Annotated in this window: 55 protein-coding genes (2 of these 55 cut by a window edge); 15 read left to right on the top strand and 40 right to left on the bottom strand. The window is 69.0% G+C overall.

Translation table 11 applies throughout. The features are described from left to right. Positions 1 to 1,843, bottom strand: partial view of a DNA polymerase III subunit alpha gene (gene dnaE, locus CPY97_RS06405; RefSeq protein ID WP_096421281.1) — the 5' portion only. Its footprint begins 1,667 nt before the window's first position; 1,843 of the gene's 3,510 nt are visible here — the first part of the coding sequence; it begins with the start codon at positions 1,841 to 1,843; the stop codon falls past the left edge of the window. 173 nt (positions 1,844 to 2,016) lie between these two features. Between dnaE and CPY97_RS13445 the strand changes: the two genes are divergently transcribed. Both CPY97_RS13445 and CPY97_RS06400 read left to right on the top strand, forming a co-directional pair. Further along, complete coding sequence (locus tag CPY97_RS13445) at positions 2,017 to 2,166, top strand: hypothetical protein (RefSeq protein WP_161494091.1); 150 nt, start codon at positions 2,017 to 2,019, stop codon at positions 2,164 to 2,166. A gap of 3 nt (positions 2,167 to 2,169) precedes the next feature. Next, positions 2,170 to 2,481 (top strand): hypothetical protein, encoded by a 312-nt coding sequence (locus tag CPY97_RS06400; protein WP_096421280.1) that lies wholly within the window; start codon positions 2,170 to 2,172, stop codon positions 2,479 to 2,481. 9 nt (positions 2,482 to 2,490) lie between these two features. Here the strand turns inward: CPY97_RS06400 and CPY97_RS06395 are convergent, their stop codons facing one another. The 19 genes from CPY97_RS06395 to CPY97_RS06305 all read right to left on the bottom strand — a co-directional run bounded on the left by CPY97_RS06395 (position 2,491) and on the right by CPY97_RS06305 (position 21,268). Then, a complete protein-coding gene (locus tag CPY97_RS06395; RefSeq protein ID WP_096421279.1) occupies positions 2,491 to 3,396 on the bottom strand; it encodes an RluA family pseudouridine synthase in 906 nt (301 codons plus the stop codon). 52 nt (positions 3,397 to 3,448) lie between these two features. Then, positions 3,449 to 4,360 (bottom strand): DivIVA domain-containing protein, encoded by a 912-nt coding sequence (locus CPY97_RS06390; RefSeq protein ID WP_096421278.1) that lies wholly within the window; start codon positions 4,358 to 4,360, stop codon positions 3,449 to 3,451. A 125-nt stretch (positions 4,361 to 4,485) separates the two neighbouring features. Continuing rightward, positions 4,486 to 4,779 carry a YggT family protein gene (locus CPY97_RS06385; RefSeq protein ID WP_096421277.1) on the bottom strand — a complete coding sequence of 98 codons (294 nt, stop codon included), beginning with the start codon at positions 4,777 to 4,779 and terminating at the stop codon, positions 4,486 to 4,488. 35 nt (positions 4,780 to 4,814) lie between these two features. Then, positions 4,815 to 5,297, bottom strand: coding sequence for a cell division protein SepF (locus CPY97_RS06380; protein WP_096421276.1), 483 nt, complete (start codon positions 5,295 to 5,297; stop codon positions 4,815 to 4,817). 33 nt (positions 5,298 to 5,330) lie between these two features. Next, positions 5,331 to 6,011: a YggS family pyridoxal phosphate-dependent enzyme gene (locus tag CPY97_RS06375; RefSeq protein WP_269457845.1), complete on the bottom strand. Its 681-nt coding sequence runs from the start codon at positions 6,009 to 6,011 to the stop codon at positions 5,331 to 5,333. Between the two features lie 5 nt (positions 6,012 to 6,016). Continuing rightward, complete coding sequence (gene ftsZ, locus CPY97_RS06370) at positions 6,017 to 7,168, bottom strand: cell division protein FtsZ (RefSeq protein ID WP_096421275.1); 1,152 nt, start codon at positions 7,166 to 7,168, stop codon at positions 6,017 to 6,019. A 118-nt stretch (positions 7,169 to 7,286) separates the two neighbouring features. Then, complete coding sequence (locus CPY97_RS06365; protein ID WP_096421274.1) at positions 7,287 to 8,156, bottom strand: FtsQ-type POTRA domain-containing protein; 870 nt, start codon at positions 8,154 to 8,156, stop codon at positions 7,287 to 7,289. A 74-nt stretch (positions 8,157 to 8,230) separates the two neighbouring features. Further along, entirely contained in the window at positions 8,231 to 9,655 is a 1,425-nt protein-coding gene (gene murC / locus CPY97_RS06360) for a UDP-N-acetylmuramate--L-alanine ligase (protein WP_096421273.1), read from the bottom strand. Between the two features lie 6 nt (positions 9,656 to 9,661). Beyond that, positions 9,662 to 10,747 carry a UDP-N-acetylglucosamine--N-acetylmuramyl-(pentapeptide) pyrophosphoryl-undecaprenol N-acetylglucosamine transferase gene (locus tag CPY97_RS06355; RefSeq protein WP_096421272.1) on the bottom strand — a complete coding sequence of 362 codons (1,086 nt, stop codon included), beginning with the start codon at positions 10,745 to 10,747 and terminating at the stop codon, positions 9,662 to 9,664. Then, complete coding sequence (gene ftsW / locus CPY97_RS06350) at positions 10,744 to 11,949, bottom strand: putative lipid II flippase FtsW (protein ID WP_096421271.1); 1,206 nt, start codon at positions 11,947 to 11,949, stop codon at positions 10,744 to 10,746. Before ftsW ends, CPY97_RS06355 begins: the two co-directional genes overlap by 4 nt. Continuing rightward, positions 11,912 to 13,438: a UDP-N-acetylmuramoyl-L-alanine--D-glutamate ligase gene (gene murD / locus CPY97_RS06345; RefSeq protein WP_096421270.1), complete on the bottom strand. Its 1,527-nt coding sequence runs from the start codon at positions 13,436 to 13,438 to the stop codon at positions 11,912 to 11,914. The genes ftsW and murD overlap by 38 nt, the downstream gene beginning before the upstream one ends. Continuing rightward, complete coding sequence (gene mraY, locus CPY97_RS06340; protein ID WP_096421269.1) at positions 13,438 to 14,535, bottom strand: phospho-N-acetylmuramoyl-pentapeptide-transferase; 1,098 nt, start codon at positions 14,533 to 14,535, stop codon at positions 13,438 to 13,440. Before mraY ends, murD begins: the two co-directional genes overlap by 1 nt. Next, positions 14,532 to 15,182, bottom strand: a complete 651-nt coding sequence (locus CPY97_RS06335) for a hypothetical protein (protein ID WP_150129212.1) — start codon at positions 15,180 to 15,182, stop codon at positions 14,532 to 14,534. Before CPY97_RS06335 ends, mraY begins: the two co-directional genes overlap by 4 nt. Continuing rightward, positions 15,179 to 16,723 carry a Mur ligase family protein gene (locus CPY97_RS06330; RefSeq protein WP_096421267.1) on the bottom strand — a complete coding sequence of 515 codons (1,545 nt, stop codon included), beginning with the start codon at positions 16,721 to 16,723 and terminating at the stop codon, positions 15,179 to 15,181. Before CPY97_RS06330 ends, CPY97_RS06335 begins: the two co-directional genes overlap by 4 nt. 28 nt (positions 16,724 to 16,751) lie before the next feature. Beyond that, positions 16,752 to 18,521 (bottom strand): peptidoglycan D,D-transpeptidase FtsI family protein, encoded by a 1,770-nt coding sequence (locus CPY97_RS06325; RefSeq protein WP_096421266.1) that lies wholly within the window; start codon positions 18,519 to 18,521, stop codon positions 16,752 to 16,754. A 45-nt stretch (positions 18,522 to 18,566) separates the two neighbouring features. After that, positions 18,567 to 19,166: a hypothetical protein gene (locus CPY97_RS06320; RefSeq protein ID WP_096421265.1), complete on the bottom strand. Its 600-nt coding sequence runs from the start codon at positions 19,164 to 19,166 to the stop codon at positions 18,567 to 18,569. Further along, entirely contained in the window at positions 19,163 to 20,113 is a 951-nt protein-coding gene (rsmH, locus tag CPY97_RS06315; RefSeq protein WP_096421264.1) for a 16S rRNA (cytosine(1402)-N(4))-methyltransferase RsmH, read from the bottom strand. Before rsmH ends, CPY97_RS06320 begins: the two co-directional genes overlap by 4 nt. A gap of 103 nt (positions 20,114 to 20,216) precedes the next feature. Then, positions 20,217 to 20,648 carry a division/cell wall cluster transcriptional repressor MraZ gene (mraZ, locus tag CPY97_RS06310; RefSeq protein ID WP_096421263.1) on the bottom strand — a complete coding sequence of 144 codons (432 nt, stop codon included), beginning with the start codon at positions 20,646 to 20,648 and terminating at the stop codon, positions 20,217 to 20,219. A gap of 248 nt (positions 20,649 to 20,896) precedes the next feature. Next, complete coding sequence (locus CPY97_RS06305; RefSeq protein ID WP_096421262.1) at positions 20,897 to 21,268, bottom strand: DUF3040 domain-containing protein; 372 nt, start codon at positions 21,266 to 21,268, stop codon at positions 20,897 to 20,899. Positions 21,269 to 21,354: 86 nt separating this feature from the next. Between CPY97_RS06305 and CPY97_RS06300 the strand changes: the two genes are divergently transcribed. After that, positions 21,355 to 22,476: a polyprenyl synthetase family protein gene (locus CPY97_RS06300; protein WP_096421261.1), complete on the top strand. Its 1,122-nt coding sequence runs from the start codon at positions 21,355 to 21,357 to the stop codon at positions 22,474 to 22,476. Between the two features lie 9 nt (positions 22,477 to 22,485). On the opposite strand, the gene CPY97_RS06295 is transcribed toward CPY97_RS06300, so the two are convergent. After that, on the bottom strand, positions 22,486 to 22,824 hold the full coding sequence (locus tag CPY97_RS06295; RefSeq protein ID WP_096421260.1) for an Rv2175c family DNA-binding protein: 339 nt from the start codon (positions 22,822 to 22,824) through the stop codon (positions 22,486 to 22,488). Positions 22,825 to 23,007: 183 nt separating this feature from the next. Here CPY97_RS06295 and CPY97_RS06290 point away from each other — a divergent pair, with 183 nt between their 5' ends. Both CPY97_RS06290 and pknB read left to right on the top strand, forming a co-directional pair. Further along, entirely contained in the window at positions 23,008 to 24,402 is a 1,395-nt protein-coding gene (locus tag CPY97_RS06290) for a LysM peptidoglycan-binding domain-containing protein (protein WP_231924069.1), read from the top strand. A 50-nt stretch (positions 24,403 to 24,452) separates the two neighbouring features. After that, complete coding sequence (pknB, locus tag CPY97_RS06285; protein ID WP_096421259.1) at positions 24,453 to 26,384, top strand: Stk1 family PASTA domain-containing Ser/Thr kinase; 1,932 nt, start codon at positions 24,453 to 24,455, stop codon at positions 26,382 to 26,384. A gap of 36 nt (positions 26,385 to 26,420) precedes the next feature. Here the strand turns inward: pknB and CPY97_RS06280 are convergent, their stop codons facing one another. From CPY97_RS06280 to CPY97_RS06270, 3 genes are all read right to left on the bottom strand, one after another. Then, the gene (locus CPY97_RS06280) at positions 26,421 to 27,791 is read right to left on the bottom strand and encodes a class II 3-deoxy-7-phosphoheptulonate synthase (RefSeq protein ID WP_231924068.1); all 1,371 of its coding nucleotides are present in this window, start codon (positions 27,789 to 27,791) and stop codon (positions 26,421 to 26,423) included. Positions 27,792 to 27,884: 93 nt separating this feature from the next. After that, positions 27,885 to 28,574, bottom strand: a complete 690-nt coding sequence (locus CPY97_RS06275; RefSeq protein WP_096421258.1) for a lysophospholipid acyltransferase family protein — start codon at positions 28,572 to 28,574, stop codon at positions 27,885 to 27,887. 31 nt (positions 28,575 to 28,605) lie between these two features. Next, on the bottom strand, positions 28,606 to 29,574 hold the full coding sequence (locus CPY97_RS06270) for an ROK family glucokinase (RefSeq protein ID WP_096421257.1): 969 nt from the start codon (positions 29,572 to 29,574) through the stop codon (positions 28,606 to 28,608). Positions 29,575 to 29,676: 102 nt separating this feature from the next. Here CPY97_RS06270 and CPY97_RS06265 point away from each other — a divergent pair, with 102 nt between their 5' ends. Next, positions 29,677 to 31,506, top strand: coding sequence for an AMP-dependent synthetase/ligase (locus tag CPY97_RS06265; protein ID WP_096421256.1), 1,830 nt, complete (start codon positions 29,677 to 29,679; stop codon positions 31,504 to 31,506). A 26-nt stretch (positions 31,507 to 31,532) separates the two neighbouring features. On the opposite strand, the gene CPY97_RS06260 is transcribed toward CPY97_RS06265, so the two are convergent. From CPY97_RS06260 to CPY97_RS06250, 3 genes are all read right to left on the bottom strand, one after another. After that, positions 31,533 to 32,033 (bottom strand): peptide deformylase, encoded by a 501-nt coding sequence (locus tag CPY97_RS06260; RefSeq protein ID WP_096421255.1) that lies wholly within the window; start codon positions 32,031 to 32,033, stop codon positions 31,533 to 31,535. A gap of 9 nt (positions 32,034 to 32,042) precedes the next feature. Continuing rightward, entirely contained in the window at positions 32,043 to 33,353 is a 1,311-nt protein-coding gene (locus CPY97_RS06255) for a MinD/ParA family ATP-binding protein (protein WP_096421254.1), read from the bottom strand. A gap of 68 nt (positions 33,354 to 33,421) precedes the next feature. Continuing rightward, positions 33,422 to 36,826 carry a pyruvate carboxylase gene (locus CPY97_RS06250; protein WP_096421253.1) on the bottom strand — a complete coding sequence of 1,135 codons (3,405 nt, stop codon included), beginning with the start codon at positions 36,824 to 36,826 and terminating at the stop codon, positions 33,422 to 33,424. Positions 36,827 to 36,940: 114 nt separating this feature from the next. On the opposite strand from CPY97_RS06250, the gene CPY97_RS06245 reads away from it, so the two are divergent. Beyond that, on the top strand, positions 36,941 to 37,744 hold the full coding sequence (locus tag CPY97_RS06245; RefSeq protein WP_096421252.1) for a ParA family protein: 804 nt from the start codon (positions 36,941 to 36,943) through the stop codon (positions 37,742 to 37,744). Between the two features lie 66 nt (positions 37,745 to 37,810). Here CPY97_RS06245 and CPY97_RS06240 read toward each other — a convergent pair whose 3' ends face one another. The 4 genes from CPY97_RS06240 to CPY97_RS06225 all read right to left on the bottom strand — a co-directional run bounded on the left by CPY97_RS06240 (position 37,811) and on the right by CPY97_RS06225 (position 40,277). Further along, on the bottom strand, positions 37,811 to 38,356 hold the full coding sequence (locus tag CPY97_RS06240; protein WP_096421251.1) for a MerR family transcriptional regulator: 546 nt from the start codon (positions 38,354 to 38,356) through the stop codon (positions 37,811 to 37,813). Between the two features lie 118 nt (positions 38,357 to 38,474). After that, on the bottom strand, positions 38,475 to 39,179 hold the full coding sequence (locus CPY97_RS06235; protein WP_096421250.1) for a MerR family transcriptional regulator: 705 nt from the start codon (positions 39,177 to 39,179) through the stop codon (positions 38,475 to 38,477). After that, entirely contained in the window at positions 39,179 to 39,643 is a 465-nt protein-coding gene (locus CPY97_RS06230; RefSeq protein ID WP_096421249.1) for an FHA domain-containing protein, read from the bottom strand. The genes CPY97_RS06235 and CPY97_RS06230 overlap by 1 nt, the downstream gene beginning before the upstream one ends. Further along, complete coding sequence (locus tag CPY97_RS06225; protein WP_331716227.1) at positions 39,636 to 40,277, bottom strand: CDP-alcohol phosphatidyltransferase family protein; 642 nt, start codon at positions 40,275 to 40,277, stop codon at positions 39,636 to 39,638. Before CPY97_RS06225 ends, CPY97_RS06230 begins: the two co-directional genes overlap by 8 nt. Before the next feature lie 114 nt (positions 40,278 to 40,391). Between CPY97_RS06225 and CPY97_RS06220 the strand changes: the two genes are divergently transcribed. Then, positions 40,392 to 40,853: a hypothetical protein gene (locus CPY97_RS06220; RefSeq protein ID WP_096421247.1), complete on the top strand. Its 462-nt coding sequence runs from the start codon at positions 40,392 to 40,394 to the stop codon at positions 40,851 to 40,853. On the opposite strand, the gene CPY97_RS06215 is transcribed toward CPY97_RS06220, so the two are convergent. Both CPY97_RS06215 and CPY97_RS06210 read right to left on the bottom strand, forming a co-directional pair. After that, a complete protein-coding gene (locus tag CPY97_RS06215) occupies positions 40,850 to 41,605 on the bottom strand; it encodes an SDR family NAD(P)-dependent oxidoreductase (RefSeq protein ID WP_231924067.1) in 756 nt (251 codons plus the stop codon). The two genes, CPY97_RS06220 and CPY97_RS06215, sit on opposite strands and share 4 nt — an antisense overlap. 10 nt (positions 41,606 to 41,615) lie before the next feature. Beyond that, positions 41,616 to 43,037, bottom strand: coding sequence for a glucose-6-phosphate dehydrogenase (locus tag CPY97_RS06210; RefSeq protein WP_096421245.1), 1,422 nt, complete (start codon positions 43,035 to 43,037; stop codon positions 41,616 to 41,618). A gap of 52 nt (positions 43,038 to 43,089) precedes the next feature. On the opposite strand from CPY97_RS06210, the gene CPY97_RS06205 reads away from it, so the two are divergent. The 3 genes from CPY97_RS06205 (at position 43,090) to CPY97_RS06195 (ending at position 46,275) form a co-directional block, all read left to right on the top strand. Further along, positions 43,090 to 44,868: a glycoside hydrolase family 15 protein gene (locus tag CPY97_RS06205; RefSeq protein ID WP_096423438.1), complete on the top strand. Its 1,779-nt coding sequence runs from the start codon at positions 43,090 to 43,092 to the stop codon at positions 44,866 to 44,868. Further along, on the top strand, positions 44,868 to 45,257 hold the full coding sequence (locus tag CPY97_RS06200) for an RNA-binding S4 domain-containing protein (protein WP_096421244.1): 390 nt from the start codon (positions 44,868 to 44,870) through the stop codon (positions 45,255 to 45,257). The genes CPY97_RS06205 and CPY97_RS06200 overlap by 1 nt, the downstream gene beginning before the upstream one ends. A 64-nt stretch (positions 45,258 to 45,321) precedes the next feature. Beyond that, positions 45,322 to 46,275 (top strand): DNA topoisomerase IB, encoded by a 954-nt coding sequence (locus CPY97_RS06195; RefSeq protein WP_150129211.1) that lies wholly within the window; start codon positions 45,322 to 45,324, stop codon positions 46,273 to 46,275. A 6-nt stretch (positions 46,276 to 46,281) separates the two neighbouring features. Here the strand turns inward: CPY97_RS06195 and CPY97_RS06190 are convergent, their stop codons facing one another. Then, positions 46,282 to 47,235: an L-lactate dehydrogenase gene (locus CPY97_RS06190; RefSeq protein ID WP_096421242.1), complete on the bottom strand. Its 954-nt coding sequence runs from the start codon at positions 47,233 to 47,235 to the stop codon at positions 46,282 to 46,284. Between the two features lie 179 nt (positions 47,236 to 47,414). Continuing rightward, the gene (locus CPY97_RS06185) at positions 47,415 to 47,702 is read right to left on the bottom strand and encodes a Fe-S cluster assembly protein HesB (RefSeq protein ID WP_096421241.1); all 288 of its coding nucleotides are present in this window, start codon (positions 47,700 to 47,702) and stop codon (positions 47,415 to 47,417) included. Between the two features lie 219 nt (positions 47,703 to 47,921). Between CPY97_RS06185 and CPY97_RS06180 the strand changes: the two genes are divergently transcribed. Then, a complete protein-coding gene (locus tag CPY97_RS06180) occupies positions 47,922 to 48,353 on the top strand; it encodes a hypothetical protein (protein WP_096421240.1) in 432 nt (143 codons plus the stop codon). A gap of 34 nt (positions 48,354 to 48,387) precedes the next feature. Then, complete coding sequence (locus CPY97_RS06175) at positions 48,388 to 49,755, top strand: FAD-binding oxidoreductase (protein ID WP_096421239.1); 1,368 nt, start codon at positions 48,388 to 48,390, stop codon at positions 49,753 to 49,755. On the opposite strand, the gene CPY97_RS06170 is transcribed toward CPY97_RS06175, so the two are convergent. Continuing rightward, positions 49,752 to 50,468: a spermidine synthase gene (locus CPY97_RS06170; RefSeq protein WP_096421238.1), complete on the bottom strand. Its 717-nt coding sequence runs from the start codon at positions 50,466 to 50,468 to the stop codon at positions 49,752 to 49,754. The two genes, CPY97_RS06175 and CPY97_RS06170, sit on opposite strands and share 4 nt — an antisense overlap. A 73-nt stretch (positions 50,469 to 50,541) precedes the next feature. Between CPY97_RS06170 and CPY97_RS06165 the strand changes: the two genes are divergently transcribed. Next, on the top strand, positions 50,542 to 51,666 hold the full coding sequence (locus tag CPY97_RS06165; protein ID WP_096421237.1) for a DUF1611 domain-containing protein: 1,125 nt from the start codon (positions 50,542 to 50,544) through the stop codon (positions 51,664 to 51,666). Here CPY97_RS06165 and CPY97_RS06160 read toward each other — a convergent pair. The 4 genes from CPY97_RS06160 to CPY97_RS06145 form a co-directional block, all read right to left on the bottom strand. Next, a complete protein-coding gene (locus CPY97_RS06160) occupies positions 51,663 to 52,178 on the bottom strand; it encodes a flavodoxin family protein (protein WP_096421236.1) in 516 nt (171 codons plus the stop codon). The genes CPY97_RS06165 and CPY97_RS06160 overlap by 4 nt on opposite strands. A 40-nt stretch (positions 52,179 to 52,218) precedes the next feature. Beyond that, positions 52,219 to 53,862 carry a BCCT family transporter gene (locus tag CPY97_RS06155; protein ID WP_096421235.1) on the bottom strand — a complete coding sequence of 548 codons (1,644 nt, stop codon included), beginning with the start codon at positions 53,860 to 53,862 and terminating at the stop codon, positions 52,219 to 52,221. A 163-nt stretch (positions 53,863 to 54,025) separates the two neighbouring features. After that, complete coding sequence (locus CPY97_RS06150; RefSeq protein WP_096421234.1) at positions 54,026 to 55,396, bottom strand: NAD-dependent succinate-semialdehyde dehydrogenase; 1,371 nt, start codon at positions 55,394 to 55,396, stop codon at positions 54,026 to 54,028. A gap of 152 nt (positions 55,397 to 55,548) precedes the next feature. After that, positions 55,549 to 56,691 (bottom strand): CaiB/BaiF CoA transferase family protein, encoded by a 1,143-nt coding sequence (locus CPY97_RS06145; RefSeq protein ID WP_231924066.1) that lies wholly within the window; start codon positions 56,689 to 56,691, stop codon positions 55,549 to 55,551. A 58-nt stretch (positions 56,692 to 56,749) separates the two neighbouring features. Between CPY97_RS06145 and CPY97_RS06140 the strand changes: the two genes are divergently transcribed. Then, positions 56,750 to 56,900 carry the start of an acyl-CoA dehydrogenase family protein gene (locus CPY97_RS06140; RefSeq protein ID WP_173826866.1) on the top strand. 1,034 nt of this gene lie beyond the right edge of the window, so only the first 151 of its 1,185 coding nucleotides appear in the window; its start codon is at positions 56,750 to 56,752; its stop codon lies off the right edge, out of view.

The raw sequence follows: 56,900 nt of genomic DNA, 5'->3' as shown, positions 1-56,900 counted from the left end.
CATACGCGGCGGGGTCATCGAGTGTCAGGTCTTCGAGAACCAGCTCGGTGCCCCGGTTCGCGCGGATGTTGTCGAGCGCGTCATCGATGATGGTGAGGTTACGCAGCCCCAGGAAGTCCATCTTGATCAGCCCAAGCGATTCGCACGCGGGGTAGTCGAACTGCGTGACGATCTGGCCGTCCTGCTCGCGCTTCATGATCGGGATGATGTCGATGAGCGGCTCGCTCGACATGATGACGCCGGCCGCGTGCACGCCCCACTGGCGCTTCAGATTCTCGAGCCCGAGCGCCGTGTCGAAGACGCGCCGGGCATCCGGATCGGTGTCGATCACCGCGCGGAAGTCGTTCGCCTCCTTGTAGCGCGGGTGGTCCTTGTCGTACATGCCCGACAGGGGCATGTCTTTGCCCATAACGGACGGCGGCATCGCCTTCGTGAGCTTCTCCCCCATGCCGAAGGGGAAGCCGAGCACGCGAGACGAGTCCTTCAGCGCCTGCTTGGCCTTGATCGTGCCGTAGGTGACGATCTGGGCGACGCGCTCGTCGCCGTACTTCTCGGTGACGTAGCGGATCACCTCGCCGCGGCGACGGTCGTCGAAGTCGACGTCGAAGTCGGGCATCGAGACGCGGTCGGGGTTGAGGAAGCGCTCGAAGATGAGTCCGTGCTCGAGGGGGTCGAGATCGGTGATGCGCATGGCGTAGGCGGCCATCGAGCCGGCACCGGAACCGCGGCCGGGGCCCACGCGAATGCCGTTGTCTTTCGACCAGTTGATGAAGTCGGCGACGACGAGGAAGTACCCCGAGAAGCCCATCTGGGTGATGACGCCGATCTCATACTCGGCCTGAGCCTTCACCCGGTCACTGATGCCGTTCGGGTACCGGCGTTCCAGCCCGGCCCAGACCTCCTTGATGAACCAGCTGTCCTCCGTCTCGCCCTCGGGGACGGGGAAGCGCGGCATGTAGTTGGCGTTGGTGTCGAACTGGGTATCGACGCGCTCGGCGATGAGCAGAGTGTTGTCACATGCTTCAGGGTGATCGCGGAACAGCTCGCGCATCTCGCGGGCCGACTTGAGGTAGAACTCGTCGGCGTCGAACTTGAAGCGGTTCGGGTCGTCGAGGGTCGAGCCCGACTGCACGCACAGGAGCGCCGCGTGCGAGCTGGCGTCGCCGGGGTGCGTGTAGTGCAGGTCGTTGGTGGCAACGAGCGGCAGGTCCAGCTCTTTCGCGAGGCGAATCAGGTCACTCATGATGCGGCGCTCGATGCCGAGGCCGTGGTCCATGATCTCGGCGAAGTAGTTCTCTTTGCCGAAGATGTCGCGAAACTCGGCTGCGGCTTCGACCGCCTTGTCGTACTGGCCGAGCCGCAGGCGCGTCTGCACCTCGCCGCTCGGGCATCCGGTCGTCGCGATCACGCCCTCGCTGTAGCGGCTGAGTAGTTCGCGGTCCATGCGGGGCTTGAAGTAGTAGCCCTCGATGGAGGCGAGCGACGACATTCGGAAGAGGTTGTGCAGGCCCGTCGTCGACTGCGCAACCATCGTGATGTGCGTGTAAGCGCCGGCACCCGACACGTCGTCTTCGCCGCCGCCGCCCCACTTCACGCGGGTCTTGTCGGTGCGGTGCGTGCCGGGCGTGAGGTAGGCCTCTGTGCCGATGATGGGCTTGATGCCGGCCTCGGTGGCGGTGCGCCAAAAGTCGAAGGCGCCGAACATGTTGCCGTGGTCGGTGACCGCGATGGCGGGCATGCCCTGGGCCACCGCCTCCTCGATCAACGGCTTGACGCGCGCTGCCCCGTCGAGCATGGAGTACTCGCTGTGCACATGCAGGTGAACGAACGAGTCGGCGCTCATGAAACCTCCGTCGACGGCTTGGGGACCCCCAGTCTAGGTCGCGGTCGCCGTCCCTCCGGCGGCGCGCTCGCGTGTCTGTCGTGGCGCCCTGAGTTCGCAACTGAGCACCATCGTCCGCGCCGTAGGATCACCACACGTCGTCGCCACGCATCACTCTGGGACGCCTCCCTGACGTGCCAATCGACACACTGCTCGCCCGCGTCAATGAACCGCGCAACGCGCGACACATGCCGCTCACCGGCGAGCCATTCACGGCCGACAGTGCTCGGGCCTGGGCGGCCGCGAAAGACGCCCCATGGTCGACGAACGGCTATGGGCCGTAGGCAGTGTGGGTCGACGGCGACTTCGTCGGCTGGGGTGGATTCCAGCTCGAAGAGACAGGAGCGGATTTCGGCCTCGTCCTCGACCCCGCTCACTGGGGTACGGGTCTCGCCGTCGCCACTCATATGCTCAACGCCGGTGTGTACGTCCTTGGGCTGACCGTGATCAGCATCGCGTTGCCGCTCAGTCGGTCTGATCCCACTCGGGCAATCGCCCGCCTCGGATTTCGTCCGGCCGGTTCCATCGAGCTGGACGGCGTTCGGTTTCGGCACTTCCGTCTGGACGCACGGGAGTGGCGGGTCATGCAGCGACGTTAACCCATCGCCTCAGGATGCGCGGAGCACGTCGAGCGCGTGCTGCAGGTCATCGGGGTACACCGACGCGAATTCGACGCGCTCGCCGCTTCCCGGATGGGTGATCGCGAGCCGCATCGCGTGCAGCCATTGGCGCGTGAGCCCGAGCTTTGCGCTCAGCGTCGGGTCGGCGCCGTACATCGCGTCGCCCACGCAGGGGTGCCGCTGGGCGGCCATGTGCACGCGGATCTGGTGCGTGCGCCCCGTCTCGAGGTGCACCTCCAGGAGCGTTGCGGCCGGGAACGCTTCGAGCGTGTCGTAGTGGGTGACCGAAGGCTTGCCACCCGCGACGACGGCGAACTTCCACGCCGAGCCGGGATGCCGGCCGATCGGGGCATCGATGGTGCCGGAGAACGGATCGGGGTGCCCCTGCACGACCGCGTGGTAGATCTTTCCGACCTCCCGGTCGTGGAACTGGCGTTTCAGCTCACGGTAGGCGTTCTCGGACTTCGCGACGACCATGAGCCCGCTCGTGCCGGCATCCAACCGGTGCACGATCCCCGCGCGCTCGGTCGGCCCCGACGTGGCGATGCGGAATCCTGCCCCCGCGAGCGCACCCAGCACCGTGGGGCCATCCCATCCGACGCTCGGGTGGGCGGCGACCCCGACCGGCTTGTCGATAACGACGAGTTCGTCATCATCGTGCACGATGCGCAGGTTCTCGACGGTGACCGGCTGGATGCTCGGCTCTTCTTTCGGCTGCCAGGTCACCTCGAGCCACTGGCCGGCCGACACCCGGTCGGACTTGCCGACGGTGCGTCCATCGAGGCTGACCCCTGACGCGTCGGCGATCTCGGCGGCCAGCGTGCGGGAGAAACCCAGCAGCTTGGAGAGGGCGACGTCGACACGCTCGCCGGAACGGCCGTCGGGGACGGGCATCGACCGTGACTCGGTCACGATGACGCCCGTCCCCGACGGGATGCTGCGGTGCTCAGTTGCCGTAGCCCGGGTACTGCGGGTTCTGCTGACCCGGGTACACGGGAGCCGAGCCGGGCGCGGAGCCGGGCGCGGAGCCGGGCGCGGAGCCGGGCTGGCCGAACGCCGGGGCGGAGCCGGGCTGGCCGTAGGCGGGTGCCGAACCCGGAGCGGAGCCGTACGGCTGCTCGGCGGGCTGCTGGCCCCACGCGGGCTGATCGTCGTGGCCCGCGGGCTGCTGCTCGACCGACCCGGACGGCGTGCTGCCGCCCTGGGGCTGCGCCGAGCCGTCGAGGTCGGCCAACTGCGACTCGATGTACGAGCGCAGCTGCTGACGGTATTCACGCTCAAACGTGCGCAGCTGCTCGACCTGCTGCTCGAGGGTGGCCTTCTCGGCGGCGAGCGACTCGAGGACGGCGCGCTGCTGACCCTCGGCCTCGCTGACGAGGCGCTCGGCCTCGGCGCGGCTCTCGGAGAGAACGCGATCGGCTTCCGCCTGGCCCTCGGCGATCAGCTCGTCGCGCTTCGCCATGCCCTCGCGCACGTGCTCCTCGTGCAGACGGCGGGCAAGCTGCAGCAGGTTGGCCGTGTTGGTCGATTCGATGTCGGCCTGGCTCTGCGTCTCTTCTGCGGCGGGTGCTGCGGCCACGGGCGCGGCGAGCGTCTCGGGCGCGGCCGGCGCCGATGCGACGGCGGGAGCCGGGGCGGAAGCCGGCGCGGGAGCGGAGGCGGCGCTGCGCTGCGCCTCGGCGATGCGGGCGTCGGCCGCGACGAGTCGCTGGCGAAGCTCTTCGTTCTCTTGGTTCAGGCGACGCAGCTCGACCACGATCTCGTCGAGGAAGTCGTCGACCTCGTCCTGGTCGTAGCCTTCCCGGAACTTCGTGGACTGGAAACGCTTGTTGACGACGTCTTCGGGCGTCAGGGCCATGATCGTCACCTCGAACTTTCTGGAGCAATTGAATAACGGTGGGGTAACGCTAGCAACAGAGCGTCACACCCGTCACATCTGCGACATTCAGCGTACATCCGGCTGGGCGCCCGGTGAACAGTTTGTCAGGGGCGTACGAGATTCATCAGAATCCAGACGACGAACAAGACGATCATGAACGCCAAATCCAGCTGGATACTGCCGAGCCGCAGCGGCGGAACAACCTTGCGTACCGTGCGAATCGGCGGGTCGGTGATCGTGTAGCTGAGTTCAGCGACGACCACCATGGGACCGCGCGGGCGCCATCCGCGATTCAACACCTGCACCCAGTCGATGATGAACCGCGCCCACAGCGCGATGAAGACGATCAGGAGCGCGAAGTAGAGAACGCTGAGAACGATCGTGACAAGCAGTTGCACGTCTCTAGTGTCTCAGGTGTCGCTGAGAAGCGGTGTCAGTCGCGGGCGACGAATGACGCGTCGACGTCGCTGTCAGGCTCGGCCGACTCGCCGCTGACCGCCACGTGCGCGGGCGACAGCAGGAACACTTTCGCCGTGACGCGCTCGATCTTCCCGTACAGGCCCTGCGAGAGTCCGCTCGCGAAGTCGACCAGTCGACGCGCCTCCGACTCGGTCATCTGCGTCAGGTTGATGATGACGGGGATGCCCTCGCGGAAGCTCTCGGCAATGACCGCGGCGTCTTTGTAGTGACGGGGGTGGACGGTGAGGATTTCGTTCATGTCGGGGGTTGCCGCGGCGGGACGCGACGAGGCGGCACGGCGCAGCGGGGTCACGGGCGCCTTTTGGGGCGCGCTGGCGGTCGGAGCGGCGGCGGGCGAGGCGGGCGCCGGCGCCGGGGTCATCGGGGCGTCCTCGTAGCGCGCCTCTTCGTCGGCGAGGCCGAGGTACACCATGGTCTTGCGCAGCGGGTTGCTCATGACTGATCCTTCGTCGTCCGTGTGTTCACGAGGTTAGGGGGCGAGCGGCCGTTTGCCGGTGATTGCGGTGCCGATGCGAAGGTGTGTCGCGCCCTCGGCGATCGCGTCCGGGAAGTCGCCGGACATCCCTGCAGAAATCGCTCGGGCATCCGGAGCGATGCGGCGCACCCGCTCGGACAGCAGCCGCAACCGCGCGAACGCCGCGCGCGGAACCTCATCGATCGGGGCGACGGCCATAACGCCCGCGAGTCGCAGCGTCGGACGCTCGAGCACGCTCTCGGCCAGCGCTTCCAGCGCGTCGGGCGCCACACCGCCCCGGGCGGGATCGTCGGTGAGGTTCACCTCGAGGAACACCTCGCACGGCGTGTCAGCCTTCGCCAACGCGGAGACCAGCGACGAGCGGTCGACCGAGTGAATGATGCGGGAGTACCCGAGCACGGCGCGCGCCTTGTTCGACTGCAGCTGCCCGACGAAGTGCCACGTCAGAGGCTCGTCGGCGAGCTCCGCGGCCTTCGGGGCCGCATCCTGGTGCCGGTTCTCGCCGACGTGATGGATGCCGAGGCGAACGAGCTGGCGAATGAGCGACGCGGGGTGGAACTTGGTGACGGCGATCACCGTGACGTCATCGGGGCGACGGTCCGCATCGCGACACGCATCGGCGACGCGACCCATCACGTTCTCGACGCGCCGCGCCAGCTCCCCCGGCGTGTCCACGGTGACTAACGCAGGAATTCGGGCACGTCGAGATCGTCGTCGACCTCGACGGCGGCCGCGTCGAGCGGATCGATCGGGGCCGTGGCGCCGAGCGGATCGCCCGGGGTCCACGTCTCGCCGGTCTCATCCATTCCGGCCTGCGGGGCCTCCGACTCGCTCCCCTCGGCCGCCAGGAAGCTGGAGCGCCGATCGGTGCGAATCGCCTGGGGCTCACCGCCGTCGAACCCGGCGGCGATGACGGTCACGCGCACCTCGTCGCCGAGCGTGTCGTCGATCACGGCGCCGAAAATGATATTGGCCTCGGGATGCACGGCCTCTTGCACGAGGCGGGCCGCGTCGTTGATCTCGAAGATTCCGAGGTTCGATCCACCCTGGATCGACAGCAGCACGCCGTGTGCTCCGTCGATGCTCGCCTCGAGGAGCGGGCTCGCGACAGCGAGTTCGGCGGCCTTGATCGCCCGGTCGGCTCCCCTGCTCGACCCGATGCCCATGAGGGCGCTCCCCGCGCCCTGCATGACGCTCTTGACGTCGGCGAAGTCGAGGTTGATGAGGCCGGGAGTCGTGATGAGGTCGGTGATGCCCTGCACACCGGCGAGCAACACCTGGTCGGCGGTCGCGAAGGCCTCGAGCATGCTGATGCCGCGGTCGCTGATCTCGAGCAGCCGATCGTTCGGCACGACGATCAGGGTGTCGACCTCGTTCTTCAGCGAGCCGACGCCGTCTTCGGCCTGCGCCTGCCGGCGCTTTCCCTCGAAGGAGAACGGCTTTGTCACGACACCGATCGTGAGGGCGCCGATCGACTTGGCGATGCGGGCCACGACGGGCGCGCCGCCGGTTCCGGTGCCGCCGCCCTCGCCCGCGGTGACGAAGACCATGTCAGCGCCCGCGAGCGCTTCCTCGATCTCCTCCGCGTGGTCTTCGGCGGCCCGGCGCCCGACCTCGGGGTCGGCCCCGGCGCCGAGGCCTCGGGTGAGTTCGCGACCGACGTCGAGTTTGACGTCGGCGTCGCTCATGAGCAACGCCTGCGCATCCGTGTTGATGGCGATGAATTCGACCCCGCGCAATCCGAGTTCGATCATGCGGTTGACGGCGTTGACGCCGCCGCCGCCGATGCCAACCACTTTGATGACGGCGAGGTAGTTCTGGTTCGTGGTCACGTCGGCCTCCGTTTAACCTTCAACCTCTACCTGAGGTGTAAGGTATTCTCAACTGCTGATCACCACGAACGGTACGACCGTTGCCCCCTCCGGCGGCTCAGGCTGCGCGCGTGTCGTGTCATCCGTTCGCGTCGCGCACGACGAGGCTGTCGGGCGCCGACACGTCATACACCCACCGCGTGCCCTGATCGGTCGCCGCCATCGCGGCATCGAGCACGCGCGCTTTCTGCGCCGAGCGCTCCGCATCGCCCCACATCACCACGTGGCCGCTCCCGCGCAACTCGAATGTCACGTCGTCCCGCGTCGTCGCTGTCACCGTCTCGACCCGGGCCGCGACCTCCCGGGGGATGCTGATCAGCACGTCAGCGACGGATGCGAACGCCCGCTCCCCCGCCTCCCCACTCGCCAGCTCGATGAGCGGCAGCCCCTCAGGGACAGCATCGACCGTCTCGACAACGACCCCGGCCGCATCCACCAGCTCGAGACCGGCCGGCGCCTCCACGGCGCCGATCGGAGCGCGCTCGACGATACGGACGATGAGGGTGTTGGGCGGCACGATCTCGGTCGAGTATGACCGGATCAGTGCGAACTGCGCCAAGTCGTCCCCGATCGCAGAGTCGGCGACAAAGGCAAGCGGCGTGCCGAGGTGCTCGTCGAGTGCTGCGGTGACCTCGGCGGCATCGAGCCGCTGCGTACCGGTGACGTCGATTGTTGTCAGAGACATGAGCGGGCTGAAGGTGACCGCGATGACCCCGGCGAGCAGGGCGCTGAACGAGGTGACGATGCCGATGACCACGGCACGCCGGCGGCGCGAGTGGCGGGTGAAGCGCCGCACCTCGCCGCGCTCGGCGCGACGCCGGTCGCGGCCGGCCTGCCGTTCCAGTGCTCGAGCCTCGCGGCGGGCTCGGGCAGCGGAGCGCCGGAGCTCGCGCGCGCTGGGCTCCGACGGTCTCGGCGCCTGGCGGGTCGCCTCCGGCGTGTCAGCCACCGGCGGAGCGGAACTCGGGCGAGCGGGGGGTCGCCCGGGTGGCGGTGGAGGACCAGCGATGCCCTCGGGTCGTTTCACGGCCGTATCCGGCCATCCAGCGCATCCCGCAGCTGCGGGATGATGCGGTACACGTCACCGCAACTGAGAGTCATGACGATGTCGCCGGGCTCGGCGATCTCGGCGACGCGGCGGGCGGCGTCGTCCCAGTCGGGGCAGTACGACACGTGCGCGTCGTCGTCGAACGCGTCGGCGACGAGCGCTCCGGTCACACCGGGGATCGGGTCTTCGCGCGCGCCGTACACGTCGAGCACCACCGTGTGGTCGGCAGCGAGCTCGTAGACGGCGGCGAACTCGCTCGCCATGGCCTGCGTGCGGCTGTACAGGTGAGGCTGGTGCACCGCGATGACACGCCCCGCGCCCACCACACTGCGTGCGGTCTGCAGAGCCGCGGCGACCTCGGCCGGGTGGTGAGCATAGTCGTCGTAGAGGCGCACGCCGTCCGCCTCACCGTGGCTCTCGAAGCGGCGCTGCGTGCCGGCGAACCCGTCCAGGGCGGCGACGGCAGCGGCGAGCGGCACATCGAGCACGCTCAGGAGGGCAACCACGCCCGTAGCGTTCACAGCGTTGTGGCGGCCCGGCACCGCGAGGCGACCGGACGCGGAGATGCCGCCCCGCTCGACCGTGAAGCTGACCGGGCCCTCCGCGCCGATCTCCGTCAGACGCACGTCAGCGTCGGCCGCTTCGCCGAAGGTAACCACCCGCGGGCCGGGGTGTCCGGAGGCACGGTCAGCGTGCATCCGGCCAGCGAGGCGGCGGGTGGCCTCATCATCGGCGGACAGCACGACCGTGTCCCGCACCCGGGAGGCGAAGCGAAAGAACGCGTCCTCGAGACCAGCGGCACTGCCGTAGTGGTCGAGGTGATCGGAGTCGATGTTGGTGATGAGCGCGATCGCCGTGTCGTAGAGCAGGAACGAACCGTCTGACTCGTCGGCCTCGATCACGAACAGCTCGCCTTCGCCCCAGGCCGACGAGGTGCCCGCCGACTGGATGACCGCTCCGTTCACGAAGGACGGATCGTGGCCGAGGTGCCGCAGAGCTTCGACGGCCATGCCGGTCGACGTCGACTTGCCGTGCGCGCCCGCGACCGCGACGAGCCGCTCGCCACGCACCAGCCACGCGAGCGCGTTTGCGCGGTGTAAAACGGGGATACCCCGCTCGAGTGCCGCCACATACTCGGGGTTGTCTTGCCACAGTGCCCCGGTGACGACGAGTGCCTCGGCACCGTCGATGTGGGCAGCGTCATGCCCGATCGCGACCGGGATCCCCTCGCGACGCAGGGCCTCGACCGTCGGCGACTCGGCGCGGTCGCTGCCGGTCACTCGATGGCCACGAGCGTGCATCATGCGGGCGATGCCGCTCATGCCGCTGCCGCCGATGCCGACGAAGTGCAGGGAACCGAGTTCTTCGGGCAGAACGAGGTCGAGGTCAGGTGCGATCATCGGCCATCACCCTACGCGCTTTGCCGCGACAGCTTCGCGTGCGAGGCCCACGAGCGCGAGGGCGGCGTCGGGGCGCGCGACCGTGGCCGCTGCGGCCGTCATGCGGGCGATCTCGGCACGCCCGACCAGCAGCGGGATGAGGGTATTCGTGACCCACTCGGGCGTGAAGGCTGCGTCATCGACGAGGATCGCCGCGCCCACCTCGATGAGCTCGGCGGCATTCAACTTCTGCTCGCCGTTGCCGACCGGATACGGCACGAGCACGGAGGCGAGTCCCACCGCCGCGAGCTCCGTCACGGTCGCGGCCCCCGAGCGGCACACCACGAGGTCGGCAGCCGCGAGCGCGAGGTGCATGTCGTCGCAGTACTCGATCACGCGGTAGCCCTCGAGCCCGGGGTCGGTGCCTCCGCGGCCCGTGCCGGTGATGTGCAACACCTGCCAGCCAGCGCCGAGCAGCGGCACGATCGATGCGGACACCGTCTCGTTCAGACGCTTGGCGCCCGTCGAGCCTCCCGTCACGAGCAGCACGGGACGGCCCGCATCGAGTCCGAACGTCGCGAGAGCGCGGGGGCGCTCAGCGCGCCGATCGAGTGTCACGATCTCCGCGCGCAGCGGCATACCGACGATCGTTGCCCGACGCAGCGGTGTTCCCGGAAAGGTCGTCGCAACCACTCCCCCGAGCCACGCCCCGAGCCTGTTCGCGATGCCGGGGCGGGCATTGGCCTCGTGCACGACGAAGGGGATGCGCTCCGCGCGGGCGGCGACATACGCAGGCGCAGCGGCGTACCCCCCGAATCCCACGACGACGTCGATCTCGCGCTCACGCAGGATCTGCCGCGTGCGGCGCACGGCATCGCGGAAGCGGGAGGGGAACCGCACGGCGGCTCCGTTCGGCCGCCGCGGAAAGGGTACGCGCGGGATCGTCAGCAACTCGTAGCCGCGGGCGGGTACGAGGCGCGCCTCGAGCCCCTCTGCCGTGCCGAGCACACTGATCGTCACCTCGGGATCGTCGGCGAGCCACGCGTCGGCGACGGCGAGCAACGGGTTGACGTGGCCGGCGGTACCTCCGCCGGCGAGCAGAACGGATGTCACCGTGCAGCCTCCGTGAGCGGTGCGTTGCGCGCGAGCGACAGGACGACACCCACGGCAAGCAGGGTGGCGACGAGCGAGGAGCCACCGGCTGAGATGAAGGGCAGCGGCACACCGAGGACGGGCAGCATGCCGAGCACCACCGCGATGTTGACGAACGACTGCACGACGAGCCACGTCATGATCGCTCCGATGGCGATGCGTCGGAAGGGGTCGGCCTGGGTGCGCACGAGGCGCACGAAGGCAATCGCGAGCGCGACGAAGACAGCGAGCACGACGAGCGCGCCGACGAGGCCGAGCTCCTCGCCGATGATGGCGAAGATGAAGTCGCTCTCGGCGTGCGGCAACCACGACCATTTGGCCGATGAGTTGCCAAGCCCGACGCCGAACAGGCCGCCGGAGCCAAGCGCCCACGTGCCGTGGACGACCTGCCAGCAGACGCCCTCGTAGTCTTCCGGCCGGCAGCCGTCGATCCACACCGTGATGCGGCTGGAGCGTGACGGGCTCGAGAACGCGAACGCGATGGCCGCGGCGGCGATGCCCGAGATGAGGACGACGAGCTTGCCGAGAGGCGCGCCGGCGAAGTACAGCGCGCCCAACACCATCGCGAGCATCACGCCCGCGGTGCCGAGATCGTCACCGATCAGCACCATGCCGATGCTGAAGAACGACAGCGGCAGAGCCGGGAAGATCACGTCGTGCCAGCTGCGCAGGCCATCGGCTTTGTCGGCGAGCACCGCCGCGAGCCACACCGCCAGCGCGAGCTTCAAGAACTCGGAGGGTTGCGCCGTGAAGCCGCCGATGTAGAGCCAGTTGCGGTTACCGCCGTATTCATACCCCAGGGGCGTGAAGACGACCAGGGCTTGCAGTCCCACCCCCAGGATGACGAAGTGCCGCGCCCAGCGTCGCCAGAAGATGGCGGGCAGTCGGCCGACCATCAGCATGACGGGAATGCCGACGAGAGCGAACAGGCCCTGGCGCAGGAAGATGCCGAAGAAGTCGCCGTTTCCACCGCTGCCCGAGATCACGAACGAGGCGGACAGCACCATGACGAGCCCGAACAGCACGAGGAAGATCGTCACGCCGAGCAGCAGGATCGCGTCGCCGTTGTCGGTGCCGAACAGCTTGCGCACGGCGACAACGGCCACGGGAGGCCGCCCGGCCGGCTCAGCGGGCGTCGGACGAGGGGGTCGGATGCTCGTCATCCGGTCCTCCCTCCGTGTGACGTCGGACCGCCTCGGCGAAGCGTCGTCCGCGGTCGGCATAGTCGGTGAACTGGTCCATGGATGCCGCGGCCGGGGCCAGCAGCACCGTGTCGCCCGCTTCGGCGACCTGGGCTGCGAGCCGGACGGCTTCCGGCATCACCCCGTCAGTCTCCCCGGCCGTCACCTCGAGCACCGTCAAGTGGGGGGCGTGTCGGGAGAACGCCTCCCGCAGCGCTGAGCGATCATCCCCGATGAGCACGGCCGCGCGCAGGCGATCAACGTGGGCAGCGACGAGGGGTGCCAGGTCGACGCCCTTCGCGAGCCCGCCGGCGATCCAGACGACCGAGCGGTAGGCGGCCAGCGCGGAGGCGGCGGCGTGCGCGTTCGTCGCCTTCGAGTCGTCGACCCAGACGATGTCGCCGGCCGCAGCGACGACTTCGGTGCGGTGCGCGTCGACGCGGAAGGCGCGCAGGCCGTCGCGCACGGCGGCTGGCTCGACCCCCGCCGCTCGGGCGAGGGCGGCTGCCGCGAGGGCGTTGGCCAGCCCGTGCGGGGTCTGCAGTCCCGCCTGCGCCAGGTCGGCGAGCGATGCCAATTCCAGGGCGCTCGTGTGCCGCTCGGCAAGGAACGCGCGGTCGACGAGCAGGTCGTCGACAACGCCGATGTCGCTCGGCCCCGGCGTGTCTGAGCCGAAGCCGATTGCGCGGCACCCTTCGATGACGTCGGCCTCCTCGACCATTCGCATGGTCGCCTCGTCGCGGCGGTTGTAGACGCAGGCGACGCGCGTGTTCTCGTACACCTTCGCCTTCGCGTCACGGTAGGCGCCTGCCGATCCGTGCCAGTCGTAGTGGTCTTCGGCGAGGTTCAAGCACGTGGTCGCGAGCGGCACGAGCGCGCCAGGCCCGGCGGTCGGCCCCCAGTGCAGCTGGAAGCTCGACAGCTCGACGACGAGTACGTCGAAGCCCGCGGGGTCGCGCACCGCATCAAGCACCGGCACCCCGATGTTGCCGCAGGGGGCCGCGCGCAGGCCTCCTTCACGGAGCATCGTCGCGGTGAGCTGCGTCGTCGTGGTCTTGCCGTTCGTGCCGGTGATGAGAATCCACTCGGCGGCGGGCTCCACCTTGTCGCGCACCCGCCACGCCAGCTCGATATCGCCCCAGATCGGGATGCCCGCATCCTGGATGGCGCGGATCAGCGGCTGATCGGGGCGGAAGCCGGGCGAGACGATCGCGAGCTCCGCGTCGAGGGCGAGCACGGCATCCCCGTCGCTCGCGTCGTCGCCAGTGAGTTCGACCAGGTCGACGCCGATGACCGGCAGGATGCGCGCCCGCTCGGCATCGGGCGTGCGCGCGGCGACCGTCACGCGGGCTCCGAGTTCGGCGAGGGTGTCGGCGGCGGCGAAGCCGGTGACGCCGAGGCCAAGCACGACGACACGTAACCCCTGCCAGTCGGCGCGCCAGCTCGTCAACTCGTCGAGCGGCGCGGCCATCAGGCGCTAATCCATTCGAGGTAGAACAGCCCCACGCCGACGGCGACGAAGAGGCCGCCGATGAGCCAGAACCGCACGACGACGGTGACCTCGGCCCAACCCTTCAGCTCGAAGTGGTGGTGTAGCGGGCTCATGAGGAAGATGCGTTTGCCGCCCGTGATCTTGAAGTAGGCGCGCTGCACGATCACCGATCCGGTGACGATGAGGAACAGGCCGCCCATCAGGATCAGCAGGAGCTGCGTGTGGGTGAGGATCGCGAGAGCGGCCAGCGCGCCGCCGATGGCGAGCGAGCCGGTGTCTCCCAAGAAGATCTGGGCGGGAGAGGTGTTCCACCAGAGGAACCCGATGAGACTCGCGGCGATCGCGGCGGCGACGATCGCGAGGTCGAGGGAGTCGCGCACGTCGTAGCACTTGAACGCGACAGCGGGGTCGAGCCCGGCGTTCGAGCACGATTGGTTGAACTGCCAGAACGCGATGATGATGTAGCCGACGATCGACAGGATCGAGGCGCCGGTGGCCAGCCCGTCGAGCCCATCGGCGACGTTGACCGCGTTCGACGTGCTGACGACGATGATGTTCACCCAGATGGCGAAGAGAATCATCGCGCCGATCGAGCCGAAGGTGGCGAAGTCGAGCCACGCGATGTCGCGCACGGCGGAGATCTGTGTCGACGCGGGGGTCAGGCCCTGCCGGTCGGGGAAGTTGATGGCGACGAGGGCGAAGGCGGTGGCGACGATGACCTGTCCGGCGATCTTCGCCCAGCCGCCCAGGCCGAGGCTGCGCTGGTTGCGCACCTTGGAGTAGTCGTCAATGAAGCCGACGACGGCGAGTCCCACGAAGATGCCCAGCACGAGTAGCCCACTCAGCGTGAACGGCTCACCGGCAACGAGGTGCCCGAAGACGTAGCCGAGGCCAGCGCCGAGCACGACGATGATGCCGCCCATCGTGGGTGTGCCGCGCTTCGTGTGGTGGGTCTGCGGCCCATCCTCGCGAATGAACTGACCCCACTCGATGCGCTTGAACAGGCGCACGAACAACGGGGTCGTCAACAGGGTGAAGGCGAGCGCGAATGCGCCGGAAAACAGTAGGGCGATCACGCGGCGGCTCCGATCAGCCGGTCGACGAGCGGGCCGAGGTCGGTGCGCCCTCCCCCGGTCACAAGCACGATGTCTCCGGCGCGAACTCTGTCACGAAGGCCAGCGTAGGCCTCATCGACCGTGTCGACGAGGAGCGACTCCCCATCCCACGACCCCTCGAGCCCCGCCGCGTTGTGCAGGTGACGCGCACCGTGGCCGATCACGACGAGCTGGGAGACGTCAAGACGCACCACGATGCGGCCGAGCGCGTCGTGCGCCTCAAACCAGTCGGCGGGTTCCGTGTCGAGCTCACCGACGACCGCGAAGGAGCGGGCGGACGTGCCGCGGGTGAGGCCCGCCAGCACCTGCAGTGAGCGGCGCACCTCGGCTGCCGTCACGGCATCACGATCGTCCAGGACGAGCAGCTCGCCGGGTGCGGCGATGCGCGCGCACCGACGAGGAACATCGCGGATGCTCGTGGCCGCGCCGAGCGCGTCGGCGAGCGTCGCGCCGGCGGCGAGGCGTGCATCCATCGCCTGAATGGCGGAATCGACGGCCGTCTCGCCGAGCGCGTCGATGAGCACCTCTGCACGCTTATCGCCGTGGCGCACGTGCACGAGGGTGCCGGCGCGCGACACGATGATGTCGTCGACCATCAGCGCCATCACGCCCACCCCGCCTCGCGAAGAGCGGCACGGGCCTCATCGCGCGCCGAGTACGGGGTGCGCACGCCCTCGATGTCGCGGTAGTCCTGATGCCCGGGGCCAGCCCACAGGATCGAGTCGCCCTCGCGCGCGAGGTTCACGGCGACCCGGATGGCTTGCTCGGGCGGGCTCACCTCGTGGATTTCGTCCGGCTGGTTCTCGGCGAGGGCCGCGCCCTCCAGGAGCGTCGCGCGAATCGACGCGGGGTCTTCGAAGCGCGGGTGGTGGTCGGTGATGACGAGAACGTCGCAGCCCTCTGCGGCGACCCGCGCCATCTCGTGGCGCTTGGTCGCGTCGCGGTCGCCGTCGGCGCCGAACACCATGATGGTGCGACCCGTCGTGAGCCGCCGAACGGCCGCGAGGGTGTTCTCAAACGCGTCGGCGCTGTGGCCGAAGTCGACGTAGACGGTCGGCCCACGGTCGCCCGACACGCGCTCGGTGCGGCCGGGCAGGTAGGCGTCCACGCCGGTCGCGAGCACCTCGCTGAGGCGCGCGAAGTCGTGCCCGCCCTCGAGCAGCATGACGATGACGAGGCCGGCGTTCGCCGCCATGTGGCGACCAATGATCGGGATGCTCGTGGCGAGCATCCGCCCGTCATTCGCCGTGAGGGTGAAGGTCGTGTACTGCGGTGTCTCCTCGGTGACGATGACACGCCAGTCGGCCTCGATGTCGTCGCGTGAGGTGATCGTCACGGTCGGGATGCTGGCCGATGCGACGACCCGCTCGCCCCAGGGCGAGTCGAGGCAGACCACGGCCCGCTTCGCCCGGTCGGGCTGGAAAAGCGGCAGCTTCGCCGCGAAGTACTCCTCCATGTCGGCGTAGTCGTCGAGGTGGTCGTGGCTGAGATTTGTGAAGCCGGCGACGTCGTGCACGATGCCGTCGACACGGTGGCGGCTGAGGGCCTGCGCGCTGACCTCCACGGCGACCGAGGTGACGCCTGCCTCGCGCATGCGGGCGAGCAGCGCGTGCATTTCGGTCGCCTCGGGGGTCGTCAGGCGGCTCACGACGGTCAGCTCACCGATCTGACGCTCGGCCGTGGAGGTGAGCCCGGCCGTCTCGCCGAGCTGCGTCAGCATGCCCTTCATGAGGTACACGCTCGACGTCTTTCCGTTAGTGCCGGTGATGCCGTAGAGCACGGCCGGGTTGTCGGCGGTCTCGTACACCCAGGCGCTCAGCTCACCGAGGCGGCTGCGAGGATGCTCGACCACGAGAACGGGAACGCTCGCGTCGCCGACGAGGGCGGCGCCCTCGTCGTCGGTGAGGACGGCGACGGCGCCCTGGGCGATCACGTCGGCCGCGAACTCGGCGCCGTGTCGGTGCTGCCCGCGCACCCCCACGTACAGGTCGCCGGCGTGCAGGTCGCTGGTCGACAGCGTGATGCCCGTGACGGACACCCCGGCGAGCTCGCCGCGGACCTCGATGCCCGACACGTCGCGCGCGAGCGCGTCGAGCGGTCGGGGGCGAGGATGCTCGGGGCGCAGTACCGGCGGAATGCGACCTGACACGCGCGACCTCTTCTTTCGACTTCTGTGCCTACCAGGTGGTGGGTAGGCGGGGCGGGGGCTGCGTGCTCGGCGCCACCCGGAAGGTCTTGAGCACCTGCGTCATGATCTGCTGGAACGGGGGCGCCGCGGCCGCGGCGACCTTCATCGTATCGGGCTTGCCGAGCGTGACGATGACGACGAATTCGGGGTTCTCGGCCGGTGCGAGACCGGCGACCGACACGATGCGCTCGCTCGTGTAGACGCCGTTGACGGGCACCTCGGCAGTGCCGGTTTTAGCGGCAACCCGGTACCCGGGAACGGTGAGCTGCGGGCCGACGAACCCCTCGGTGACGACCGACTCGAGGATCTGCACCGTCTGGTTCGCCGCCTGCTGCGAGATCACCCGCGTGCCCTCCGTCTCGGGCAGGTGCGTCACCTCGTCCTCGCGCTGGCATCCGGTAACCAGGGTGAGCGGCTGCAGGACGCCGCCGTTCGCGATGGCCTGATAGGCCTGCGCCATCTGCGCGCTCGTCACCGAGATGGACTGGCCGAACAGCTGCATATAAGCGCCGTGTCCGTCGATCGAGTCAGCCGGGCGCACGATGCCCGACTCTTCGCCGAGGAAGGAGACCGCGGTCGGAGCGCCGAAACCGAAGCTGCGGAAGTACTGCTCGCGCTGCGCAAAGGTCAGTCGCTCACCGAGCAGAGACGTGCCGACGTTTGACGAGTTCATCAAGATGCCCGCAGTGGTGAGATTCAGGCCGTCGTGAGCCCACGCATCCCGAATCTGCCAGCCGTTGATCGTGTCGTAGCGCGCGGGCACTCCGATGCGCTCGCCCGGCGTGGTCACGCCCGAATCCAACATGGCGGCGATCGAGATCGACTTCATGGTCGAACCGGGCTCGTATGGCCACGAGAAGATGCGCGAACCCAGATTGTCGGGGTGGGTGGAGTTGACGTCGTTAGGGTCGACCGTCGGCCAGTCCGCGGCGGCGATGATGTGCCCGTCGCGGACACTGACGACCATGGCGGTGGCCCAGTCGGCACCGACGGCGCGTGCCTGTTCCTCCAGCTTCTGCTGGGAGAACCACTGCAGGTCGGAGTCGATCGTGGTGTGCAGGGTTCCGCCGTCGATCGGCTCCTGGTGCACGACGGTGCTGCCGGGCAGGCGCACGCCGTCGGCGCCGCGTTCGAAGGTCGACGAGCCATCGACTGCCGACAGGCACTCGTCGAGGCGCAGCTCGAGCCCCGTCTGCGGGCCGTCGGTGCCGAGGAAGCCGACGAGGTTACCCGCCACCTGCCCGTTCGGGTACGTGCGCGAGGCGATGCGCTCGGAGTAGACCCACGGCACGCGCAGGTCGCGCACCTGCTGGAAGACGTCGGTCGGCACGCGGCGAACCAGGTAGGCGTGGTCGCTGTTGGGATTCGCCTCAAGCGCCGTCTCGATGCGCTCGAGCAGATCGAGCGGGTCGGTATCGGTCAGCTCGGCGATGGAGGTCAGCGCATCCCACACGCTGTGCTTCTCACGCTCCCCCGTCTCGCTATTGACCAGGGTGTAGTCGCCGACGAATCGGGGCGAGACCGTGATGTCGTAGCGGTACACCGAGTCGGCAAGGGCCACGCCGTTGCGGTCGACGATGTCGCCGCGAAGGCCCTGCAGGGTCTGAGGAATCGACCGGCGCGCCTCGGCCTCCGTTGCCAGGTCGGCAGCACGCACGACCTGGATGTCGACGAGGCGAACGACGAACGCCGAGACGATGATCACCATGACGAGCACGGTCGCGGCGACCCGGCGACGTGTGCGGCGATCCGAGGTCACGGGGCTCCTTCCGAGCGTGGGGTCAGTGGCGAATGAACGACGGGGTCACTGGGTGATCGGGGCGGGAAGGGGTTCGGGCCCGGCGGGCTCCTCGGCGGAGGCTAGTGGTCCCGGCGACGACGGCGTCGGAGCCACGCCCAACGCCTCCCCCGCCGCCGCCGGGACCACGAGCGGCACGTCGACGAGCAGCACATTGCCGACCGTGCTGGCGCGCCCGTCGAGGACTCCCGACTGGGCGCTTGCGGCGACTGGGGTACCCAGTACGGCCGCATCCGCCAACCGAAGGTAGGCGGAGGATGAGTTGACGACCATGCCGAGCGACTCGGCTTGAGCGGCGAGGTTCTGCGGTGATTCGAGGCGCGCAAGATTCTCGGAGAGCACCTGCGAGCTGCGACTGAGTTCGACAAGCTGCCCTTCGGCCGCCGTGATGCGGTAGGCGCCTTCGGAGAGCTGGATGCTCAGCATCAGTTGCGCGAGCAGGATCGCGAAGACACCGCTCACGGCGATCGTGGCGGCGAGAGCGCGGGGTCGCTGCTGGCGCTGCTCGCGGCTCGGGGTGACCTCGACAGGGCGAAGACGACGGCGCGGTTCGGGAGCTTTGGCCGGCGCGGCGGGAGCGCCGAGCGGCTGCGCGAGCGCGCTCACGCGACGTCTCGCAGTCGTTCGGCCGCGCGCAGGCGCACGGGGATCGCCCGCGGGTTGCGGGCACGCTCAGCGTCATCGGCCTGTTCGGCGCCGCGTACGAGCAGGCGCAACTCGGGAGCGTGTTCGGGCAGTTCGACGGGGAGACCGGCCGGCGCCGTCGAGCGGCTGCGCGCCGCGAGCTCGCGCTTCACGATGCGGTCTTCCAGCGACTGGTAGGCGAGCACGACGATGCGTCCGCCGACGGCGAGCGCGTCGATCGCGGCAGGCAGGGCGGCCTCGAGGGCGGCGAGCTCAGCGTTGACCTCGATGCGCAACGCCTGGTAGACGCGCTTTGCGGGGTGTCCCGGGCGGCGGGCCGCCTGGGGGGTCGCGTCGGCGATGATGCGGTTCAGCTGCTCGCTGCGCTCAATGGGCGCCTCCGTGCGGCGCTCAACGATGCGGCGCGCATAGCGGGCCGCGAGCTGCTCCTCGCCGTAGCGGTGGAAGATGCGTCGGAGGTCGGCCTCCGCGTAGCTCGCGAGGACGTCGGCGGCGGTGACGCCCGTCGTGCGGTCCATGCGCATGTCGAGCGGAGCATCCTGGGCGTACGCAAAGCCGCGCTCGGCCTCGTCCAACTGCATGGACGAGACGCCGAGGTCGAACAGGACCCCCTGCACGCGGTCGATCTCGAGCTCGTCGAGCGCCTCACGGACCCGGTCGTAGACCGTGTGGACGGGACGGAATCGGTCGCCGAAGGGGGCGAGACGCTCGCTCGCGAGCCGGAGCGCGTCGGAGTCTCGGTCGAGGCCGACGACCGTCAGTTCGGGAAACCGCGTCAGCGCCGCCTCGGTGTGGCCGCCGAGACCGAGGGTGGCGTCGATGAGGACGGCGCCCGGCGACTCGATGGCGGGGGCAAGCAGGTCGAGGCAGCGCTCGAGCAGGACGGGGATGTGGCGGTCGGCAGTCATAAGCAGAATCGGCCGAGCGCGGGGCCCTGATCCCCATCCGTGCGACCTGGCACCGGGGAAGGTGCGCCAGGGCGGGTCACGGCTGGGAGTCGGAGCCACGCGATCAGAAGAGGCCGGGGATCACCTCCTCCTCCATCGACGAGAACGTCTCCTCCTGGGCGGCGTAGTACGCCTCCCAGGCAGGGGTCGACCAGATTTCGGCTCGGTCACCAGCGCCGATCACGGTGAGGTCGCGGTCGAGTTCCGCGTACTGGCGCAGTGCCGGCGGAATCGTCACGCGGAACTGCTTGTCGGGCTCTTCGGCGCTGGCCCCCGACAGGAACATGCGGACGTAATCGCGGGCGACCTTGCTCGTGAGCGGCGCCGTGGTGATGAGCTGCACCTTCTGCTGGAACACCTCGGGGGTGAACACGTAGATGCAGCGCTCCTGGCCGCGGGCGAGAACGAGTCCGTCGGCGAGGGAGCCGCGGAACTTCGCCGGGAGGATCAGCCGGCCCTTGTCGTCGAGTTTGGGGGTGTGCGTGCCAAGGAACATGCGTCGCCCCCTTTCCTCTCCGGCCCGAGATCGGGAATTTCCTCCACATTACTCCACTTACCTCCACTTGGAAGGGTTTCGCTCCACTTTATTCCCCCAGAACCCCCTGTGACCCCCGGACTGGGGGTGAGCTGCCCGCGGGCCGTTGGCTGCTCCGTGGGCCCTGCGGGCGCGCGGGCGCGCAAAAAACCGGGGCCGACCATGCGGTCGACCCCGGTGCGAAGAAACTGGGGAGGGAAGTGGAGCGGCTAGCGCTCGCCCTCCTGGCGGCGCTCCCAGCGCTCGTTCATGCGGTCGGTCCAGGAGGACCGGTTCGTGCGAGCAGCGGCGGGTGCCTCGGGTGCGGCGGACGACGCCGACCCCTTGGCGGGCGTGAGCGCGAGCAGCACTCCGCCGAACATGACCGCGAAGCCGAGCACACCCACCAACGGGATGCTGGTCACGACGCCCGTAATGAGCACGCCGATGCCGACGACGGCAAGCAGAGCACCCACGGTGACGAGCGTGTAGTTGGGCTTGCCTCGGCGACCGGAGACCGCCGACACGAAATCGGCGTCGTTGCGGTAGAGGTTGCGCTCCATCTCTTCGAGAAGGCGCTGCTCCTGCTCTGACAGCGGCATGGTGACCCCTTGGCTTGGTGATGCGGGGCGCGAGGGTTCTCGCGGTGCACTCATTCTAGGACCGGCCACCTGGATAGGCTAGGCGGGTGGCTGAGAGATTGCGCCTAGTTGACCTGGTCCACGCTCGACTCGGCCGGTTCCTCGACGACCGCCAGGCGCACCTCGACTCGGTCGCCGACGAACTTGGAGTCTTCGTCGACGCCGGCCGCGATCTCCTGGCCGGCGGGAAGCGGTTCCGCGCGTTGTTCGCCTACTGGGGCTGGCAGGCGGTGGCGGGAGCCTCGAAGCCGGACGACCTTCTCGCGACGCTGGACGAGCATCCCGACATCGACGCGATCATCGACGTCGCGGCAGCCCTCGAGATCTTCCAGGGCGCGGCGCTCGTGCACGACGACATCATGGACAACTCCGACACCCGCCGCGGCAAGCCGGCCGCGCACCGCCGATTCGAGTCCATGCACCGCGAACGCGAATGGGCGGGAAGCGCGAGCGTGTATGGCATGTCGGGCGCGCTCTTGCTCGGCGACCTTCTGCTCGGCTGGAGCGACGAATTGCTCGACGATGGCCTCGCACAGCTGGGCGACCGCCGAGCCGCACGCGCGGCGCGCGACGAGTTCCGCACCATGCGCACCGAAGTCATGCTCGGGCAGTACCTCGACATCTACGAGGAGGTCGCCTGGCGCGAGGCCGACGAGCGCGAACAGCTCCCCCGCGCCCACCGCGTCGTGACGTACAAGTCGGCGAAGTACTCCATCGAGGCGCCTCTCGCGCTCGGCGCGCTTATGGCCGGGGGCACCGAGGAGCAGGTGTCGGCCCTGCGCGCCTTCGGCCTCCCGCTCGGCGTGGCCTTCCAGTTGCGTGACGACCTGCTGGGCGTCTTCGGTGACCCGGAGGTCACCGGCAAGCCCGCGGGCGACGACCTGCGCGAGGGCAAGCGCACCGTGATCATCGCGCTTGCGCGGGCGGGCCTGCCGGTCGGCCCGCGTGCCCTCATCGACGAGCTTCTCGGCGACCCCGAGCTGACCCCCCACCAGGTGGCCACCCTGCAGGCGACGATTCGGGATAGTGGAGCCGTCGAGACCGTCGAGTCGATCATCGCCCGCTCGGTCGCGGAGGCGGTCGCGGCGCTTGAGGACGCGCCCATCAGCCGCGCAGCGACGCGCGAACTCATCGGGCTCGCCGACACGGTCACCCGCCGGCAGAGCTAGAGAACGCCGCTAGAACGCTTCGGCCTGCGCGATGCGCCGCACTTCAGCCTTGCGGCCCGCGCGGAGGGCTCCGGTCGGCGAGCCGTCGAGCTGATCGTGCGGGGCGAGCATCCATTCCATGGCCTCGTCGTCGCTGAATCCGGCGTCGGCCAAGAGCGTCAACGTGCCCGGCAGGCCGTGAACGGGCTCACCATCGAGGAGGAACTCTTCCGGCACGACGACGACGCCGTCTCGTCGGACGGCGAGCAGGTGCCGCTCCTCGAGGAGTCGGTGAATCTTGCCGGGGCTGAGGCCCAGGATGTCGACCAGATCGGGAACGGTTAGCCAGCGGGACGATTCGACGCTCACCCCTTCAGACTGCCACGCTCACCGTCGATGCGCGACGCGTCGTGAATGTTACGGGCGTGTTACAGATAGTCCCATCTTCCCCAACAGTTGACAGCAGTTGTACTGTGTAACAAGCGGGAGGGGGATTTCCGCTCGTCCGCGTTCCCACGCGGCGCCACTCACGGCCAGGGGGTACCTGTCACCATGACCGTCCGTCACGACACCGACACCGAGCACGACCCGGATGCTGCTGGCCGCGCTCGCGAGGTCTTCGCCGGCCTCGCGCCGCGCGCCCCGGGCGCAGTCTCGACAGAACCCGCCGCGGCATTCCGTCGCGCGTCGACTACCCCGCGCAGCACCGGCCGTGCGCTCACGTACGGCACCATGCCCGTCGTCCTGACAGGCGCGATCGTGCTCGGGCTCGGCCTCACCGGACCCGTCGACGCCGCCCAGGCCACTCGTAAGCCGCTCGCTCCGAAACCCCAACAGAACCCGGCGGCGCCGAGTCTGCGGGCGGCCCTCGGCCAGGTCGGCGCGGCTATGACGCCGGGTGCTCTCGGGGTTCGGACCATTCAGGCTGCCGCCGCGCCGGCGAGCTACGTCGTTCAGGCGGGCGACACCGTCTCCGACATCGCGGGCCGCTTTGGCCTCTCGACCCCCGCCGTGCTCGCGATGAACGGTCTCAGCTGGAACTCGTTGATCTTCCCGGGCCAGGTTCTGAAGCTCACGGATGCCCCGACGAAGGTGGCCGCGACGCCAACGCCCGCGACGCAGGACGGCTTCTACGTGGTCGCTGCGGGCGACACGGTGTCGGGCATCGCCGCCCGCTTCGGCGTGACAACGCAGGCCGTGCTCGATGCCAATGGACTCGGCTGGCGAAGCATCATCTACCCCGGTCAGCAGCTGCGGATTCCCGGCGTGAGCCCCGCCGCAAGCGAGTCCGGTACGGCAGCGGAAACGGTCACTCACGAATCTGTCGAGGCCGACGAGGTGCTGTCGCTGCCGGTCAGCGAGCGACCGACGCTTCCGGGCGGTCCTGCGGAGCAGGCGGCGCCCGCCGTCGCGGCACCGGCGCCGGCCCCCGCGCCCCCGCCCGCCGAGGCGGCGCCCGCACCGGCGCCCGCACCCCCCGCTCCGGCGCCCGCGCCGCCCATCGCGCCGCCCACGACTCCCCCGCCCGGCACCGTGACGGCCCTGAACGCCGACCAGCGCGCTCACGCACAGACGATCATCTCGGTGGGCCGGCAGCTGGGCGTGCCCGACTACGGCATCGTGATCGCACTCGCGACCGCGATGCAGGAGTCGTCGCTGCGCAACCTCTCGTGGGGCCACCTCGACTCCGTGGGCCTGTTCCAGCAGCGGCCCTCGAGCGGCTGGGGAACTCCCGCACAGCTGCAGGATCCCGCCTACGCAGCGCGCCTGTTCTACGGCGGCCCGCATAACCCGAACGCCGGGCGCACCAGGGGTCTTCTCGACATCCGCGGGTGGCAGTCAATGTCGCTCACGGTCGCCGCGCAGGCGGTGCAAATCTCGGCCTACCCCGACGCCTACGCCAAGTGGGAAACGAGCGCCTGGGCGTGGCTCGCACAACGCGGCTAACCCGTGTGGCGCGGCCTGCTCGCACCTGAGCGACACCTACACTCGAGGGCGTGAGCGCCGCGCCCGGAGACCCGTTGATCGGCCGGCTTATCGACGGTCGCTACCACGTGCGCTCCCGCATCGCTCGGGGTGGCATGGCGACCGTGTACCTCGCCACCGATCAGCGGCTCGACCGCCTCGTCGCGGTCAAGATCATGCACGGGCACTTGGCTGACGACAGCCAATTCAAGGAGCGCTTCATCCAGGAGGCGCGCAGCGCCGCTCGCCTCGCGCATCCGAACGTCGTCAACGTTTTCGACCAGGGACAGGACCACGAGTCGGCCTATCTCGTCATGGAGTATCTGCCCGGCATCACCCTGCGCGAGCTGCTGCAGGAGTACGGCGCGCTCACCCCCGAGCAGACGCTCGACATCGGCGAGGCGGTGCTCGCGGGACTTTCGGCGGCGCACAAGGCCGCCATCGTGCACCGCGATCTGAAGCCCGAGAACGTGCTGTTGGCGGACGACGGCCGCATCAAGATCGGCGACTTCGGTCTCGCGCGCGCCGCCAGCGCCAACACCGCGACGGGCGCGGCGCTGCTCGGCACGATCGCCTACCTCTCCCCCGAGCTCATCACCCGCGGCGTCGCCGACACCCGCAGCGACATCTACGCGCTCGGCATCATGATGTTCGAGATGCTCACCGGTGAGCAGCCGTTCAAGGGCGAGCAGCCGATGCAGATCGCCTACCAACACGCGAACGACTCGGTGCCGGCCCCCAGCACCGTCAATCCCGACGTCCCGGCCGAACTCGACGAGCTGGTGCTGTGGGCGACCGCGCGCGATCCCGCGGATCGCCCGGCGGATGCGCGCGCGCTTCTCGAGCAGCTGCGCGACACCTCGCGCTCACTCGCGACCTCGATCGTCGCCACGGGCCCGCAGCAGACGATGGTGCTGCCTCCCCTGTCCACCTCGGCCGCGGCGATGACGGCCGAGACGCAGGTCATCGCGCCCGCGGGTGCGGCTGCCGCGCCGCCCGCCGATCCTGGTACGCCCAGTCAACGGCTCGCGCTTGCCGCCCCCGCGCGTCGCCGCCGCGGCATCGCGATCATGCTCGTCGTTCTCCTCGTCGCCGGGCTCGCGGCCGTCGCCGGCTGGTGGTTCTCCAGTGGACCGGGCGGCTCGGTGACGATCCCTGAGCTGCGCAGCGTCGCCGAGGCGGACGCCCGGGTGATCCTCGCCGACGAGGGACTCCTTGTCGCGAGCGAGACGGTGCGCGAGTTCTCCCTCGACGTGGATGCGGGGCTCGTCATTCGCACGGATCCCCCCGCCGGCGAGGCGGTTCCGCGCGAAACCGAGGTCACTCTCGTGGTCTCGGAAGGCGCCGAGCCGACGACCGTTCCCGACGTGCGTGGCCAGCCCGAAGCGGACGCCCGGGCGATTCTCGAGGACGCGGGCTTTGTCGTCGCCGAGGAGCGCGCCGAGCGCTTCGACGGTGAGATCGGCGACGGCTCGGTCCTGGAGGTTCGCGATGCGGAAGGTTCCCCCCTCGCGGCGGGCGCCGACTCGTTCCGCGGCACGCCTGTGTCACTGCTCGTCTCGGTCGGCTCGATTCCCGAAGTTCGTGGCCTCACTCTCGACGCCGCCCAGGCGGAGCTCGATCGTCGAGGCCTCGGCTCCACCGTCGCGACCGAAACGTTCGACAACGACATCGCGGCGGGCTCTGTGCTGGGCTACGGCGATCTGCCGGAGGTCATTCAGCCGGGCGACACGCTGCCGCTGGTCGTCTCGCGCGGCCCCGACCTCGTGGAGATTCCCGACGTGATCGGGCTCAGCATCAACGAGGCGATCGAGGCGCTGCGCGCCGCCGAGTTCGGCGTCGACGTGCGCACGAACGTGCCCGAGAGCTTCCTCTGGAACTTCACGAGCGTGCAGAACGTCATCCCGTCACAGGACGGCAGCGCCGTGCGGGGCTCGACGATCATCATCGAGGCGTTCGTCTAAACGCCCCGAGCGGAAGTTCCTGCGCGGGCGAACGGGTCAGCTCGCGCTGAGCTCCTCCGCGACGAGGAACGCCAGCTCGAGCGACTGCATGTGGTTCAGGCGCGGGTCGCACAGCGATTCGTAGCGCGTCGCCAGCGTCGCCTCGTCGATCATCTCGCTGCCGCCGAGGCACTCGGTGACATCGTCGCCCGTGAGCTCGACGTGGATACCGCCGGGGTGCGTGCCCGCCGCGCGGTGCGCCTCAAAGAAGCCCTTGACCTCATCGACGACGTCGTTGAAGCGACGCGTCTTGTAGCCGGTCGGGGTGGTGAGGCCGTTGCCGTGCATGGGGTCGGTCACCCACAGCGGGTTCGCGTCCATGCCCTTAATGGCCTCGAGAAGCGGGGGCAGAGCATCCCGGATCTTGCCGGCACCCATGCGCGTGATGAAGGTGAGGCGGCCCGGTTCGCGATCGGGGTCAAGCACGTCGATGAGGCGCTCCATCGTCTCGGGCGTCGTCGACGGCCCGAGCTTCACGCCGATGGGATTGCGGATGCGCTTGAAGAAGTCGACGTGCGCGCCGTCGAGCTCGCGGGTGCGCTCGCCGATCCAGAGGAAGTGGGCGCTCGTGTTGTACGGCAGCCCCGTGCGCGAGTCGATGCGGGTCATCGGGCGCTCGTAGTCCATGAGCAGGCCCTCGTGGCTCGAGTAGAACTCGACACGCTTCAGCTCGTCGAAGTCGGCGCCCGCCGCCTCCATGAACTTGATGGCGCGGTCGATCTCCTTCGCGAGGCCCTCGTAGCGCTGGTTGGCCGGGTTCGCGGCGAAGCCCTTGTTCCACGAGTGCACCATGCGCAGGTCGGCGAAACCACCCTGCGTGAAGGCACGGATCAGGTTCAGCGTTGCCGCGGCCGTGTGGTAGCCCTGCACAATTCGGCGCGGGTCGGCGGCACGCGACTCGGGGGTGAAGTCGTAACCGTTGACGATGTCGCCACGGTAGGCGGGCAGCGTGACATCGCCGCGCGTCTCAGAGTCACTCGAGCGGGGCTTCGCAAACTGGCCGGCCATGCGGCCCATCTTGATGACCGGCATCGACGCACCGTAGGTGAGCACGACCGCCATCTGCAGGATCGTCTTCACCCGGTTGCGAATCTGGTCGGCGGTCGCACCCGCAAAGGTCTCGGCGCAGTCGCCGCCCTGCAGGAGGAAGGCTTCGCCGCGCGCCGCGCGCGCCAGGCGGTCGCGCAGGTTGTCGACCTCGCCGGCGAACACCAGCGGCGGAAGGGTGCCGAGTTCAGCGGAGGCCGCCTCTGCCGCCGCGGCGTCCGACCACTGGGGCTGCTGTTTGATCGGCAGCGTGCGCCAGTGGTCGAGCCCCGCAACGATGTCGGGGTCAGCGGCGATCACAGGTTCGGTCGGGTCGACCACAGGCGGTACTCCAGTGCAGAAAGAGGGGGTGGATGGCGCGGGCGAGCGCGCTGTTCGAGCCTAGCCCAGCGGAATGAGTGTGCCCGCCGCGGGTCAGCGGACGTGGGCGGGACGCTTGTCGCGCACGGTGGTGGCGTACACGTCCCGATATTCCTGGCCGGACAGCCGACCCAGTTCGTACATGATCTCGTCGGTCACCGAGCGCAACACGAAGCGGTCACTTTCCATGCCAGCGAAGCGGCTGAAGTCGAGGGGCTCGCCGAACACGATGCCGGGGCGCACCACCTTCGGCACGCGGGTACCGATCGGCATGACCTTCTCGGTATCGATCATCGCAACCGGGATGACCGGGGCACCGGATTCGAGGATCATGCGGGCCACGCCCGTGCGGCCCCGATACAGGATGGCGTCGGGGCTGCGGGTGCCCTCGGGATAGATGCCGAGCGCCTTGCCCTCCGCGAGCACGCGAAGCCCGGTGTTGAGCGAGGCCTCCGACGCCTTGCCGCCAGAGCGGTCAATGGGGAGCTGTCCGGAGGCCTGGAAGAACACGCGCGTCAGCCACCCCTTGATGCCCTTGCCGGTGAAGTAGTCGCTCTTGGCGAGAAACACGACGCGCCGGTCCAGAACGAGTGGCAAAAAGATCGAATCGACGAAGGACAGGTGGTTGCTCGCGAGGATCACCGGGCCAGAACGGGGAACGTTGTCGATGCCCCGCACCCACGGACGAAAAACCGTGAGCAGGATGGGGCCGATGACCAGGTTCTTCATCAACCAGTAGAACATCGTTGCTCCCCTCGCTCGGCCGCCACCCAGCCTAACCCCGCGGCGCCGCGCCGATGGACTCAGCGTGAATGCGCGCAAGGTCGGCCGCGCCGACGACGCCGGCGTCGTTGACCAGCTCGGCGACGACGAACTCGGGCTCGGGGTGGTAGCCACGCGCGGGAAGGTGAGCGAGGTAGGCCTCCCGCACCGGATCGAGCAGCGCGTCGCCCGCGACGGAGACACCGCCGCCGAAGACGAACATCTCGGGATCCAGTACCGCGCTGAGGCTGGCACACGCCTGACCAAGCCAGAGCCCCAGCTGGCGGAGGGCGTGGTGAGCGCCCAGATCGCCGTCCTCGAGGAACTGGGCGAGCATCCCACCCGACAGTGTGCCTCCCTCCTCTTCGCGGGCGACAGCGAGTGCATGGCCGATGCCACCGGCGTCCGCGATCTCGTTCGCCATTCGCAAGAGTGCCCGGCCCGAGCCGTACTGCTCGATGCAGCCGCGTGCGCCGCAGCCGCAGGGAAGCCCGTCCGGCACGATACGCAGGTGCCCCAGCTCGCCCGCCGTTCCGAAGCCGCCGCGCAGCAGGCGGTCGCCGGTGACGATCGCGCCGCCGACGCCCGTGCCAATCGTCAGCATCGTCATGTCGTGGGCGTCACGAGCGACGCCGTAGCGGAACTCGGCCCAGCCGGCGGCGTTCGCGTCGTTATCGATCGTGACGTCCATGCCGAGGCGGGCACGCAGGCGGTCACGGAACGGCTCGTTACGCCACGAGATGTTGGGGGCGTAGTAGACGGTCGACTGCGCGGCGTCGATGAAGCCGGCGGCGGCGACGCCGGTCGCAACCACGGTGTGCCCCTCGCTCAACCGCTCGACCATGCTGGCCACGATCTCGACGATCGCCGACGGGTCGGTGGCCGGCGTGGGCCGGCGTTCCTCGGCGAGAATCGTGCCGTCGTCGGCCACGAGGGCGCCGGCGATCTTCGTCCCGCCAATGTCGATTCCGATTGCATGCACGGCTCGAAACTCTATCGGTGGTGAGCAGTCAGCGCGTGGCGAGGTCGCGCCGGTAGGCTGGTCGAACCGCCCCAGACCAGACCCGGTGCCAGAGGAGCTGCCGTGAAAAAATTCGTCGTCCCGGCCGTCGTGACCCCCGACCCCGACGCGAACACTACTGACCTGCTTGTCGACCGCGTCGCCCAGGCGCCCGATGATGCGCTGTTCGCCCTTCCGACCGCCGACGGCGGCTGGAGTGACGTCACGGCCGCCGAGTTTCACACGCAGGTGGTCGCTCTGGCCAAGGGCTTCATCGCCGCGGGCGTCGAGCCCGGCGAGAAGATCGGGTTCATGTGCAAGACCCGCTACGAGTGGACCCTGGTCGACTTCGCGGCGTGGTTCGCCGGCGCCGTCCTCGTCCCGATCTACGAGACGAGTTCGCCGAGCCAGATCCAGTACATCCTCGAAGACTCAGAGGCGCACCACCTGATCGTCGAGACCGCCGAGCACTACTCGCGCTTCGACGAGATCGCCAGCGACGTGCCGAGCATCGGCCACGTGTGGCAGATGCACCTCGGCGCGCTCGACAAGCTCGCCGCCGACGGCACGGACGTCACCGACGAGGCCGTCGAGGCGCGACGCACGGCGGCAGTCGGCAGTGACCTCGCGACCCTCATCTACACCTCCGGCTCGACGGGAGTGCCGAAGGGCGTCATGCTGACGCACTCGAACTTCGTCGAGCTGTCGCGCAACGCCCGCATCGCGATGAAGGAGGTCTTCGCGCCCGGCGCATCGACCCTGCTGTTCATCACGACTGCGCACGTGTTTGCGCGCTTCATCTCGATCATCTGCGTGCACGGCGGCATCAAGGTCGGTCACCAGGCCGACACGAAGCAGCTCTTGCCCGCGCTCGGCTCGTTCAAGCCGACCTTCCTGCTCGCCGTTCCGCGGGTGTTCGAGAAGGTCTACAACTCGGCCGAGCAGAAGGCCGAGGCCGGCGGTAAGGGAAAGATCTTCCGCAGGGCCGCCGACACCGCTGTCGCCTACTCGAAGGCTCTCGACACCGGCTCGGTGCCGCTCGGCCTGAAGCTGCAATTCATGCTGTTCGACAAGCTCGTGTACTCGAGGCTGAAGAACGCGATGGGCGGCCGCGTGCAGTACGCCGTGTCGGGCTCGGCGCCGCTCGGCACGCGTCTCGGGCACTTCTTCCGCGCCCTGAACGTGCGCATCCTGGAGGGCTACGGCCTCACCGAAACGACGGCTCCCGCCTCGGTGAACCTTGTCAACAACTTCAAGATCGGCACGGTCGGCCCGGCGCTTCCGGGCGTCGGAATCGCCCTCGACGACGACGGCGAGATCCTCATCTCCGGCAACAACGTGTTCGCCGGCTACTGGAAGAAACCTGAGGCGACAGCCGAGGTCATGACGGAGGACGGCTGGTTCCGCACCGGCGACATCGGCACGATCGACGCCGACGGCTACCTCACGATCACGGGCCGCAAGAAGGAGATCATCGTGACCGCGGGCGGCAAGAACGTCGCCCCCGCCGTTCTGGAAGACCCGATCCGCGCGAACCCGATCGTCGGCCAGGTCGTCGTGGTGGGCGACCAGAAGCCGTTCATCTCGGCCCTCATCACGCTCGACCCCGAGATGCTGCCGGTGTGGCTCAACAACAACGGCGAGGACGCGCAGATGACGCTCGCCGACGCCGCTCAGCACCCCAAGGTGCTCGCCGAGGTGCAGAGCGCGATCGACGTCGCGAACGCCCGCGTGTCGCGCGCCGAGTCCATCCGCAAGTTTGTGATTCTCGCGACCGAGTTCACGGAGGCCTCGGGGCACCTCACGCCCAAGATGAGCATCAAGCGCCACGTCATCACGAAAGACTTCGCGTCGGTGATCGACGGGCTGTACTCGGCCTCGCCCGAGACGCAAGGAATCTCACTCGCGCAGTAGCGCGACACCGCACGGGATGCGCGTGGTCAGGGCCGCTGGAACCAGTCGGCGGTCCTGATCGCCCGCATCGCCTCGCGCTTCAGTTCCGGCTCGAGGCCCTCGACGTACACCCGGCCCTCGAGGTGATCCGTCTCGTGCTGCAGCGCCTGGGCAAGCAACCCCTCCCCCTCGACGGCGACGGCGTTGCCGTCGAGGTCGACGCCCTCGACGCGCGCCCACGGGTGACGCCGGCGCGGGTAGGCGAGCCCAGGAACCGAGAGGCACCCCTCATCGACGGGCTCGGCGTCGCCGCGCACCTCGACAAGCTGCGGGTTGATGATGTAGCCGAGGTCACCATCGATGTTGTAGCTGAACACGGCAAGCCCCACGCCGATCTGGTTCGCGGCGACGCCCGCGCGCCCCGGAACCTGCACCGTGTCGAGCAGGTCGTCAACGAGCGCGCGCAACGACGCATCGAAGTGGACGACACGATCGGTGCGCGAGCGCAACACGGGGTCGCCGAAGAGGCGAATGGGGCGGACGGTCATCGTGCGCGATCAGTACCCGTCGCGCGGAATGCCCTCGACCACCAGCGCGGCGAGCTCACGGGCCGCGTGGCGGGTGTACGGCTTCAGGTCTTTCCACTTCACGACGGAGCCGGCAGCCAGCACCTCGTCGTAGGGGATGCGCACGATCTCGCGCACGCGCGAGGCGAAGTGCGCCTCGATCTCTTCGAGCTTCACGAGGTTGGTGCCCTGGGTGGCGGTGTTGATCGCGACAACCGCGTTGCGCACCAGCTCGTCGTAGCCGTTGGCCTCCAGCCAGGTCAGCGTCTCGCTGGCAAGGCGCGCCTCGTCGACGCTGCCGCCCGACACGATGACGACGGAGTCAGCGCGCTCGAGGGTGGGACGCATGACCGAGTGCACAATTCCCGTACCGCAGTCGGTCAAGACAATCGAGTAGTAGCGCGCGGCGAGGTCGGCGACGACGTTGTAGTCGTCGGCGTCGAACGCTTCGGACAGCAACGGATCGGTGTCGCTGGCGAGCACGTCCAGTCGCGTCGCGTCGCGCGACACAAAGGTCGAGAAGTCGTTGTAGGCACCGACGGACGCGGCGCGGTTGACGACGTCACGCACCGTGGAGCGTGTCTGCTTCGCAACGCGCTCGGCGAGCGTTCCGCGATCGGGGTTGGCATCGATGGCGATGACGCGGTCTTCGCGCACGGAAGCCAGCGCCATGCCGAGAAGAGTGGTCACGGTCGTCTTGCCGACGCCACCCTTGCGGGTCAGCACGGGCACGAAGCGGGCATTGAGACCGAGCGGCTGCGCGATGCGCGCATCCAATTCTTTACGCTCGCGAACGCGACGCGAGTCGCCGATGTTGACCTGCTTGAACGTGCTCAGGTACACGAACCGCGGCCAAGCGCCTTCGGGGCCGTTCGGGCGGGAACGCTTCGGGTCGAGCAGGCGGTCGGCCGTCAGCATTCCCGCTGGTTCGGGCTGGTGGTCCCCGTACATGACGCGGCGCGACAGGTCGGCGGGGAGATCAGCCGGGTCGATGTCGCTGAGGTCGGGCTGGGTCAGGGCGCTGGCGAGCTGCTGGTCACCGAGCTGGATGGTCGTAGCGCCCGTCTGCAGCATCTCGACGATCTGCGGGTCAACGCCGCGCGCAGCGAGCTCCGCGGTCGGGTCGGGAGCCTCGTCAGGTGTCGGTTCGGGCAGCGCGACGTCGATGGTAAGAGACTCGGGCACAGCGGCAATAAACTCGCTTCCGCCGCCGGGCTCGACGCCGTCATTGACGGTGCGGGGTGTGGTTGCCCCGACCACGTCGGTCGAGACGTCGCCTGATGCGTCGCGTTTCTCGGCCATGCGGCCTCCTTCCGAAGTTCGACACGCCAGTGTAGCGGGGTCTTCGCCCCGCTCACTGACCCGGGTGTCTACGTCCCGGCGACGACGACGAGCAGGTCCCCGGCCTCCACCTGCTGCGTAGAGGGAATCGCTCGACGCTCGATCGTGCCCGCAATCGGGGTCGTGATGGCCGCCTCCATCTTCATCGCCTCAATCGTCGCGATGGTGGCGCCCGCCTCAACCTCGTCGCCCTCGTCGACCTGCAGCGTGACGACGCCGCTGAAGGGCGCGGCGACGTGGCCGGGCTTCCCCGGGTCCGCCTTCTCGGCCGAGGCGGAATCGACGGCGACCGAGCGGTCGCGAATGAGCACGGGACGCAACTGGCCGTTGAGCGTGGCCATAACCGTTCGCATGCCCTTTTCGTCCGCCTCGCTGATCGCCTCGAGACCCATGAACAGGGTGACGCCGCGCTCCATCTCGATGACGTGCTCTTCGCCCGGCTTCAGGCCGTACAGATAGTCGGGGGTTGCCAGCACGGACACGTCGCCGTACTGCTCCCGCACCTGGAGGAACTGCTGCGTGGGCTGGGCGAACAGCAGCTGATTCAGCATGAGGCGACGCTCGTCGGTCGATCCGTCGAGCGCGGCGCGCTGGTCGTCGGTGAGCTCGGTGAGCCCGGGCTTCACGGTGCGCCCCTCGAGAACCTTGGTGCGGAACGGCTCGGGCCATCCGCCCGGCAGATCGCCGAGCTCGCCAGCCATGAAGCCGATCACCGAGTCGGGGATGTCGTAGTTCTGCGGGTTCTGCTCGAAGTCGTCAGGGTCGGCTCCCGCGGCGGCCATTTGCAGCGCGAGGTCACCGACCACCTTCGACGACGGAGTCACCTTCGTCGGCCGGCCGAGGATGCGGTTCGCCGCGGCATACCAGTCCTCGATGAGCTCGAAGCGGTCGCCGAGGCCGAGAGCGATGGCCTGCTGGCGCAGGTTCGACAGCTGCCCACCCGGGATCTCATGGTGGTACACGCGTCCCGTCGGCCCGGGCAGGCCCGACTCGAACGGCTTGTATGCGCGTCGCACCGCCTCCCAGTAGGGCTCGAGGTCGCTGACGGCGCCGAGATCGAGACCGGTGTCGCGCTCCGTGTGCGCGAGGGCTGCGACGAGGGCCGACAGCGCGGGCTGAGACGTCGTGCCCGCCATGGGCGCGCTCGCCGCGTCGACCGCGTCCGCGCCGGCACGCGAGGCTGCAAGAAGCGTCGCCAGCTGGCCGCCCGCGGTGTCGTGCGTGTGCACGTGCAGGGGCACGTCGAAGCGTTCGCGCAACGCGGCGACGAGCTTCTCGGCGGCGCCGGCGCGCAGGAGGCCCGCCATGTCTTTGATCGCAAGCACGTGGGCGCCGGCCTCAACGATGCGTTCGGCGAGGCGCAGGTAGTAGTCGAGCGTGTACAGGTCCTCGGCGGGGTTCAGCAGGTCGCCGGAGTAGCACATGCCCACCTCGGCGATCGTGGTGCCCGTCTCGAGGACCGCGTCGATCGCCGGGCGCATCTGGTCAACGTCGTTGAGGGCGTCGAAGATGCGGAAGATGTCGACGCCGGTCGCCGCGGCCTCGCGCACGAACGCGTCGGTGACCTCGGTCGGGTACGGCGTGTAGCCCACCGTGTTGCGGCCGCGCAGCAGCATCTGAATTGCGACGTTCGGCAGTGCCTCGCGCATGGCGGCGAGTCGCTGCCACGGGTCTTCGCCAAGGAAACGCAAGGCCACGTCGTAGGTCGCGCCACCCCACGCCTCGACGCTCAGGAGCTCGGGGGTCAGTCGGGCGACGTGGGGCATGACGGCGACCAGGTCGCGGGTGCGCACGCGGGTCGCGAGCAACGACTGGTGGGCGTCGCGGAAGGTTGAGTCGGTGACGGCGAGAGCGGTCTGCGCCCGCAGCGCGGCGGCAAAGCCGGCCGGGCCGAGCTCGCGCAGGCGGTCGCGCGAGCCCGCGGGCGCAGGCAGGCTGAGGTCGACGGCGGGCAGCTTCACTGCCGGGTCGATGACGCCCTCCCCCGCGCCGTTCGGCTGATTGACGGTGACGTCGGCGAGCCACGTCAGCATCTTCGTGCCGCGGTCCTTCGACGGGTTCATCGTGACCAGCTCGGGGCGCTCATCGATGAACGACGTCGACAGATCGCCGGCGATCACCGCCGGGTCGTCGAGCACGGCCTGCAAGAACGGGATGTTCGTGGTGACGCCGCGGATACGGAACTCGGCGAGTCCGCGCTTGGCGCGGTTCACAGCCGTGGCGAAGTCACGACCGCGGCACGTCATCTTGGCGAGCATCGAGTCGAAGTGCGGGCTCACCTGCGCGCCGGCGGCGATGGTGCCGCCGTCGAGGCGCACGCCCGCACCTCCGGGCGAGCGGTAGGTGGTGATCTTGCCGGTGTCGGGGCGGAACCCGCTCGCCGGGTCTTCCGTGGTGATGCGACACTGCAGGGCAGCACCGCGCAGGTGAATCTGGTCTTGGCGCAGGCCCAGGTTCTCGAGCGACTCGCCCGCGGCGATCAGCATCTGCGCGCGCACGAGGTCGACATCCGTGACCTCCTCGGTCACGGTGTGCTCGACCTGGATGCGCGGGTTCATCTCGATGAAGACGTGCTGCCCGGCTCGCTCGCCTGCCGTGTCGAGCAGGAACTCGACGGTGCCGGCGTTGACGTAGCCGATCGACTTCGCGAAGGCGACCGCGTCGCGGTACATCGCCTCGCGGATGCTGTCGTCGAGGTTCGGGGCGGGCGCAATCTCGACCACCTTCTGGTGGCGGCGCTGAATCGAGCAGTCGCGTTCGAACAGGTGCACGGTCTCACCGTGTGCGTCGGCGAGGATCTGCACCTCGATGTGTCGGGGGCGCACGACGGCCTGTTCGAGGAACATGGTGGGGTCGCCAAACGCGCTGTCGGCTTCGCGCATGGCGGCCTCGAGCGCGGGCCGCAGCTCGTCTCGGGTCTCGACCCGGCGCATCCCACGCCCGCCGCCGCCCGCGACGGCCTTCGCGAAAATCGGGAAGCCGATCTCGTCGGCGGCGGCAAGAAGCACCTCGATATCGGTCGTCGCGGGGCTCGACTGGAGAACGGGTACGCCCGCCGCGATCGCCTTCTCTTTCGCCGACACCTTGTTGCCGGCCATCTCAAGCACTTCGCGCGGCGGACCGATGAACGCGATGCCGTTGGCACGCGCCGCCTCGGCCAGGTCGGGGTTCTCGCTGAGGAACCCGTAGCCCGGGTAGATCGCGTCGGCACCCGAGAGCTTCGCGACGCGAATGATCTCGTCGACGTCGAGGTAGGCGCGGACCGGGTGGCCTTCCTCACCGATCTGATACGCCTCGTCGGCCTTCAGCCGGTGAAACGAGTTGCGATCTTCGTAGGGAAACACGGCGACCGTCTTGGCGCCCAGCTCAACCGCGGCGCGAAACGCCCGGATAGCGATTTCTCCACGATTAGCGACGAGGATCTTCTGAAACATTGCGTCCTTCCTGGCACGACGCCGAAGCGTCGCGTCGGGGGTGGTGGCCGGGGACGTCCGCGAACGGTGCGGATGCACGCGTTCCATAGCCTAGTGAAGGTAGGGTCTTCTTCCGTGCACGTACTGAGCATCAGCTCCCTCAAGGGAGGCGTCGGCAAGACGACGGTGACCCTTGGGCTCGCGTCGGCCGCGTTCTCACGGGGCCTGCGCACTCTCGTCGTCGATCTCGACCCGCAGTCAGATGCGTCCACGGGCATGGACATTCAGATCGTCGGCCGGCTGACGATCGCCGACGTGCTGGCCTCGCCGAAAGAGCGCATCGTTCGCCAGGCGATTGCCCCGTCGGGCTGGACGCGTGGACGACCGGGAAAGGTCGACGTGCTCATCGGCAGCCCCAGCGCCATCAACTTCGACGGGCCGCACCCCTCGATTCGTGAGATCTGGAAACTCGAAGAGGCTCTCGCGCACATCGAGAATGAATATGACCTCGTGCTCGTCGACTGCGCCCCCTCGTTGAACGCCCTCACCCGCACGGCGTGGGCGGCGAGCGATCGGGTCATGGTCGTCACGGAGCCCGGCCTGTTTTCTGTCGCCGCCGCCGACCGCGCGCTGCGCGCGATCGAAGAAATCCGTCGCGGATTGTCTCCGCGTCTGCAGCCGCTCGGCATTGTCGTGAACCGTGCACGTGTGCAAAGCCTCGAGCACCAGTTCCGCATCAAAGAGCTGCGCGACATGTTCGGCCCGCTGGTGCTCGCCCCGCAGCTGCCCGAGCGCACGTCGCTCCAGCAGGCACAGGGTGCCGCGAAGCCGCTGCACGTATGGCCGGGCGAAAGCTCTCAGGAGATGGCGCGCAACTTCGACCAGCTCCTCGACCGCGTGATGCGCACGGCGCGCATCGGCGAGTACGCCCAGCAGTAGAGGGCTCGCACCAGCGGGCGCGAGCAATCGGCCCGGATATCACCGGGTCGGCACGGAGCCGTGTGGCTAGCTGGCGCGGGTCGCGCGGCGAGCGGCGAGCTCGTCTTTGGGGTCGGCAGTCGGGCTGGCATCGAGGTCGATGAGTTCGGTCTCGACCTCGCGCAATACCTTGCCGACGGCAATGCCGAAAACGCCCTGGCCGCGGCTGACGAGGTCGATGACCTCGTCATTGGAGGTGCAGAGGTAGACGCTCGCCCCGTCGCTCATGAGGGTCGTCTGGGCCAGGTCATGCACGCCGGATTCGCGCAGCTGCTCGACGGCCGTGCGAATCTGCTGCAGCGAAATGCCGGTATCGAGCAGCCGCTTCACTAGCTTCAGCACGAGAATGTCGCGGAAGCCGTAGAGGCGCTGCGTGCCCGAACCGGAGGCGCCGCGGACGGTCGGCTCGACGAGTTGTGTGCGTGCCCAGTAATCGAGCTGGCGGTACGAGATGCCGGCGGCACGTGCGGCGACAGCGCCGCGGTATCCTGCCTCATCGTCGAGATCGGGCAGGCCGTCGGTGAAGAGCAGTTCGAGTTCGTAGCGTTCGTCGCGGCGGCTGCTGTCCGTCATGGCGCGTACCTAACCTTCAGTCTTAACGTGACACTTGGCGTCACGCCCTTCACCCTAGCGAGCGCAAGACGCGCTGGCCGCGAGATCCGCCGACGACACGTCGGCGTGTCGGGCCTCCCTACGACTGTAGCCTGCCGAGCGCCGAACGGATCAGGCTGGATCGCACGATTTCGAGCTGGCTGGCAATCTCACGAGCCAGTTCTGCCGCCTTCGCACGGCTGGAGGCGTCGTTGCGGCGGGAGACCGGGATCAGTGCGCTCTCGATGAGGCCCAATTCACGCTCCGCGGAGGCGCGGAAGCCGCGCAGGTGGCGGGGCTCGATGCCGGTGCGCTGCAGTTCCACGAGCGCGCGCAACACCTGCACCGCATCGTCACCGAAGGTGTCCCCCGGAGCGATCAGGGATGCGCTGATCGCGTCGCTGAGCAGACCGGGCGTCGCCTGCGCCTCGCGAATGAGCTCCTCGCGGCTGTAGCGATGGTCGCTCGAGAGGATCGACGGGACGGCTACGTCGAGGCCGACCGGCAAGCGCGGCGTGCGCCCGGCGTCAAGGTCGTCGAGGTGCTCGCGAATGACCTTCAACGGCAGGTAGTGATCGCGCTGCATGGTGAGAATGAAGCGGAGGCGATCCACGTCCGCTGCCGAGAATTTTCGGTAGCCCGAGTCGGTTCGCTCGGGTGCCACCAGGTTGCGTTCCTCCAAGAACCGCAGCTTCGAGGGCGTCAGGTCGGGAAACTCGGGACTGAGCTTGGCAAGCACCTGGCCGATCGACAGCAGCCCCGCTGTCGCCGGCCGTCGCGCCTCAGCGGACGACCGTGCGGGCATCAGGCGCCCTGGGGCTGGTCGTGGCGCGACGAGTAGAAGGTCAGATGGAACTTGCCCACCTGCACCTCGGCGCCGTCGACGAGGGGGACGGTGTCGTCGATACGCTCGCCGTTGTAGAACGTGCCGTTCAGGGAACCGAGGTCACGAACGGCGAATCGGGTACCCGAACGCACGAATTCCGCATGCTTGCGTGACACCGTCACGTCGTCGAGGAAGATGTCGGCGTCGGGATGGCGACCGGCGATCGTCTGGTCGCCGTCGAGCAGGAATCGCGCGCCGGTGTTCGGACCGCGGCGCACGATGAGCACGGCTGAACCCGACGGAAGGGCGCTGATGATGTCCAGCTCGCCCGTGCGCACACCGGCTTCCATCGCCGCCAATTGCGCGGCGAATTCGGGCCCGTAGTGCACCGTCGTGTCTTGCGGGCGGTACTCGCGTTCGCCGCCTGCCGTGTTGTCAGCCATCCGTCATCCTCCTGCGTGCCAGCGTATCCGATGCATCTGCTCTGTCGAGGGGGTGTTCACGGATGAGGACACGCGTTTGGCGCAGGTATAGCAGGCCCGCCCACCAGTACAGGAAGGCCCCCCACAGGGCGAAGGCCCAGCCGATGGGGTCGGACACGACCGCGAGGGCAGGGAAGGCCTGCCCGAGGACGAGGATGGGCAGCGCGTAGAACAGTGCGAAGGTCGCGGTTTTGCCGAGGTGATGAACGGGCAGCGGCCCGAAACGGTGCTGGGCGAGCACGACACCGAGCACGATCAGGAAGAGGTCGCGACCGATGATGACGACGACGAGCCACCAGGGAACGACCCCTCGCACGGCGAGCCCGAGCACGGCCGCCATGATGAAGAGCCGGTCAGCAGCCGGATCGAGAAGTTGGCCGAGCTTCGTGATCTGGCCGAAGCGTCGGGCGATCACCCCGTCGGCCCAGTCGCTGACGGTGGACACCACGATCACGATGAGAGCCGCGACATCTTCGCCAACGACGACGAGCACGAAGAAGACGGGGACGAGCAGCAGACGCAGCGCGCTCAACGCGTTCGGGACGGTCCAGACGCGGTCGCTCACCACGGGCGAGGCGGGCGCGGGCTCGGACACGGCCACAGTCTAGTGACGCGCTCCTGCGGGCCCGAGGGAGAGACAGCGCAGAGTTCGCTGTACGCGCCGTGCCGCAGTCGCCGGAAACGGCGGGCGAGGGTTACCGTACCTGGCATGTCGTGCATCCGGTTCAACACCCCCGCGCAGAAGCGCCAGCTCGCCGAGAACGCCCCCGCGATGCAGCTCGGAACCGAGCCGGTGGCGCAGTTCCTCTCCCCCACGGTGACCGACTCCAAGCGGGAGCGCATTCGTCGGCTGGCCGCGAGCGACGACCCGCGCATCCGTGAGAGCGCCGCGCTGTCGTACCACGCCCCCGACGAGGTGTACGAGGCGCTGGCCCACGACCCCGAGGCGAGCGTGCGCAGCTGTCTCGCCCGTAACGAGCGCACGCCGTGCGATGTGCTGCGCACCCTCGCCGCCGATCCCGATGAGCAGGTGCGCGCGTGGGTCGCGATCAACTACTTCGTGCCCGCCGACGCCATGGAACGTCTCGCAGCCGACGAGAGCGACACCGTGCGCGCGCTCGTCGCCTGGAAGGCGTCGCTCGCCGGCGAAGCCCACCCCGTCGCCGTTTAGCGCGAGCGGAACTGCCCCGCCGCCGACAGCGAGTCGGGCAGGATGCGGGCAAGTCCCGCGATGATCGTCCACCGCACGGTCGGAATGACGACACTGCGGCCGCGATCGATCGCCCGCAACGACTGCCGAACAACTGTCGGGGCGTCTAGCCACAGCGCCTTGGGGATGCCCGAGACGTCGACCCCCATGCGCTCATGGAACTCGGTGCGCACGAATCCGGGCGCCACCGCTGTCACGCTCACGCCACGGCGGCGATAACTCAGGTTCGCCCAGCGGGCGAACGACACACCCCAGGCCTTTGCGGCGCCATAGGTGCCGCGCGGGGTGAACGCGGCCACGCTCGAGACGATGACGATGCGTCCCCCGCCGCCGGCGAGCATCCGCTTCAGAGCCGTCTGAGAGAGGCGCAGCGGAACGGCCACGTGAATCGCGAGGTGGCGCTGCTCGTCCTCGGCATCGGTCGCGGCGAGGTCGCCGCCAATTCCGTAGCCGGCGTTGTTGATGAGCACGTCGACCGGGTCAGACACGGACGCGATGCGGGCGTCGACGGCGGCGACCCCAGCCGAATCGTGCAGGTCGGCCACCAGGGTCTCGACGGTGACTCCGTGCTGGGAGCGCATCCGCTCCGCGACGTCGTCGAGCCTGCTCGCGGTGCGGGCGACCAGCACAAGGTCGTCGCCGCGGGCCGCGAGCTGGCGGGCGAATTCGAGTCCGATACCCGCGGTGGCACCGGTGATGAGGGCACGCGTCACGACGCCGAGCCTAGCCGCGCGACAGGTCGGAAAGCGGCGTCGACCAGTCGTCGGGGCCGGACGAGCCAGCCGGGTACTCGTCAAGCGGTACCGCGCCATCCCGCCAGGCGGCGAACACCGGATCGACGAGCGCCCAGCACAGTTCAGCGGCCTCGGCGGGAACGCTCAACAGCGGATCGGCGGCCAGGATGCCGTCGAGCACCTCGCCGTACGCCGTGAGCTCACCCGACCCGAAGTCGGTGTCCAGCTGCACGCGGTCGAGCTCCAGCGGATCGCCCGGCCCGTTCAGGTCGAGGTCGACCGTGAGGTGCTCGGGCGTCAACGAGACGATGATGCGCGGTGCATCGGAAGCCCCGTGAAAGCCCCGCGGGAGGTGAGCGACCGGGTGCAGCGTCAGCTGCGCGTCCTTTCGTGGCGCGCCGACTGCTTTGCCGCTGCGCAGCGTGATCGGCACCCCCGCCCAGCGGGCGTTCTCGACGGTGACGACGAATTCGGCGAGCGTCTCGGTCTCGTTCTCTGGGTCGACGCCGTCTTCGTCCGCATAGGCGGGCACGCTCTCGCCGTCGAGCTCACCCGCCGTGTACCGCGCACGGCGGGAGGCGCGCGCCGGGTCGTCGGCAAGCGGCCGCATCGCCCGCAGCGCCTGCACGAGCGACCCGCGCAGGTCGTCGGCGTCGAGAGCGGCGGGCGCTTCCATCGTCATGAAGCCGGCAACGAGCAGCAGATGGCTCTGGATCATGTCGACGAGCGCCCCCGCGCTGTCGTAGTAGCCGGCGCGGCCCTCCAGCGCGAGCGTCTCGTCGTAGACGATGTCGATGGCGGCGACGTTGTCGCGATTCCACACGCTCTCGAACAACCGGTTGGCAAAGCGCAGGCCCAAGAGGTTCAGCACGGTCGACTTGCCGAGGAAGTGGTCGACGCGGAAAACCTGGTCGTCGGCGACGCGCTCGGCGAGCAGCGCATTGAGCGTTCGGGCCGACTCGGTGTCGTGGCCGAAGGGCTTCTCGAGGGCGAGGCGGGTTCCGTCGGGAAGGTCGCCGGGCTGCAACGCCTCGACGGCCCGCACGGTGATGTCGGGTGGCAAGGCGAAGTACAGGATCGGCGGATGCTCCGCGCTCGCGACGAGGCCCCGCAGCTGCCCGCGGTCGGTCGCGTCCACCGTGCGCCACCGGGCCGCATCGACGGCGCGGTCGATCGCAGCCTTCGCGGCGGACGCATCGGGAACGTCACCGAGCGCATCCAGGCCGTTTTCGAGCGCGTCGCGCAGCAGTTCGCGCCACGCGTCGTCGTCGCTTTCGCTGTGGCCCGCCCCGACGAGGGTGAGGCGAAGCTCGGGGTTCCGGGCGAGAACTCCGGCGAGCCCCGGGACCAACAGGCGCTTGGTGAGGTCGCCACCGGCGCCGAGGATGATGAGCGTCTGATCGGACTGCATCGAGTCACCGTATCGAGGCCGTCTCGAAGATGCGTCTGATTGGATGATTCTCATGGCCGAACCTCTGGAGAATTACGCCCTCGTCGGAGACTGCCGATCGGCGGCACTCATCGGCCGCACCGGATCGATCGACTGGCTGTGCCTGCCGCGCTTCGACTCGGCGTCGCTGCTCGCTCGGATCCTCGGCGACGAGCGCCACGGGCACTGGTCGCTGAACCCGGTCGGCGCCGTCGAATGCACCTCGCATCGCTACGAGGAGGACACGTTCGTGCTCGTGACCCGGTGGGAGACCCCGACCGGTGTCATCGAGGTCACCGATTGGATGCCGATCGAGAACGGCGAGAGCGACATCGTGCGGCGGGTGACCGGCATTGAGGGCGAGGCGACGGTCGAACAGGTGCTGCGCATCCGCTTCGATTACGCCGATGCGATGCCGTGGGTGCGTCAAACAGGCACAGAGGATGCCCCGGAACTCACCGCCATCGCTGGCCCTGACGCGGTCGTCGTGCGCGGCCCCCAGTTCACCGCGGTCGATCACGCGCACCGCGCCGAGTTCACGGTCGCCGCCGGCGAGACGGTCGACACCGTGCTCACGTGGTTCCCGTCGCACAAGTCGCCCCGCCCGCCGCAAGACGTGGACACGATGCTCGAGACCACGCGCGCGTGGTGGCAAAACTGGGCGCGCACGTGCACTCCGCCCGGCGCTTACGACGAACACGTGCGCCGCTCGCTGCTCGTCCTTCGAGCGCTCACCCACGAGTCGACCGGCGGCATTGTCGCCGCTCCGACGACGAGCCTGCCGGAGGAGATCGGCGGCGGACGCAACTGGGACTACCGCTACGTCTGGATCCGCGACGCCGCCCTCACCCTCGAGGCACTCATGATCCACGGCTACCAGGACGAGGCAAGCGCGTGGCGCGACTGGCTGTTGCGGGCGATCGCCGGCGACCCGGAAGACGTGCAGATCATGTACGGTCTCTCGGGCGAGCGCTACCTGTACGAGCGCGAGATCGAGAGCCTCCCCGGCTACGAAGGCTCCTCCCCCGTGCGCGTCGGAAACGGCGCCTACGACCAATTCCAGGGCGACATCTTCGGCGAACTCATGATCGCCCTGGAAGACGCACGCGAGCTCGGAGTGCACGAGGACGACTTCTCGTGGTCGCTCCAAGTGCGACTGCTCGAGTGGGTTGCGACCCAACTCGACCGCGCCGATAACGGCATCTGGGAGATCCGCGGGCCGCTGCGCACCTTCACGCACTCACGAGCGATGCTGTGGGCAGCCTTCGACCGCGGTATCCGCGCGATCGAGCAGTTCGACCTGACCGGGCCGCTCGCCGAGTGGAAGGCCATTCGCGAGCGCTTGCGCACCGAGATTGAGGAGCACGGTTTCGACGACGAGCGCGGCCACTACCGCCAGCACTACGACACGGTCGAGGTCGACGCGTCGCTGCTGCAGCTCGCCCAGATCGGCTACGTCGCCTACGACGACGAACGGATGCTCGGAACGGTCGCCGAGATCGAGCGCACGCTGCTGCGCAAGGGACTCCCGCTGCGCTACCGCACGGAAAGCGGGGTCGATGGATTGGAGGGTGACGAGCATCCGTTCCTCACCTGCGCGTTCTGGCTGGTCGAGCAGTACGCCCGCTCGGGCCGCCTCGACGACGCGGTCACCCTCATGGACCGGCTGGTCGGCATCACGAACGACGTGGGGCTGCTCAGTGAGGAGTACGACGTCGACGATGAGCGGCACCTCGGCAACACTCCGCAGGCGTTGTCGCACCTCGCGCTCGTGCGGGCGGCCGACGCGATCTCGGAGGCGCGGGCGGCGTGATGGCCGCTGGCGGGGTTGGCGGGCCGACACAGGCACGCGTGGACGCGTGGGCCTGGGCGATTCGCCTGTTTTCGACCCGCTCGGCGGCGACCGCTGCCTGCAAGGCAGGGCACCTGAAGGTGAACGGATCGACGGTGAAGCCCGCCCACCCGGTGAAGGTCGGAGACACGGTCCGGGCGCTGACCCCGGGCGGCGAGCGCATCGTCGTCGTCACCGGCATCATCGTCAAGCGCACCTCGGCGGCGAAGGCGGCCGAACACTACGACGACCGCACTCCCCCGCCCCCGCCGAAGGAGGAGCGCGTTCTGCCGGTACTGCGCGAGCGTGGGGCGGGACGCCCGACGAAGCGCGACCGGCGCGAGATCGAGCGATTCCGCGGACGCGACTGAGCGCTTCCTCGATGGAGCCTGTGGGAACCGCCCACTCGCCGACTCGCGGACCCACACTCGATGGGTGCGCCTTCGACGATCATCGACCGACGACCCGGGAATGATGCGGCGCCGTCGCGGGCGCGGGTATTCCCACACTGACGCGGACGGCAGGCCTGTCACCGACCCCGCGACGCTGGAGCGGATCACCTCGCTCGTCATCCCGCCCGCCTGGACCGATGTGTGGATCTGCGCTGACGAGCGCGGACACCTCCAGGCCGCCGGGACGGACGCCGACGGACGGCGTCAGTACCGGTATCACCCGGCGTGGACGGAACGCGCCGAGCGACGCAAATACGCCCGCGTGCGCGAGCTCGCCGGGTGTACGACACCCCTGCGCCGACGCATCACCACCGACCTCCGCGGTGAGGATCCGCAGGCCCGCGCCACGGCGATCGCGGCTCGACTCATCGACGCCTTGGGGGTTCGACTCGGCGACGAACGGTACGCGCTCGAGCACGGCACGGTGGGCGCGCTCACGTTGGAGTGGCAGCACGTCGAGATCGACGGCGCTCGGGTACACCTCGATTTCCCAGCGAAGTCGGGCGTGCGCTGGCAGGCGACGCTGCGCGACGCTGACCTGGCCGCGGCGCTGGACGCCGTGCCGCGAGGTCGTCGCGTGCGACTGACCGAGTGGCGCGATGCCGAGGGCCGGCATCGCGTCAGCGCACGAGCGCTCACCGACTACCTGTCGATCGCGAGCGGGTGCGCCGTGACACCGAAAGACCTGCGCACGCTCCTCGGCTCGCGCACGGCCGCCCAGGTGCTGGCCCGGTCGGGGCCGCTCCCCCGCGCCGAGCAGGACGCCGTCATCCTCTCGGCGGTGGATACCGTCGCAGAGACGCTTCGCAACACGCGCGCCGTGGCGCGTTCGTCGTACATCGATCCCGTGGTGATCGAACGGTTCCGCCGCGGCCGCGTCGCCGCGCTCACGCGCGCGGGCGTCTCAGATCGGGCGTACGCCGACCTCGTCAGGTGACGCGGCTCACAGCCCCAGAGCCTCGAGGGAGGCGCGGATCGCCTCCGCGCTCTGATGGAGCTGACGCTCCTCCTCCGCCGAGAATGGCGCGTCGATGACGCGGGAGACCCCGCGCGCATCGACGATGCTCGGCACAGACAGCGCGACGCCGCTCACGCCGCGGTAGTCGTCGAGCACGCTCGAGACCGGCAGGATCGCGCCCTCGTCATGCAGGATCGCCTCGACGATACGCGCGCCGGACAGTCCGATCGCGTAGTTCGTCGCGCCCTTGCCCGCGATGACGGTGTATGCGGCGTTCTTCACCTCGTCGGCGATCTCGTCGAACTCCTCGACCGTGAGGCTCGCCCCCTCTTCGTCGATCCACTCGCGAATAGGGATCGGGCCTATGCGGCTTTGCGACCACAGCGGAAACTCGCTATCACCGTGCTCGCCGACGATCATGGCGTGCACGCTTGCGGCGCTCACGCCGAGGCGTTCCGCGAGCCGCCACCGGAGCCGCGAGGAGTCGAGCACCGTGCCGCTCGAGAACACCCGAGCGGGTTCGAGCTCGCTGAACCGCTGGGCGGCGACCGCCAACACGTCGCACGGGTTCGTCACGAGCATGAACACGGCATTGGGTGCGCGCTCGACGAGCCGGGGCATGAGATCGCGCAGGATCTCGACGTTGACCCCGGCGAGGTCGAGTCGGCTCTGGCCGGGGTGTTGCTTGGCACCGGCTGTGATCACCACGACGTTGGCCCCCTCCACCACGTCGAGGTCGGCACCGCCACTGACGGCGCTCGAACCGGTGAACGGGGTGCCGTGCGCGAGGTCGAGAATCTCGGCGTTGACGCGCGCTTCGTCGATGTCGTACAACACCACCTCGCGCGCGCTCTCACGAATGAGGGAAGCGTAAGCGAGGGCGGTGCCCACCGCCCCTGCTCCGACGATGGCCAAACGGGAGTTATCGATGACTGCCATGCCTTCCAGCCTGGCCGAGGGATCACCCCGCTGTCGAGGGTCTTTCGACCCATTCGGAGGCGGTGTCAGGGTCGACCAGCGATTGCAGATGCGCCACGAGCACCCCCGGGCCGACGGAGACAGGCCGTCGCACCGGGGGTGCTCGTGGGCGTCGTCAGGGGCGACGACGGGGTGCTGCGTTACGAAGCCTGCTCGCCGATGGCGAAGCGAACGTTGCCGTCCTCCGCGACCTGCGCGTCGAGCACCTTGTCGGCGAGGGCGACGGACGCGTTCTGCTCGAGAAATACACGGGCAGCGCCGTTCTCGACTACCTGGTCGCCGTCAACGGGGGCGGGCGCGACCGACACGGCGAACTGCGTCGAGTCAGCTCCACCGGAGTCGATGCGCAGGCCGGCGGTGCCGGGGTCGGCCTCGCGTGCGACGAGGTTCTCGATGACGGTGCTGGCGGTCGGGGTGAGGGTGAGCATGGCTGCTCCTTCCGGATCGCGGGCAATAAGTCAGCCACGATTCCGCAGTCCCACCGGACACTTCAAGCAGTGAGCGGCGATACGGAGGGTTCTCCCACGAAGTTTTGCGCACATTGTGCGGCTCATTCCCCTTCCGGCCACCGCGCGGACGCTGCGGTTAGCGTGCCCGCATGTCGACAGCGCGACCCGCGATGCCCGGCCGTCGCCCCCCCCCCGGTCATGTCGTCGGGGCAGGTCACCCGCACACTGCCGCTGGTCGCGCTAATCGCCATGGTCATCGGCGGGCTGTCGTTTCAGCTGGGGGCGGCCGACACGTCGTTTGATCGCCCCGGCGAGGTCGTGCTGCTGTTCGTCGATGTGGCGCCGCTGCTGTGGTTCACCGCGGCTCCGATTGTCCTGACTGCCCTGCGCTGGCAGGTGCTGGATGCTCGGCTCACGTGGGTAACGCTGGCCGCGGTGATCGCGGCGGCCGTCGCGGGGTTGGCGCTCGGCGCCCTCCGCCTCGTGCTCGTTGGCCCGATTGCGACGCCCGGCGTCCCGGTCGTTCCGGTGAACGAGAGCCCGACCGTCACCTTCCTCACCGCCGCCACCTTCGCGATGGTCGGCGGGCTGTTCTGGCTCGTGGATCGCACGCGGTCGCCGCGGCGTTGAGCAGAGCGCCGGGTAATCGCGACACAATGGCGCGGTGACGACCGACCGCACCGCCGCCCTCGCCGAGCTGCGTTCTGCCCTCGGCGCGGCGCTTTCCACAGACCCCCGCGAGCTCAACGCGGCGCGCGCCGACAAGTCGGGGCAGCGCTCGGCCGCAGCGCCCCTCGCGATCGTGCACGCCGCGTCGGTCGCCGACGTGCAGGCGGCTCTGCGCATCGCGAGCGCGCACCGCCTTCCCGTCGTGCCGCGCGGCGCGGGCACGGGGCTTGCCGGCGGTGCCATGGCGGGCGCAGACCGGCTGGTGCTGTCGACGGCGCGCATGACGCGCATCCATGAGATTGATGCCGTCGACCAGATCGCGGTTGTTGAGCCGGGTGTCATCGTCGCCGAGTTGGATGCCGCCGCCCGCGAGCAAGGGCTTTTCTACGCGCCCGACCCGGCGAGCCGGGCGTGGGCGACCATCGGCGGCACGATCGCGACCGGCGCCGGCGGCCTCATGTGCGTGAAGTATGGAGTCACCCGTGAGGCGGTGCTCGGCCTCGACGTCGTGCTCGCCGACGGAACGCTCATGCGCCTCGGCCACCGCACCGTGAAGGGCGTTACGGGGCTCGACCTCGTCGGCCTGATGGTGGGCAGCGAGGGAACGCTCGGCGTTGTCGTCGGTGCGACGGTGCGACTGCTGCCGGTTCCGGCGGGGACGACCGCGACGATCGGCGCCCACCTGCCGTCGGTCGTGGCCGCGGGCGCGGCTTCCGCGGCCATCATGGCGAGCGGGGTGCGTCCAGCGGCGCTCGAGATCATCGATCCACTCGCCCTGTCACGCATTCACGCGTATCTCGGGCTGCCGCTGCCGCTCGACGGCACCACGCACCTGCTGGTGCAGACGGACGGCCCGCAGGCCATCGCGGATGCCGAATCGGCGCTCGCCCTCGTGCGCGCGGCGGGTGGCGACGGTGACGTGTCGACCGACGAGGCGAGCGCCGAGCGGCTGCTCACCGTCCGCCGGTCCTTCCACGCCGCGATGGAGGCGCACGGCTCGGTGCTGATCGAAGACGTGGCCGTGCCGAGGCGCCGGCTTCCCGAGATGTTCGCCGCGATCGAGCGCATCTCGGCGGAGTTCGGCGTCGAGATTCCGACGGTCGCCCACGCGGGCGACGGCAACCTGCACCCCAACTTCGTCTATTCGGGGGATGCTGTGCCCGAGCCGGTCTGGCAGGCAGCGCACGCGGTCTTCCGGGAAGCGCTCGCCCTCGGCGGCACCCTCACCGGCGAGCACGGCATCGGCGTGCTGAAGAAGCGACACCTCGTGGACGAGCTCGGCGAGCACCAGCTCGCGTTGCAACGGCGCATCAAGGCGGCGTTCGACCCGCTCGGCATCATGAACCCCGACGCGGTGTTCTAGGGCCTGCGCGCACGCCCGACGTACACGCCGTTGACCGATTCACCCTCCGTCAGAGGGTTGGCGAAGGCGACAGTGTGCCCGGCGACATCGTCGAATGCGGCCTCCAGGTCGCTGAGCGTGCCCGCGTGTGGGCGTTCGTCTGACCACAGCGCGAAGACGCCGCCCGGCCGCAGCCGCTCGGCCAGTCGACGAAAACCGGCAACCGTGTAGAGGTCGGCGTGTGAGGCGTCCAGCGTGTGCTGAGGCGTGTGGTCGACATCGAGCAGAATGGCGTCAACCGGTTCGCGGGGAGTGCCGTCAGGCTGGTCACCGCGCGCCCACGCGAAGAAGTCGGCGGCGACGAGCCGGGTGCGGGAGTCGCTGACGAGCCGGTCACTCACCGGTAGAAGCCGACGCTCGTGCCAATCGATGACGGGTCGCAGCGCATCGATCACCACAAGTGAGTGGATGCGCGCATCATCGAGGGCGGTCACCGCCGTGTACCCGAGTCCCAGACCTCCGACGACGACGTCGAGAGGCCCGTAACCGTGGACGGCGGCGAGACCGAGCCGGGCGAGCTCTTCCTCGGCAACCGTGAACAGGCTCGACATGAGGAACTCATCGCCCAGCTTGACCTCGTAGACCTCCGCGTCGATGACGGGGTCGTGGCGACGGCGCAGCACGAGCTCCCCCATGGGTGTGGACTCGACGGCGAGCTCAGCGAAGCGGCGCATCGAGCCAGGCTAACCCGCAGGCCACCCTGCTACGGTCAGGCACCGGCTCTCGCTGGTCGCGAAGGAGCATCTCATGCAACCGCACCAGCCGCTCGCGGCCGTTCTCCCCCTCGGCTCGACCGCCGTCGTGTACTGCGACGGCGCATTCGGCGATGCCGACGGCAAGACGGCGAACGGCCTTGTTCGGCACTCAGAGCTCTACGACATCGTGAGCGTCGTCGACGCGCGCTTCGCCGGCCGCGACGCGAGCGACATTCTCGACGGCGTGGCCCCGGGCATCCCCGTCGTGGGGGACTTGGCCGAGGCACTCGCCCTGCGCGCCGACCTACCCGATTACCTCATCTGGGGCATCGCGCCCGCCGACGGGGTACTGACCGACGCGCACCGCGCCGTGTTGCTCGACGCAATCTCGCGCGGCATGCACATCATCAATGGCCTGCACGAACTGCTCGGCGACGACGCCGAGATGTCAGCGGCGGCACGCCTCAGCAGCGTGACGATCACCGACGTGCGCCGCCAGCGCCTCGCCAAGGACCTGCGCTTGTACTCGGGCCGCATTCGCACGGTTACGTGTCCGCGCATCGCCGTTCTCGGCACGGACGGCTCGATCGGCAAACGCACGACGGCGACCATCCTCGTCGCGGCGCTGCGCGCGCGTGGCCTCACGGCGGTGCTCGTCGGAACAGGGCAGACGACGATCATGCAGGGCGGTCTCTACGGCGCCGCGGTCGATGCGATGGTGCCGCAGTACCGATCGGGCGAGGTCGAACACCAAGTAGTGCGAGCCTTTGAAGTCGAAAACCCCGACGTCATCGTCATCGAGGGGCAGGGCGCGCTGAGCCACCCCGCGTACCTCAGTTCGGGCGCCATCATTCGAGGAAGCAGGCCCACCGGGGTCATCGTGCAGCACGCCCCTGCGCGCCTCATGCGCGACGACTTTCCGAACGAGCCGATGCCCAGCCTCGCGCACGAAATCGCGCTCATCGAACTGTTCGGGCACACGCGCGTGATCGGCATCACCCTCAATCACGAGCACCTGTCGGATGCGCAGATCACCGCGACCATCGACCAGTACACCCGTGATTACGCGCTTCCCGTGACGGATGCGCTCAGCCGGCCGGCCACGGAACTGGCTGACATGGTTATCGGCTCCGACCCGCGGCTGCGCGCTGCACAGACGCACGCCGCGAACGGCTAGCGAAAACTGACGGCCGCTGCCCCGACACGGTCACGACCGAACGGCCGGGCGCGTTCCAGTTCCCCGGGCAGGACGGGCCCGTCGTGCCCGCCGATGGAGAACGAGGTGGGGCGCTGCGTGAGCGGAAGACCCGCAGACTTCGCGACGCGTTGTGCCGCCCAGGCCGCAGAGCCGGGCAGCCGCTTCACCTGTTCAACTTTGGTGTCGAAAGTGGCCACCAGAATGTGACGAGCGTCGGCCTCAATGCGTGCCATCCACTCACGGATACCGCTCGCGCTCGGCTGTGTGGCCCCCTTCGCGATCGCCTCGTCCCGAGTTGCGGGTCGGCTGAGCGAAAAAGCGTGCGTGGGAGCGCCGATCACGAGCAGGTCGACGCCCTCGAGACGTGTTGGCGCATCATCGACGCGCACGACACGTGCGTCACCGGCGGCAGCGAGACCCTCCGCAACGGCGTACGCAATGCGCTCAGTGTTGCCCCAGTGCGACTCGACGACGACGAGAGAGGTGGTCATGTCTCGACGCTACGAGCCGCACCGGGGCCGTGACAGGGGCTTAGGTCCTGTCGTCCGTGAGCACGGGGTCAACCTCGAGGCCGTAGTGGTCTCCGATTTCGTCGACCAGTTCGGCGCGCGCGGCGCGATCGGCGATTCGGCCCTCGCGGCGGAACGCGACCACGAGAGCGGCGCAGGCGAGCAGGAGCACAACCGAGAACGGCAGCGCCGCGATGATGGATGCCGTCTGCAGCGCGCCGAGGCCTCCCACGAGCAGCAACGAGATCGCGAGCAACGCGACGACCACCACGAAGAACGCGCGCACCCAGCGACGGGGCTCGGGGTCGCCACCGGTCGCGAGCATCCCCATCACGAGCGAGCCCGAGTCGGCCGACGTGATGAAGAAGATCGAGATCAGGAGGATCGCGCCGAGGATCAGCGCGGCACCGCCGGGAGCCGACCCCAGCACGGCAAACAGGGCGCCCTCCGTGTCAACTCCCCCATCAGCGCTGACGAGGCCACCGGCGCCGTAGAGCTCCGTGTAGATCGCGGTGCCGCCGAGCACCGAGAACCAGAGGAAGGTGATGATCGTCGGCACGAGCATGACGCCGACGACGAACTCGCGAACGGTGCGGCCCTTCGAGATGCGCGCGATGAAGATGCCCACGAACGGCGCCCACGCGATCCACCAGCCCCAGTAGAAGCTCGTCCAGCCGGCCTGCCAGGCCTCGCCCTCGGCACCCGCGAAGGCACTCACGGTGAAGCTGAGGGCGATGAAGTCGCCGAGGTAGTTGCCGATCGACTGCACGAACTGGCGCAGCAGGAACTGCGTCGGACCGACCACAAGCAGGAACACGACGAGGAACCCGGCTAGCGCGAGGTTGATGTTGGAGAGCCACTTCATGCCGCGGTTGATGCCAGACAGCACCGATGCCAGCACGGCGACCGAGATCACGACGATGACGGCGACGAGCGTCACATCGTTTGCCTCCGCGGTGCCGGCTGCCTCGAGGCCCGCCCCGATCTGCAGTACGCCGAGTCCGAGCGAGGTCGCGACACCGAACAGCGTTCCGACGAGGGCAACGACGTCGATGACGTTGCCGAGGCCACCCCTGACGCGCTTGCCGAACAGCGGCTCGAGAGTCCAGCGCACCGAGATCGGCCGACCGCGGCGGTGAATGGCGTAGGCAAGTCCGAGGCCCAGGGCGACGTAGATCGCCCACGCGTGCACGCCCCAGTGCAGGTAGGTCTGCGACATGGCGGCCTGGGCTAGCTCGATGTCGGTGCCCTCAACGCCGGGGCGCGGGTTCGCGAAGTGGTTGAGCGGCTCAGCCACACCCCAGAACACGAGGCCGATGCCCATTCCGGCGGCGAACAGCAGCGCGAACCACGAGCGGTAGCCGAACTCGGGCTCGTCATCGTCTGTGCCGAGCCTGATGCGGCCGTAGCGGCTGAAAGCGGCCCACAGCCCGAACACGACGAAGAACGCGGCGATCAAGACGTAGTACCAGTTGAACCAGGAAATGATCGATGCCTGCACCGCACCGAAGCCGGCCTCCGCGGCGTCGGGCGCGACGAGCGTGAATGCGACGAAGCCGACAATCAGGACGGCCGCTGGCCAGAAGACCCAGCGCTTGATGGGGTAGCGCTCAGCGGGTGGCGCGGTGGATGCGGGACTCGGGGTACGTGCGATCGGTTCAGTCACGTGAATCCAGCCTAGAAAACGCTCTCGGCCAGATCAGTTCAGATATGGAGGAACCGGTCAGGAAGGTCTGTCATCGCGCGTGAGTGCGCGCGCACGCGCACGCTCGGGGCATGCACGTGGGGGCCCGCCGGATGGCGAGCCCCCACGGAACGATCTGCGCCCGTTAGGCGATGCGGATCATCTTCTTGTTGACGAACTCGTCGATGCCGAGCGTTCCGAGCTCGCGGCCCGAGCCCGAGTTCTTCACGCCGCCGAAGGGCAGTTCGGGGCTGTCGGCGAGCACGCAGTTGACGTACACCATGCCAGCGTCGATCTGGTCGGCGACGCGGGCAGCCTGCTCCTCGTCGGTCGTGAACAGGTACGAGCCGAGCCCGAACGGCGTGTCGTTGGCGAGCTCGACCGCCTCGGCCTCGTTCGCCACCTTGAACACCTGCGCGACGGGGCCGAAGAACTCCTCGTAGTAGGCCGAGTTGCCCGGCTTCACGTTCGCGAGCACGGTGGCCGAGAAGTAGGTGCCCTCGCGGGTACCCCCGACGAGCACCTCTGCGCCGCCGGCGACGGCGCGCTCGACCTGGTCGGCGAGGTTGTCGGCGGCCTGCGCGCTCGACAGCACGCCGTACGCGGCCTCACCCTTCATGGGGTCGCCCGGGCCGACCTCTCCCATCTTCGCGACGAACTTCTCGAGGAAGGCGTCGTACAGCTCTTCGACGACGATGAAGCGCTTGGCACCGTTGCACGACTGGCCGCTGTTGTCGACGCGCGCGTTGACGGCCATCTCGACCGTCGCATCCAGGTCGTCGGTCGACAGCAGGATGAAGGGGTCGCTGCCGCCGAGCTCGAGCACGACCTTCTTCAGGTGGCGACCGGCCTGCTCGGCAACCGCGGCGCCGGCACGCTCGGAACCGGTCAGCGACACGCCCGCAACGCGCGGGTCGGCGATGATCGTCGACACCTGCTCGTTGGTCGCGTAGACATTGACGTAGGCACCCTTCGGGAAGCCCGCGTCGTCGAAGATCTGCTGAATCGCGGCGGCCGACTCGGGGCACTGCGCGGCGTGCTTCAGGATGATCGTGTTGCCGAGAACGAGGTTCGGGCCGGCGAAACGCGACACCTGGTAGTACGGGAAGTTCCAGGGCATGATGCCGAGCAAGACGCCCAGGGGGCTCTTACGGATGACGGCGCTGCCCTCGCTGCCCTCAGCGAGGTCGACGGGCTCGTCGGCGAGCAGGCCGGGACCGTTGTCGGCGTAGTACTGGTAGATGTCGGCCGAAAAGTCGACCTCGCCGAGGGCGTCGCCGATGGGCTTGCCCATTTCGCGCACGATGATCTCGGCGAGTTCCTGCCGGCGCTCGCGGTGCAGCTCGGCGACGCGGGTGATGAGGGCGGCGCGCTCCTCGCGGGTGGTCGACCGCGCCCAGTCGCGGCTGGCGGCGTGAGCCGCGTCGATCGCGGCGGCGATGTCGGCGTCGGTCGCCGTCGGGTACTCCTTGACGGTTTCGCCCGTCGCCGGGTTGATCACGGCGTACTTGCTCATGGGACTCCTTGAGTGTCGTCGGTGGTGGTCGCCGGCCGATCGGATGCGGCGACGGTGCACGCTGTCGCCCCCACACTAGGGCCTCACGACTGTCCGTCGTGTCGACATCGAGGCGATTATCAGCGCCTACTTCGCCGCCGTGTATAGCCGGCTCAGTTAGGGGCGGCGAGCCACGCACGCAACGCCGTTCCGTCGGCGTCGAGTGCGGGCGGCGCGGTCGGCGTGACCGGCGTGAAGGCCGAGTACCGCACCGGGTGCCGCACCTGTGCGGGGTGCCCCTCCCCCACGTCGACGAGGGGGTCGAGGCCGAGCGACTCGGCCAACGCGATCGCGGAAGGGATGTCGCCAACGCGACCGGCGGGGACGCCGGCGCCGAGCATCCGCTCGACCGCCTCCTCGACGGGGATGCTCGCGAGCGCGCCCTCGAGGACGGCGATCAACTCGGCGCGGTTCCCGACGCGCGCGCCATTGCTCGCGAACCGCGGATCGTCGGCGAGCGCGGGTGCGCCGAGTGCGGCGGTGAGTGCGCGGAACTGGCGATCCGAGCCGACGGCGACCGCGAGCATCCCGTCGGCGGCGCGCAGCGTCTCGTATGGCGCGATGGAGGGGTGCTGGTTGCCCATGGCGCGCGGTGCGACACCGGTCGCAAGGTAACTCGAGGCTTGGTTCGCGAGCGACGCGAGCAGCGAGCTCAACAGGTCAACCTCGACGTGCTGACCCTCGCCCGTCAACTCGCGGTGGCGGAGGGCGGCGAGGATTCCGATGACGGCGTCCTTGGCCGCGAGGAGGTCGACGAGCGCGACGCCGACCTTGCGCGGCTCGCCGTCAGGGTCGCCCGTGATGCTCATGAGCCCGCCGACCGCCTGTACCAGGAAGTCGTAGCCGGGCAGGTGCGCGCCCGCGCCCGCGCCGAAGCCCGTGATGGAGCAGTACACGGCCCGCGGATTCGCGCGGTGCACGGCCTCGGGGTCGAGGCCGAAGCGGGAAAGCGATCCGGTGCGAAAGTTCTCGAGCATGACGTCGGCGCGGGCCGCGAGCGAGCGGGCGAGTGCCGCGTCGTCGGGGCTCGCGAGGTCAAGCGCGATCGACTCTTTCGACCGGTTGGCCGACTCGAAGTAGGCGCTCGAGGAGCCCGCCCACGGCGGTCCGAACGCCCGCGTGTCGTCGCCGGTGCCCGGCCGCTCGACCTTGATGACGCGGGCGCCGAGGTCGGCGAGCCACATGCTCGCCGAGGGGCCGGCCAAGACGCGGCTGAAGTCGGCGACGAGAACGCCATCGAGGGGGCCAGGGCTCACGCCGCCACTGTAGCTGCGCCGTCGAGCGCGCACCGCGCGAGGGTGCATCATGGTGCGCATGGCACGTACTCCGCTCACCCCCGATGAGGTTGCCGCCGACCCGATCGGACTGGACTCCATGCTGAGCGACGACGAGCGCGCCGTGCGCGACCGCGTGCGCAGCTTCGTCGACAACGAGCTTCGCCCGCACCTCGCCGAGTGGTACGAGA

The organism is Microcella alkaliphila, from assembly GCF_002355395.1.
In the GTDB taxonomy this organism is placed as follows: domain Bacteria; phylum Actinomycetota; class Actinomycetes; order Actinomycetales; family Microbacteriaceae; genus Microcella; species Microcella alkaliphila_A.
Note: the sequence above shows the minus strand (reverse complement) of the source record. Positions and strands in the feature narration are given on the sequence as shown.

Excerpts from the sequence above, each read along its gene's own strand:
- CPY97_RS06395 (WP_096421279.1), bottom strand. The coding sequence starts at position 3,396 with ATGCCCGTCCCCGACGGCCGTTCCGGCGAGCGTGTCGACGTCGCCCTC.
- CPY97_RS06390 (WP_096421278.1), bottom strand. The coding sequence starts at position 4,360 with ATGGCCCTGACGCCCGAAGACGTCGTCAACAAGCGTTTCCAGTCCACG.
- CPY97_RS06380 (WP_096421276.1), bottom strand. The coding sequence starts at position 5,297 with ATGAGCAACCCGCTGCGCAAGACCATGGTGTACCTCGGCCTCGCCGAC.
- murC (WP_096421273.1), bottom strand. The coding sequence starts at position 9,655 with ATGATCGCACCTGACCTCGACCTCGTTCTGCCCGAAGAACTCGGTTCC.
- ftsW (WP_096421271.1), bottom strand. The coding sequence starts at position 11,949 with ATGACGAGCATCCGACCCCCTCGTCCGACGCCCGCTGAGCCGGCCGGG.
- murD (WP_096421270.1), bottom strand. The coding sequence starts at position 13,438 with ATGGCCGCGCCGCTCGACGAGTTGACGAGCTGGCGCGCCGACTGGCAG.
- rsmH (WP_096421264.1), bottom strand. The coding sequence starts at position 20,113 with ATGACTGCCGACCGCCACATCCCCGTCCTGCTCGAGCGCTGCCTCGAC.
- mraZ (WP_096421263.1), bottom strand. The coding sequence starts at position 20,648 with ATGTTCCTTGGCACGCACACCCCCAAACTCGACGACAAGGGCCGGCTG.
- CPY97_RS06305 (WP_096421262.1), bottom strand. The coding sequence starts at position 21,268 with ATGCCGCTGTCAGAGCAGGAGCAGCGCCTTCTCGAAGAGATGGAGCGC.
- CPY97_RS06290 (WP_231924069.1), top strand. The coding sequence starts at position 23,008 with ATGACCGTCCGTCACGACACCGACACCGAGCACGACCCGGATGCTGCT.
- CPY97_RS06275 (WP_096421258.1), bottom strand. The coding sequence starts at position 28,574 with ATGTTCTACTGGTTGATGAAGAACCTGGTCATCGGCCCCATCCTGCTC.
- CPY97_RS06260 (WP_096421255.1), bottom strand. The coding sequence starts at position 32,033 with ATGACCGTCCGCCCCATTCGCCTCTTCGGCGACCCCGTGTTGCGCTCG.
- CPY97_RS06255 (WP_096421254.1), bottom strand. The coding sequence starts at position 33,353 with ATGGCCGAGAAACGCGACGCATCAGGCGACGTCTCGACCGACGTGGTC.
- CPY97_RS06250 (WP_096421253.1), bottom strand. The coding sequence starts at position 36,826 with ATGTTTCAGAAGATCCTCGTCGCTAATCGTGGAGAAATCGCTATCCGG.
- CPY97_RS06240 (WP_096421251.1), bottom strand. The coding sequence starts at position 38,356 with ATGACGGACAGCAGCCGCCGCGACGAACGCTACGAACTCGAACTGCTC.
- CPY97_RS06235 (WP_096421250.1), bottom strand. The coding sequence starts at position 39,179 with ATGCCCGCACGGTCGTCCGCTGAGGCGCGACGGCCGGCGACAGCGGGG.
- CPY97_RS06230 (WP_096421249.1), bottom strand. The coding sequence starts at position 39,643 with ATGGCTGACAACACGGCAGGCGGCGAACGCGAGTACCGCCCGCAAGAC.
- CPY97_RS06220 (WP_096421247.1), top strand. The coding sequence starts at position 40,392 with ATGTCGTGCATCCGGTTCAACACCCCCGCGCAGAAGCGCCAGCTCGCC.
- CPY97_RS06210 (WP_096421245.1), bottom strand. The coding sequence starts at position 43,037 with ATGCAGTCCGATCAGACGCTCATCATCCTCGGCGCCGGTGGCGACCTC.
- CPY97_RS06205 (WP_096423438.1), top strand. The coding sequence starts at position 43,090 with ATGGCCGAACCTCTGGAGAATTACGCCCTCGTCGGAGACTGCCGATCG.
- CPY97_RS06200 (WP_096421244.1), top strand. The coding sequence starts at position 44,868 with ATGGCCGCTGGCGGGGTTGGCGGGCCGACACAGGCACGCGTGGACGCG.
- CPY97_RS06190 (WP_096421242.1), bottom strand. The coding sequence starts at position 47,235 with ATGGCAGTCATCGATAACTCCCGTTTGGCCATCGTCGGAGCAGGGGCG.
- CPY97_RS06185 (WP_096421241.1), bottom strand. The coding sequence starts at position 47,702 with ATGCTCACCCTCACCCCGACCGCCAGCACCGTCATCGAGAACCTCGTC.
- CPY97_RS06180 (WP_096421240.1), top strand. The coding sequence starts at position 47,922 with ATGTCGTCGGGGCAGGTCACCCGCACACTGCCGCTGGTCGCGCTAATC.
- CPY97_RS06170 (WP_096421238.1), bottom strand. The coding sequence starts at position 50,468 with ATGCGCCGCTTCGCTGAGCTCGCCGTCGAGTCCACACCCATGGGGGAG.
- CPY97_RS06165 (WP_096421237.1), top strand. The coding sequence starts at position 50,542 with ATGCAACCGCACCAGCCGCTCGCGGCCGTTCTCCCCCTCGGCTCGACC.
- CPY97_RS06160 (WP_096421236.1), bottom strand. The coding sequence starts at position 52,178 with ATGACCACCTCTCTCGTCGTCGTCGAGTCGCACTGGGGCAACACTGAG.
- CPY97_RS06150 (WP_096421234.1), bottom strand. The coding sequence starts at position 55,396 with ATGAGCAAGTACGCCGTGATCAACCCGGCGACGGGCGAAACCGTCAAG.